This window comes from Alkalimonas amylolytica (genome assembly GCF_900107845.1).
GTDB lineage: Bacteria > Pseudomonadota > Gammaproteobacteria > Enterobacterales > Alteromonadaceae > Alkalimonas > Alkalimonas amylolytica.
Genome location: NZ_FNRM01000004.1, coordinates 188,814 through 246,484 on the forward strand (window position 1 = coordinate 188,814; position 57,671 = coordinate 246,484).

The window sequence follows — 57,671 nt, forward strand, 5'->3', positions numbered from 1 at the left end:
GTATCTGACCGACATCGACAACCCACGGCCACGCCGGCTGACCCGGCAAAACGACGAGTTTGAATTCTACCCACAGTTTAGCCGTGATGGCCGCCAACTGGTGTACACCAGCTGGAACGACCAGCAGCAAGGCAGGGTCAAGCTGTTGAACCTGCGCAACAACCGGGTAACGGAGCTGGTGTCCGAGCCGGGCAAGTACGTCGAGCCGACCTTTAGCCCGGATGGCAGAACCGTGGTGTATCGCAAGGCCGGCGCTGGCAGCATTCTGCCACGGCAGTGGTCGCTGCATACCGGCCTGTATCAGGTACCGGTAGCAGGCGGTGAGCCTCAGCTTCTCAGCCGTCAGGGCAGCATGCCGATGTTTGGCGAGCGCAGCGATCGGGTCTATGCCATGGCCAACCGCGGTGGCCCTGCTTTGCTCAGCATCGATTTAACCACCCAGGAAGAGCGGGTACTGTACACCGCAGCACACGGTACCGAGTTCCAGGTATCACCCAATGGCAAACTGCTGGCCTTTACCGATCGTTTTAAAGTCTTCGTCACGCCTTTTGTGGAGCGTGGCAGCGTGATCAACATCAGCGGCAGCGATCGCCAGTTCCCGGTGCGCCAACTGTCGGTGCGGGCCGGCGAGCACATCAGTTGGACCGCCGACAGCCAGCACCTGTACTGGAACTTAGGCCCTGAGCTGTACCATGCTTCGGTGGCTGGCTTGTTCGATCAGCAACAACCAACCGACTTTGCCGCTGAAAACGGCACTTCGCTTGGCTTTAGTGTGCCAGCCGATATCCCACAAGGCAGCATCGCCTTTGTCGGCGGCCAGGTCATTACCATGAATGGCGATGAAGTGCTGCAAGATGCGGTGGTGCTGGTGACCAACAACAAAATTGCCGCTGTCGGCAGCCGCGATGCGGTCAACATTCCGCGCGGTGCCAAAGTGTTTGATATCAGCGGCAAAACCCTGATGCCAGGCCTGTTCGATGCCCATGCCCATGGCGCGCAGGGAGCGAATCAGATCATCCCACAGCAAAACTGGCTGAACTACGCAGGTCTCACCTTTGGCGTCACCAGCATTCACGATCCATCCAACAACACCCGGGAAATTTTTACCGCCAGTGAAATGCAGCAGGCCGGCCACATCGCCGGACCCCGTATTTTCTCGACCGGTGCCATTATTTATGGCGCAGAAATCCCGGGCTTTACCTCGCACATCGACAGTCTGGACGATGCCAAATTTCATCTTGAGCGGTTGCAAAAAGTGGGCGCCTTCACGGTAAAAAGCTACAACCAGCCGCGGCGTGATCAGCGCCAGCAGGTGATCCAAGCGGCCCGCCAGATGGGCATGATGGTGGTGCCAGAGGGGGGCTCTTTGCTGCAGCATAACCTGACTATGCTGGTGGATGGCCACACCACGCTGGAACATGCCCTGCCCTCGGCCCGGGTGTACGAGGATGTGCTGCAACTGTGGGAGGCCAGCAGCATGGCCTACACGCCTACGCTGAACGTCGCTTATGGCGGCATCTGGGGGGAAAACTACTGGTACGATACCACCGAAGTGTGGCAGCACCCACGGTTAAGCCGTTACGTGCCGATGGACCGACTGGCGCCACGCAGCATGCGGCGGGAAAAAGCACCCGAGCATCACTACAACCACTTTGCCGTGGTAGAAACGGCCAAGCAAATGGCCGATCGTGGCATCCTGGCCAATATCGGTGCCCATGGCCAGCGCGAAGGCTTAGGTGCCCACTGGGAAATTTGGATGTTCGCCCAGGGCGGCATGACGCCTCTGGAAGCCCTGCGAACCGCTACCATCAATCCGGCCATTACCTTTGGCATGGATCATCAGTTGGGCAGTATTGAAGTGGGTAAGCTGGCGGATTTGATTGTCATCGACGGCAACCCGCTGGAAAACATCCGCGTCAGTGACCGGGTGCAGTACACCATGGTCAACGGCCGCTTGTTCGATGCCGAGAGCATGAACGAAATTGGCCTGCGCGAGCGCACCCGTCAGCCGTTTGAGTTTGAACCCAGGCGCTAGAGCTAACTTTTTCCTGTTAATTCAAAGGCCAGCTCACACTGGCCTTTTTCGTTGTTCAGACACTACGCAAATTGCCAACTTACTCCTACACTTTTAAGGCAAAAATCGATTCGACAAACCTATCAGGCCGTGGTAAAAAAGCCCAGCTTTTTAACCTGGACCTGATTTATGTTAATGAAAAAAACAATCCTGGCGCTAAGCCTGGTGTTGCTGTCAGGCTGCGGTGGCGGCTCCGGCAACTCAGAATCGCCGCCGCTCCCACCACTTACCCTGGAAAACTTAAGCCATACCACTAGTCAGCATTGGCTGCCTGTCACCGGTAGTTTTGCCAATGCTCTGGCGACAACCAGCAGTGCTCAGTTACTTCGTATCGAGCAAAACGGGCAGATCATTCAGCCGGTACAAGGTCGCTATGCACTCAATGGAGCCTTGCTCGAAGTCGATGGTCTGAACTATCGGTTAACACCGCTTAGCAACCAGGCGATCAGCTTTCGTTATACGCTGCAGCAGGCAGGCCGTCAGGGCAGTGCCACATTGCAGTTAGCAGCCCCCTTGTCGGATCCTCTGGCTACTGAACAATGGCATCTGGTCAATACCGGACAAACAAGCTACGCTCTGAGCGATAGCTTTCGCGATGCGCTTATCGACATGCTGATCAATGACCCGGACGAGCCGATGCCACCTAGCCAGGCGTCCAGCCTGGTCAATCAACTGTTCAGTGACTACCGCAACCAACTTAGGCCGGGTTTTGATGTCGATCTATTGCCACTTTTTGCAGCCGGGATCTTTGGTCAGGGTTCGATCAGTGTGGTCGTCGATAGCGGCTTGCAACTGACGCATGAAGATTTGGCCGCCAATATCCTGGCCGGTCGCTCGTTCAACCTGGTTGATGGCAGCACGGATCCATCCCCCAAGCTGGATCCGTCCTGGCCAAATGCAGGCGATCATGGCACCAGTGTTGCTGGAATTATTGCCGCTGAAGGCTGGAATGGGATCGGCGGACGGGGCATCGCCCCAAACAGCCTGTTAATGGCCATTAACTTACTGGCCGATGAGTACGCTGCTGGTCTAGATGATGAATGGTTGGTGCATGGCTTAGATGACAGTGTGATCAGTGCGGATGACAACATCAGTGCTTTTAACCGTAGCTATGGTATTACTCTGCCGGTGATGCAAGGCTATTCGTTGCTTGAAGAAGAATTGCATCGCTTTAGTGTCGAAGATTTACGTTCTGGCAAAGGAGCACTGAACGTCAAGTCTGCTGGCAATGAATTTGAATTTTATGGTTACGAAGGCGACTTTTGCGAGCAAAACGGTGCCAATGAGCTAGGTCTTAGCTGCTACAATGCCAATATGGAATCTTCCCAGCAAACCCCTTACTACACCATAGTGGCAGCAATGAACCCCAATGGCCATAAAAGCAGCTACTCCAGCGCCGGTGCCAATTTGGTGCTGACCGCGCCAGCTGGTGAAGATGGCGATTTGCTGCCCGCTATTGTCACCGTGGACCTGATGAGCTGCCAGCATGGCTACAGCAGTGAAGCGGCAGCCGCAGGCTTTGACGATGCCATCGGGGAAGGTGCTTTTGCCGGCTTCTATCCGTTTGACAGTGGTAGCCACCCCGATAACCTGGCTTGCAACTACACAGCCAGGTTTAATGGCACCTCTTCCGCTGCCCCTATGGTCAGTGGCGTTGCCGCCTTGTTGCTGGAAGCTGAGCCGACCTTAACCGCCCGCGAATTGCAACATTTACTGATTAGCACCGCCAAGCGGGTACACCCAGAGGATCCGCTGATCCGGCTAAACCTGCCGGATGGCAGCTTTGAGGCCCACAGTGGCTGGGTTGAAAATGCTGCCGGTATTGCTTTTAACAATCATTACGGCTTTGGCCTGGTACAAGCCGGCGCTGCTTTTCAGCGGTTGCAGCAAGGCAACTGGCAATTACCAGCAAAGCAGTACAGCGCCTGGCATGGTATAGCCCTGTATGGCGATGGTAGCCCCGCAAACCTGGCAATCCCGGATCACAGTGCAGCTGGCGTTAGCATGGCACTCACCATGCCGGAGCAACTGGTGGTAGAAACGGTGCAGCTTAAGTTAACCGTCCGTAACCAGGAACTGCTGGAGTTTGGCCGTATCACTGAGCAAGGCAGCACCCAAACCAGTGCCGGCAATGATCTGGCCGTGGTCCTTACCTCCCCTGCCGGTACCCGCAGCGTATTGCTGGCCTCGCGTCAGGCTTTATTATTACCGGCTCTGGATGAGGACTGGGCTGCTCAGGATGGCTATATTCTGAAAGATTCGGTATTTCGCAGTAATGCATTCTACGGTGAAACAAGCACCGGCAACTGGACCCTTCAGGTGTACGATCTTGCGGCCGATAGTTTTGCTGTACAAGATACCGAATTTGACTTTGACTGGATTGAAAATAACGCTGAGCTATCCAGGCTTGATGGTGCCGCTCTGCGCATTATTGGCCATAGCAAGGAGTAATGACCGATGACTTTCGCAAAACAACTTTGTGTAACCGTATGCTGCATTGCATTCTCAGCAACCAGTCTGGCTGAAACCACCTTTGGTGCTTACCGTCTCGTGCAACCGGAGCAATCGCCCCAGCTGAGCTGGCAGCAAAGCCGCCAAAGCAAAGCGCAATTTGCCACTGCCAGCTCTGCTACAGATACAGCCTCATTGCAAGGAAGGGTGCAAGCGAACAGCATGGTCGTCAATCGGTACAGCGGCCAGCCCGGACGTGTCAGTGGCCAGCTTTTGCTGTTGCTGGAAGACGGTGCTGATAGTGCCAGTGTGCTGGCAGATTTCCCGCTGACTATACTGCAGCAACAACGGCAGCTGGTGTTACTGCAAGCCGACAGCCATACCGATCTGCTGGCACTGCGTGAGCAATTGCTGCAGCAAAGCGGAGTAAAAAACGTGCGGCTGGATGTGCGCGAACAGCGCTATAAAACCAGATAAAATCTCTATTTCAAGGCCAGCATTTGCTGGCCTTTTTATCGCCTGAAGCTATGGTGTCTATTTTTTCTTTATCAGCCAAAGTAGCTAATCTGTCGCTGTCAGTTTGTGATCGCGACTCTTTGGCGTCTCTCCCTCACCAATCGCAAAGGATAAAACGCAGCTGGCACTGGTGTTCCTGGTTGAAATTCCGCTCAAGGATGAGCTTTTTTCGTTTCATCGCCATAACCGATGGCTATCATTTTTTACATCATCTCCCACTATTTTATAGTCATGGCTGGCAAACCAGCAGTTTGCCGCTCGCTGAAAGCGACGGACCCTTTCGCAGTGCACTCCAGGACAACAATAAATCATACCGGAGATAACCAATGCGTTTAAACACTCTACTCTTGCTTGCTATGCTGGGGTTCTCGTCTGCAGCCTTTGCAGCTTGCCCAGACAATACTGAGTTCGACCAGCAGCTCAGCTTTTGTGCTGATACCGACAACCTGTACGGCCCTTTTACCAAAGTCATGGTTGATAAATGCATCGCTTATGGTGGTGGCAGTGCCTGCACCACCCCAGAAGCTTATTCAGTTGAAGGCCACACCATCCATGTTCTGCGCTGGGCAAAGCCCTTTGCTACCGCCATTCGTAGCAGTAACGACTGCCCGGACGGTTCGGTTCGCTCCCCAACCTATGGAGGACACTGCTTTGAAAGCCTGAGCAATGCACCAAACAATGTGTACGGTAACTTTACCGCTGAGGAAGTAGCAAAGTGCGAGTATTTAGGTGGTGGTACGGCCTGCTACACCACTCGTTGGTCGGCCAGTTTTTACAACTGGGTGCAAAGTACCAGTTTGCCTGGCAACCCGGCCCCATTAACCAATCAGTTTGGCGCCTGGCTGTGGTACATCGATGAAGCCGGCTTAAATAAAAGCCATCAACAACTGGCGAACGAGCTGGCGGCACTTGGCGTAAAACGGGTGTTCATTAAAATTGCCGACAATACCGCCAGCTGCTCCTTATTTCCGGATGCCTGCTCCACACAAACCACCCAGATCTACAAAGATCAGGGCATCGAACCCTGGGCCTGGGCGTACAACTACCCGGGCAATTATGCCGCTCAGGCCAATGCACTTTATCTGGCAGCCCAATACGGCTATGTTGGCTTTATTACCGATGTCGAGGTGGAGTTCAATCATAAAACCACCGAATTGCACCAATTGTTCCAGGCCTTTCACACTGCTCGCAACCAGGCGATTGCTGATGGCCATGCCAATGCTAACTTTCCACTGACAGCCACCACCTGGGGCAACCCATCCGATCATGGCATGCGGGTCGATATTATCGATCAGTACGTCGATGCCCATATGCCTCAAACTTATCTGGAAGTTTGGGGCGGCTCTTACATGGCCAATGCCAAATACTGGATTGAGCAAGGCAACTGTGAGTATCGGGCCATGGGAGCAACCAAGCCAATCTGGCATATTGTGTCTACCGAGTATGGCGATATAACCCCTTCGCAACTGAATACCTTTATGAACGTGGCTGGCCCGAATGCATCTATCTGGCGGGTACCGGGTGGCTCGATTCCGCACAGTGTCTGGCAAGACTGGCAACAAGTGAACTGGCACCGGGAGCAATTTGACAGCAATGTGGACTGCTCTGCGAGCAACAACGACATGACGTCGTATCTGGAAGGCAATGCCCCACCGCCGGCACCACCACAACCAGCACAAGTGCCTTACTGGGATCAAAAACTAAACCAGTCCCAGCCATACAGTGCCTGCAGTGTTACCTCGCTGGCGATGATCACCGACTATTTTGGTCTCACTGATCCTGCCGTACTCGGTCAACGCACACCAGACTACCTATACAATCGTTTTGGTTTGCTGCAGACCGTGCCGGCACTGGCCTGGGGTTTTAACACCATCGCCCAGGAACAAGGCAGCCCCATCCGTGATATTGGCAAAACCAATGGCACCCTGACCGAGTTACGCCAATTAGCCAGCGCCGGCATCCCAACCATAGTGCATGGTTGGTTTACCTCCCCGGGCCATATTCTGGTGGTGACCGGCTTTGATGGCAGCCATTACACGGTCAATGATCCCTTTGGCGTCTGGAACCTGCAAAAATGGGGCAATTACGATACCAGCCGCTCAGGCAAAGGCGTTCGTTACCCGAAAGCGGCTTTTGAGTATGCCATTAATGACAATGGCACCGGCGATGATCTCTGGTTGCATACCTTTCAATAACTGCTGAACACGACAAAGCCGGGTTGCCCCGGCTTTGTCGTGTTCGATATCACAATCAATCGTTTTGGTTCAGTCATTTAGCGTTGCAACAACCGATTCGACGCCATCAAACAGGCCACACTCACAACGATGGCAATAGCCCCCAGCCACAACACCTCATGAATACTGGTCAGGCGAATGGTCAGCGCGGCCGCCGGCGGCCCCAGCACCAGGCCAATTTTAAAGGCGGTGACACAAAACACGATCAAACGGCCGCTTTTATCCACATCATTAAAAATCGCCATCATAATGGGCACGATAAAGCTCCAGAATACCTGGTAAACAATGGTTGCTACCGCATAGATGGCCCAGGCATGGCTGTCACTCATCCAGTACAAAGCCGCCAGACAAGGCAGCTGCACAGCGGCTGTGATCACTAAAGACGCATTCCGGCCAATGTGGGCGACAAACCAGCTGGACAACATGGACCCAATGGCACTGATACCAAAACCAACCCCCAGAATAGCGCCTACTTCCGCCACACTGAACCCGGCATGGACACCAATCCGCTCCAGATAGGCCCAAACGGTGCCTTGGGCAAAGTAATAGGCAATGGTGCCGGCGAACACCAGAGCAGCCGCCAGCCACCGACCTTGCAAATCGATCCGAAAAGCGGTTTGCGGTTTTTGATTCAGCGGAAAACTAACAAAACTGAGCATCAGCGCCAGCAGTAAAAACAAATTAAAGCACTGATAGATACCGGCATAGCCAAAAGGCGCAATCACATAAGGCAGCAAGGCAAACCCCAGGGTGCCAAAAATCACCTGGATGGTCACCATCACCGCGAAGGCTTTATCCACCCGGCTTTGGTCGCCAAGGGCTGCCAGCGCGATGGCGTAGGATACACCACAGGCAAGGCCGGCACTAAAACGCAATAGCAGCACCAACTCGTAGCTGCTGACCCAACTGGTGAGCAGGTTGCAGCCGATAAAGACCACCAGACTTAGCTGCACAAAGCGCAGCCATTGAATACGACGCACCCAAAACAAAGCCGACGCACTGGAAATCAAAATACCGGCCACCTCCGCCGAGGCCAAAAAACCTACCTGAGCGGTGCTGAACAAACCACTGTCGGTAAAAGCACCGACCAAAAGCGGCATCAAGATGGTCACCGAGGCCCCCATCATCGCGATCAGCATCACACCAACATACTGGGGGAAGTTAAAATCGGTGGCAGCGGCTGGCCGCCAGGTCATAGACAACATCTTCACACTCCTGCAAGCACTCTGGCAAAAAAAAGTGAGGCCTAAGCCTCACTTCGCGGTATTGGCTAGCTGTTAAAAATAACTGTAAGAGAAGCTAAGGCCAATGGTTCTGGGCGTCAGGGCGATGGTTCTGCGCCCTAGAATACCAGAGTTCTGATTGGACACAATGGCATCGCTGTTGGTCAGGTTGGTTGCCCAAAGCCGCACATCCCAGTTGTCTTTACCCAGGCCCAGATTGGCGCTAAAGGTGGTAAAAGACGGATACTCAAAGGTCGCCGCATCCGGATTATCCTGACGGTCGTTTTGCACCTTGCCAACATAGCGGCCATTGACACTGCCCCAGAGTGACATGCCATTGTCCAGATCCGCAGTGTAGCGCAGGCCAAAGTTATGCCGCCACTTCGGGTTGCCGCCTAAAGAACCTCCTTTCATCCAGGTGCGGCATTCGTTGTTGGCGACGCTTTCTTCGTACACGCACTTGGTAACGGTTTCATCCCAGGTGCCTTTGGTGGTCGCGGTGGAATAGGTCAGCATCAGATTATCGGTCAGATAATAGCGCATGCTAAGCTCGGCACCCCGGGTTTTCGCATCCGGTCCATTGGTGGTGCCATTGACCGGGAAAAAGTCTTCAATGGTTTGCGAGAAGTAGGTCTGCACATTGTTCCATTGAATTTGATAGACGTTGGCTTGCACAAAGAAACCATCGGCGATAAAGCCTTTCACTCCGAGCTCGAAGTTGTCGGTGGAGTCCGGCTCATAGAACTGCGCATCCTCTGCTACCGGTCGGCCATTGTCTTCGCGGAAGGAGTTGGTACCGCCGCGACGATAGCCTTGTGAGTAGGTAAAGTAACCCAGGATCTCATCGCTAAAGAAGTAAGCGGTATTGAATTTGAAGAAACTCTCACCGCTGCCACTGCCTTTAAAGTCGCGATCCGAATCAGTCGGGCCCAAGTAATCACGGATAAAGCCAGAGCCAATATCGGTGTAATTAAACACCCGGGCACCGACCGTCACATTCCACTTTTCCGTGATGTCGTACCCCACTTCACCAAAAAAAGCCGTTTCTTTGTACTTACTGCCTAAATCCTCACGGTAGCCCTCGCCGACATTGCCGCCGGCTGTCGCGCGGTCGAAACCAAGCCAGGACACCTGGCTGGCAATTTCATCCAGCCGCTCAAACCATTCAGAGAACTTGTAGTTACGGCGCTGATTGGTGTGGTAAACCCCAACAATCCAGCTCCAGGGGCCTTCAATATTGGAGGTTAAACGGCTTTCATGGCTGATACCACGGTAGCTGTTGTCAAAGGTCATGTAGGCCGAGTCGTTGCCATCGGCCAGTGCCAGGCCCGGCACCCAACCATAAAAGCTGTTACCGGCACCGGCGTAATCGGCCTGGCCAACGCTGCTATCGCGATAATTGGCCGTGCTGCTGCTTAAGGTGGCAAAGCCTAAATCCCAATCCAGATCAATCGAGTCCATTTTCAGGTCACGATCGGCAAACTCGGCAAAGCGCGATACCACAGTGCGGTCATTGTACTGAAAAGGGGTATCAAAAGAGGTAAAGGTACAGTCCTCAATGCCTTCGCATGCCCGGTTTACCGGTAAGCGGCTGGCGCCACGGGTACCATTTGCCAACTGATCCTGCTGGGTGCGGCTGTACTTTAACCGCAGGTCATCGCTAACTTGCCACAGCAAAGTTAAACGGCCACCGGTGACTTCCTGCCAGTCATCGCGCTTGTACAGGGTTTGATCCGGGTTCGGATTGCCGGGGAAACCTTCACCCGGAGCAATCCAGCTTGGATTCACCTGACGATCGGTAAAGCCTTTTTCATCCAACCGCGCCAGCGATAAGCGAGCGGCGAAACGTTCGCCCATCGGAATATTGAACACCACATCGGTGTCGTTGCTGATGCCACCGCCTTTGGTTTGATAAAAATTGGTATTAAAATCAAATTGGAACTCTTCCAGCACCGGCTCATTGGTGATGTAACGAATGGTGCCGCCCAAGCTACCGGCCCCATACAGGGTGCCTTGCGGGCCAATCAGCTGCTCAACCCGGGCGACATCTTTGATGCGGTAATTGATGTTCGGTAAAGGCGTGGCATCCAGATAGTAGGCCATGGTGGTGCGGATAAACTGCTGCAGGTTGTTGGCATTGACCCCGGCGACATTCAGGCCACGCACCGAGACCGAATCAGCAAAACGGGCACTGTTATCCGGCGCATGAATTTCCACACTGTCGGCAATCAAGTCTTTTAAATTGCCAATGTTGTTTTCACGCAACTCAGCTTCGGTCATCGCTGTGATATTCATCGGAATTTCCGATGCCATCTTGGGGCGACCAGTGCCAGTTACTGTGATCCGCTCAATGGATTGTGCTTTTTTCTGCTCGTCTTCGCCTTGCTCGGCTTCGGTGGCGATAACGGCCCCGGACACCAGCATGGCTGATATCCATACGCTAAGTTCTCGTTTTTTAAATGGTAACATGCTGAATTTCCTTCCTGTTGCCCGGCTATTGTTTTAATGTACAAGCAAATAAATCCTGCTACATTGATGAATTCTTGCTCGCCGATGGTCAGGATTAACCAGTTCAACATTCACTGTACAGTTAGTTTCTATAGGTTTAAGCGATAGTTCGAGGTAGGTGGGATGCAGCTTTCATTTGAACAACTTCAGGCATTTCTTACCACGGTTGAGACTGGCAGCTTTTCTGCCGCAGCGCGAAAGCTGGGGAAAGCACAGTCGTCGATCAGTGGTCTGATCAGCAATCTGGAAATTGATGTCGGTTTTGAAGTATTTGATCGCAGCAAACGCACGCCCCCCCTAACGGCCGAAGGCCTAGCACTGCTGAACGACATCAAATCGGTGCTAAAAAGCTACAACAACCTGCTGCACCGCATTCAAAATTTAAATCAGGATGTCGAAACTGAAATTGCGCTGGCCTTTGATGATATGGCCCTGCCGGTGGAGATGATTCTGGCGGTTGCCAGCGAATTTAAAGAGCAATTCCCAAATACCGCCCTGATGCTGCTTAAAGCCAGCCACCACCAGGGCTATCAGCTGATCCAAAACGGCGAGGTGGACCTGGCCATAGCCATCAGCCAGGATGACTACCCGGAAGAGTGCGCTTTTCGGGGTATTTCCCATGTGCATTATGGCACCGTAGTCAGCAGCAACCACCCATTGGCACAGCTGGCTTCAGTAACCCCCTACGATTTATCGCAGTACCGCCATCTGCGCATTACCGATCCGGCCAGTGGTTTTCGCCGCTTCGACTCGGACTTATCCACCAATATCTGGTTTACCAACAGCTCCACCTTGCTGATCCAGGCGGTGCAACAAGGCTTTGGTTGGGCCGAATTGCCACTGAATTTAATCAAGCCGCAACTGCGAAGTGGCGAGCTGATCAAACTTCCTACCAGCCATCAAGCGGTGTCTTTTCCGCATTGCGTCGATATGATTTGGAAAAGCGAAGGCCCGGTAGGCCAAGGGCTGCAATGGCTGCTGGATAGACTGACCGAACACGGCATCGCCTTTAGTAAGCAATAACCCCCATCCGGGGGTGCGCTTAACGCGACCCCTTGCCTGTACAGGGAATGCTGTTGCCCAGCTGCCTTGGTTATAACTGGACCAAGGCCCGATGTGGGCAAACTGCTACAGGAAACCACCATGACTTTGCACAGCGCAGCCACCAGCACCGACCAGTTGGTCGAGTTGGATAAACAGCATTTCACCCACCCCTGGACGGTGTTCGATGTATTCGCCGAACAAGGCGCTTTGCCGATCGCCAGCGCCGATGGTTGTTACATCACCGACAGCAATGGCAAGCGTTACCTGGATGCTGTGGGTGGACTTTGGTGCACCAACATTGGTTTGGGTCGCACCGAAATGGCCGATGCCATTGCCGAGCAGTGCCGTACCATGGCCTTTGCCAACCCCTTTGTTGATATGACCAATATCCCGGCAACCCAACTGGCTGCCAAACTGGCCGAACTGGCACCGGGCGATCTGAATCATGTTATTTTCACCTGCGGCGGCTCGACCGCAGTGGATAGCTCCTACCGCTTAATTCAGTACTACCAGAACTGTCGTGGCAAACCTGAGAAAAAGCATATTCTATCGCGCAAAAACTCCTACCATGGCAGCACCTATTTATCGATGTCGATTGGTGGCAAAGCGGGGGATCATCCGCCGGAGTTTGACTTTATTAAGGACTTTATTCACCACCTGTCCTGCCCCAATTATTACCGGGCACCGGCTGGCTTGTCGGAAACCGACTATTTGCAGCTGCTGCTGCAGGAAATGGAAGAGCGCATCCTGCAGCTAGGGCCTGAACGCATTGCCGCTTTTTATGCCGAGCCTGTGTTCGGTGCCGGTGGCGTTATTGTGCCACCAGCGGGCTATCATCATGCGACCTGGGCCCTATGCAAAAAATACGATATTTTGTATGTCTCCGATGAGGTGGTCACCTCCTTTGGCCGGCTCGGCCATTGGTTTGCCTCCTGGGATCTGTTTGGTATTAAACCGGATATCATTACCACCGCCAAAGGCATCACCTCCGGCTATCAGCCACTGGGAGCCTGCATCTACTCCGACCGCATTCATCAGGTAATTAGCGAACCGGGCCATGGCCGCTGCTTTGCCCATGGCTTTACCTACTCCGGCCATCCGGTTGCCTGCGCCGCTGCGTTGAAAAATATTGAGATTATCGAGCGCGAACAATTGCTGCAGCGGGTGCAGCAGATAGGCCCCTATTTTCAGCAGCAGATGAAAACGCTGGAAGATTTGCCGATTGTTGGTCAGGTGCGTGGCCAGCAATTGATGGTCTGTGTCGAGAATGTGCGTGATAAAGTCAGCAAAGCCTTGTTCCCGGAGGAGCTGGATATTGGCAAGCGCATTGCCGATCATGCCGAAGACTTAGGCCTGATTGTCCGGCCCATCGTGCATTTGAATGTGATGTCGCCGCCCCTAACCATCACCAAAGCGCAGGTCGATACCATTGTTGCAACCCTGCGCCAGGCAATTGAGCGCACCATCGTCGATTTGCAGGCAGAAGGTCACTTGCCAGCCAGCCAGCAACAAAAACGAGCTTAACACGGTAGTTTCAGCTACATACTTTCATCGGTCTGGCCGATGGAAGCTCATTTGCCGTCGCAGCTGCATACGGCTTAAGCTGAAACGAACACCGCCAGTACCACAGCAAAGAGGTTTTATGCATATATTCTCAGGTCGCCCCCTTCTGCTGTTTTGCGCTGCTTCCTTTTTGATTGGCTGTCACAGCATGCAACCACAAACACAGCAACCAGCTTACCAGTCAGCCGTGCCTTTCTTCAGTCAGCTGGACAATCAACACCGGCCTCATGCCAGTTGCAGTCTGACCTCGCTGGCGATGATCACCAGCTATTTTGACATCACCGCAACCAGTGCCAGCAGCACGGTCTCCGATCAGTTGTATCAGCGCTTTGGTTTGCTGCAAACGGTGCCGGCACTGCAGCAGGGCTTTAACACCCTGGCCATCGAAGCAGGCAGCCCGATGCGGGCGCATAGCCTGGAGCAAGGAACCCTGACCCAATTACGCGCCGAGCTGGCCGCCGGGCGCCCGGTGATCGTGCATGGCTGGTTTACCCAACCGGGCCATATCGTGGTGGTGACCGGTTTTGAAGATGGGCACTACATCGTGCACGACCCTTACGGTCAGTGGAACCTGGAAAAATGGGGCCGCTACGACAGCACGGTATCGGGGAAAAACATCCGCTACCCGCAAGCGGCTTTTGAGCATGCCATCAATGACAATGGTACCGGCGATGATCTTTGGCTGCATCTGTTTCGCAGCACCAACGACTGGCCAGCCATCGGCCAGCAAATAAGCCAGACAGCCCTGCTCTGGCAAGGCCAGGATTACCGGGTGGGCCAGGCCGAGCAATGCATGAACTGGACCCGCACTGTGCTGCAAGCAGCTTGCGGCCAGCATTTTGCCGAGCTGCAAACTCAGGTGCCCTGGGACCTGCACCTGTTAGGCCCGGACGATCAACTGCATCCCACCCATGCGGATTCCTTAGCCAGCGAGGAGTTTGGCAAAAAAATCAGCCGTATTGAACAGCTCAAAGCCGGCGATCTGGTGTTTTTGCAAAACACCTATGGCAACTGGGCTGAAGGCGTGATCACCCATGTTGGCATCGCCACCGGCAACGGCCAGTACATTCACCGGGTCACCTCCAATAAAGGGGTGGTGAAAACCGAAGCCATTCCGACGAAGGATTTTCAGGCTGGCTTACGCTTAAAGCCAGAGCTGTGTGTGCTGTGATTAAATGATGCCGGCATCAATAGCAGATAAAACAGCCCGGGTCCGGTCCCGAACACCAAGTTTAGCCAGAATAGCGGACACCTGATTTTTGACGGTCCCTTCAGATTTAAACAGCGCTTCAGCAATTTCACGGTTGCTAAGGCCTGAAGCCATTAACCGCAACACTTCTATTTCTTTGTTGGTCATGGCTTCAACCATAGGGCAACGCTCATAACCCTGCGCAACGCCTTGCAAACTGAGCATGATTTTTTCTGTCACTGCGGGCTGGATCATGGTTTTGCCATTTCTTACCGCTACAATGCAATCGACCAACCGATCCAGGCTGACATCTTTCAGTAAATAGCCTTTGGCGCCGGCCTGCATCGCCTGCATCACCACACCCTGTTCATCGAAGGTGGTTAACATAATCACAGGTGGCGCAGGGTCAAACTGCTGAAACCGACGCAACGCCTCAATACCACTCATCTGCGGCATACGGATATCCATCAGGATCACATCTGGCTGGACGACAACAAACTTTTCCAGAGCTTCTTGAGCTGAGGCTGCTTCAGCCAGCACCCGAACCTGCTCGGACAATTGCAGTAAACTGGCAATGCCTTGTCGCACCAAGGTTTGATCGTCCACTACCATGACGCCTATCACGCTGTGCCCTCCGGCAAACTAATGACAATCGTAAAACCATCAGCTTGCCGTTGATAGCTGAATTGCCCCGAAAGCGCCTCGATACGCCGACGCATCCCTGTTAAGCCTTGCCCTTCCATGATCGGTGTGGCTGTTTCGCCGTTGTCCTGAATGCGCAGTCGAAGCTGCTGGTCGGCCCGGCTTAACACTACCTGCATCTGATCTGCTGTACTATGACGCAACGCGTTGCTGATCGCTTCCTGAGTTATCCGTAAGATGGCTTCTGCTTGCTGAACATTGTCTATACCTGCTTTAAGCTCATTGATCCAGGCCACCCGAAGCCTTGGCAAGCCATCCAGTAACTGCCTAATAGCTTCATCGATATCAAGGCCATGGTTATCATTCATGTCGTACACGCTTTGTCGCACATCCGCGAGCAGTAAGCGTGCCAGCTGATAGCATTGCTGCAACTGCGGTGTGAGCGGCTCGGAGCTTTGTCGCATTGCTACCTGCAAATGAATACTCAACACAGTTAAGTGATGCCCCATTACATCATGCAATTCCTGAGCAATGCGATGTCGCTCACTAAAGCGACTCGCATCGCTCAACAGTAACTGGGTGGCTTTTAATTCTCTATTCGCTTGCTCAGCAGCATGCCTGGCTGCAGTTTCTCTTTGGATAGCAGCAACCATCAAGATGGCAAATAAACAAAAACTCCAGTATAGCAGCGCACTAATCCAGGCTGCGCCGTGTTGCCAGTAGAACTGATAAATAAGCCACATAGGCAACATGGCAAGCATGCTAAGTATAAGTACAGTTTTGATTGGAATATAAAAAGCGATCTGCGCCACAAGGATGATCAGAAAAATGGCGACAAATGAAAAAGGGACCAACGCAAATAGCCCCAGCACACACAGATAACACAGGCCTATCTGCAGCATACAGCGCTTTTTCTGGGCAGGGCTATGCAGCTCATCGGGCAAGCTCATTGCGAGTGCACCAAATAGCAGAAACAGCACAGAAATGGCAATCAGGCTGCTATCAGACGTATCTCTCCTTAGCATCAGCAATAGAGTGCCACTACTAACCAACAACCAGGTCAGTAGTGCAGCCAGATGCTCTAAGGTGAGACGGGAAGCTATCATTTTCATCAGCTCATTATGTCATTTTATTTCTACACAGCCATAGGCCATTCGTCATGTTTTAAGTCATGACTTTCAGGACTCTTTTCAGTAGCAATAGCAAGCTACTCTGGTGCAGATTCGAAAGATAACGAAGGATAATCACATGCAAAGCCTGAATCATTTACTCACCTTGCACCAGTCGCTATTTTATTTACACATCATTGCAGGCTCAATGGCACTGCTGCTGTTTTGGCTACCCCTGTTGTGTAAGAAAGGAGCCCTCAATCACCGTCGTTTCGGGCAATATTACACAGGCTGTATGTATACGGTCATTGGCTCCACCTTCTTGCTCTGTATCATGGTGCTATGGGATCCGGTGTTTTATAAGGGCCAACACCTAGCCTCACAAGACATGCACGCTGCCTTTAGCCAACGGGTACGCTTATTTTTTGGTTTTCTGATGTATCTTGGTTTTCTGGTCTACTGTGGCCTTAATACCAGTCAGATGATGCTAAAACATAAACAAAATCACAAAGCACTGAAAACACCTTTGTATATAGGTACCCAATTGCTAATGGGGATAGGCGGGCTGGTACTGCTGAGTGTTGGTATCTATTTTCAGCAGGTGCTGCACATGGCTTTTGGTGTCATTGGTATGATGTCTGCCATACAGACCTTACGCTACCCATTGAAACAGCAAGTGTCGCCCAACCAATGGTTGATTGAGCATTTCAGTGCCATGATTGGTACCGGTATTGCTGCCTACACCGCCTTTTTCACCTTTGGAGCACGACGGCTGTTGGAGTTGGGTGAATGGCAGTTGGTAGTTTGGTTTTTGCCCGCTATTGTCGGTACCATAGCTATCACCTGGCTATCGAGAACCCATCAGGTAAAAATCTTTACTCTTCAATCAGATAAATAGAAAGCACGCCTTAACTGAGCCAAGCTTGATTTAGAGGCATATTCTGTCATAGTGAATTAACTCCGTTAAACGATAATGATTACTATATGCCTGAAGTGTCCTTTCGCGAAGCCCTGGCCGTTTGGTGGCGCATTGGCCTGCTGAGTTTTGGCGGCCCGGCCGGGCAAATTGCCCTGATGCACCGCATTCTGGTGGACGAAAAGCGCTGGGTCGATGAAAGCCGTTTTTTGCATGCGCTCAATTACTGCATGATGTTACCTGGGCCCGAAGCACAGCAACTGGCCACCTACATCGGCTGGCTGTTGCATGGTGTGAAGGGCGGCCTGGTAGCGGGCATTTTGTTTATTCTCCCCGGTGCTGTGCTGATTTTAGGGCTCTCCTTGCTCTATGTGCTACTGGGCGATGTCTCCCTGGTGCAGGGGCTGTTCTTTGGCTTAAAAGCAGCGGTGCTGGCCGTTGTTGTGCAAGCCCTGCTGCGTATCAGCCAAAAAGCGCTGAAAAACCGGCTGGCCTGGCTGTTGGCCATTGCCGGTTTTATTGCCCTGTTTGCTTTTAACCTACCCTTTCCGCTGGTGGTGCTGGGCGCAGGCCTGATTGGTTATCTGGTGGCCCGTTTCAGTAAAACAGACAGCACCGCCGAACCGATAGTCGCTGATGTGGTCGTCCGTCCCGGCACGAAAACCGCAGCGCTGGTCTGTACCCTGCTCTGGTTTGCCACCATGCTAACCTTGCTCATGCTGCTTGGTGGCGAGCAAGTGTTTAGCCAAATCGCATTGTTTTTCTCCAAAATGGCGGTGGTGACCTTTGGCGGTGCTTACGCCGTGCTTGGCTACGTTGCTCAGCAAGGGGTAGAACACTATGGCTGGTTGCAGCCCGGCGAGATGCTGGATGGCCTTGGCCTGGCGGAAACCACCCCCGGGCCGCTGATTCTGGTGACCCAATTTGTTGGCTTTCTGGCTGCCTTTCGCGAATACGGCATTTGGGGCGGTGTCCTCGGTGCCTTACTGACCACCTGGGTGACCTTTTTGCCTTGTTTTGTCTGGATCTTCGCCGGCGCGCCCTATGTGGAAAAACTGCGCAGCAATCTGGCGCTATCGGCAGCACTGGCTGCCATTACGGCTGCAGTGGTGGGTGTTATTGCTAATCTGGCACTCTGGTTTGCGGTGAATGTGCTTTTTGCTGAACGCATCGTGCTGCAAGGCTTTGGCCTTCAGCTGCAATTGCCCGAGCTAAGCAGCCTGAACCCGGCGATGCTGGCAATAACCCTGCTGGCCTGCCTGCTGCTGTTTGTTTTTAAACGTGGGCTTTTTGTCGTGCTTGGCAGCTGCGCCCTGCTCGGCATCGGCTGGCAACTGCTGGTTGGTTAATACTGGCCAGCAGATTATCACCTTTGCATCTTATCTAGAACAAAACGAACTAGCATTTCGTTTTGTGGTAACTACAGTGCATATTAAACTTAGCTGAACCAACGCTTATTTCGGAGTTGCTATGCGCGCGATTTTACTGACTGCTGCCCTGCTCGGCGCCCAACTGGCGCTGCCTGCCCAGGCCAAAGAACTGCTAAACAGCAGTTACGATATTGCCCGGGAGCTGTTTGCCGATATTAATCCATTGTTTGTGCAGCACTGGCAGCAACAAACTGGCGAAACCCTCACCATCAACCAATCGCATGGCGGCTCGTCGCGTCAGGCTCAGGCTATTATTCAGGGCCTGCGCGCCGATGTGGTGACCTTTAACCAAAGCACCGACATCGACATTCTGCACCAGCGTGGCAATTTGCTGCCTGAGAACTGGCGCGAGCGCTTACCGAACAATGCCTCGCCTTATTATTCCACCATGGCGTTTCTGGTGCGTAAGGGCAACCCCAAAGGCATTCAAAGCTGGGAAGATCTGACCAAAGAAGGCGTGACCCTGGTGTTTCCCAACCCGAAAACCTCCGGCAATGCCCGCTACACCTACCTGGCGGCTTATGGCGATGCCTTGCAGCGCTTTGGCGATGATCGCGACGCCGCACGGGCCTGGATGGCGGAATTTTTAGCCCGGGTCGCGGTGTTTGATACCGGCGGCCGTGGCGCTACTACCTCCTTTATTGACCGCAATTTGGGCGATGTGCTGATCACCTTTGAATCCGAAGTGAACAACATCATCAAGCAGTACCCGGATCTTGGCCTGGAGCGCGTGGTGCCACCGACCAACGTACTGGCCGAATTTCCGGTGGCCTGGATTGACCGCAATGTCGCCCGCAACGGCACCGAAACCCAAGCCAAAGCCTATCTGGAATTTTTATACAGCGAACCTGCGCAGCGCCTGCTGGCCAGCTACTATTACCGGGTGCACCACGACACCGTGAAAGCCGAAGTAGCCGAGCAGTTCCCTGTTACCGAGCTGTTTACGGTGGAAGCCGTGTTTGGCAGCTGGGAGCAGGTCAATCGTGAGCACTTTGCCAACAACGCCGAACTGGATCGTTTACTGGCTGAAGGCCGTCGTCGCCGTTAACAGAGGTTGTGCGCCAACATGATTGGATCTGTGGCTTATCGCAGCAAGCGCGTGCTGCCAGGCTTTACCATCAGCCTTGGCAGCAGTTTGTTTTTTATCAGCCTGGTGATTTTATTGCCGATCACCGGCCTGGTGGTGCAAACGGCGCAGCTGAGCTGGGCCGAGTACTGGGCTATTATCAGCGATCCGCGCGTGGTGGCCTCCTACAAAGTCACCGCCTCGGCTGCTCTGGTGGCCAGCATCTTTAATTTGTTTTTTGGCCTGTTGATGGCCTGGATTTTAACCCGCTACCGCTTTCCCGGCCGGGTGCTGCTGGATGGCCTGATGGACCTGCCCTTCGCCCTGCCAACGGCCGTTGCCGGCCTGACACTGGCGGCTATTTTCTCCACCCAGGGCTGGTTCGGCCAATACCTGGCGCTGTGGGATATCAAAGTGTCCTACACCTGGCTTGGCATTGTGCTGGCCATGGTATTTACCAGCGTGCCCTTTGTGGTGCGCACCGTGCAGCCGGTGCTGGAAGAGTTTGGCCCCGAGTACGAAGAAGCCGCGGCCACCTTAGGCTCCAGCCCCTGGCAAACCTTTTTTAAAGTGATCCTGCCAGAAATAAAACCGGCTTTGCTCACAGGCACAGCACTGGCCTTTACCCGCAGTTTGGGGGAATTTGGTGCGGTTATTTTTATTGCCGGCAACCTGCCCTGGCAAACCGAAGTCACCTCGCTGATGATTTTTATCCGCTTACAAGAATTTGATTACGCCGCCGCCGCGGCCATCGCCAGTGTGGTGCTGCTGGCCTCCTTGCTGCTGCTCTTTATCATCAACGGCATTCAGCAGCGCTATCAGCACATCACCGGAGGCTTAAAATGAAGCCAGCCAACCCACTGAACAGCCAGCAGCGCTGGTTGCGCCCGGTACTGATTGGCACCGGCGTGACCCTGACCGTCTTGCTGCTGGTGATCCCGCTGGTATTTATCTTTGTTGCCGCCATGTCGGCCGGTTTAGGTGGCCTCTGGCACAACCTGAAAGATCCAGACATGCTGCACGCCATTGGCCTGACCTTATTTATCGCTGGCCTGACGGTGCCGATTAATCTGGTGTTTGGCACCCTGATTGCCTGGTGCGTCACCCGCTTTACCTTTCCGGGCCGGCGTTTACTGCTTACCCTGATTGATATCCCCTTTGCCGTATCCCCTGTGGTGGCCGGCTTGCTGTACCTGCTGCTCTATGGTGCCAACGGGCCTTTTGCCAACCTGCTGGATCAGGTCGACTTACAACTGATGTTCGCCTGGCCCGGCCTGGTGATGGTCACCGTCTTTGTCTCCTGCCCCTTTGTGGTGCGGGAATTGGTGCCTTTGATGTCCACGCTTGGCACCGAGCAGGAAGAAGCCGCCGTGCTGCTGGGCGCCAGCGGCTGGAAGGTGTTCTGGGACATTACCCTGCCCAATATCCGCTGGGCTTTGCTGTACGGCGTGATCTTAACCAATGCCAGAGCTGTCGGTGAATTTGGCGCTGTGTCGGTGGTCTCCGGCACCATTCGCGGCCAGACCAACACCCTGCCACTGCACATTGAGTTGTTGCAGCAGGATTACAACACTGCCGGTGCTTTTATTGCCGCCGCCATTTTGACCCTGATCGCCATCGCCACCCTGGTGGTGAAAGCCTTTTTGCAATGGAAGCTGGCACGGGAAACAACCTGAGTTTCCAGCTCAGGCCGGATACAGTGGAAACAACAGAGGCACCAGCAGCACACTCACCAGCAAAACCAGCAGAGTAAATGGCGTCCCTATCCGCACAAAGTCGAAAAACTTGTACTTACCAGGTTGCAACACCAGGGTATTGATGGGGGAGGAAACCGGCGTCATAAAGGCTGCCGAAGCCGCCAGGGCCACCATCATAGCAAAAGGATACGGTGAAGCCCCCAGACTATTGGCCAGCGACACCGCCACCGGCGCCATCAACACCGCCGTTGCCGTATTGGAGACAAAGGAGCCGGTAACGGCTGTTAACACAAACAGCGCCGCCAGCAAGGCATAGTCCCCCCGCTCGCCCACCAGATACAACAAACTGCTGACCGCCAAATCAATCCCACCGGTTTGTTGCAACGCCAGGGCAAAAGGCAGCATGCCAATAATCAGGATCAGGCTGGGCCAGTGAATTGCCTGGTAAGCACTGTTTAGATCAATGCAGCGCAGCGCTCCCATCAGCAAACAGGTGATCAGCGCTGCAACCACATTGGGCACAATGCCACTGACCATCAGCAACACCATCAAAGCCAGACAAAACAATGCATGCGGCGCTTTGCGGGCAGCCGGGGTCACTTCATCCACTTCGGCAGGCAGGCTAAGCACCAGAAAATCCCGACTTTGTTGCTGCAACTGATGAATGTCTCTCCAGTTCCCGGCCACCAACAGCTTATCGGCCGGTTGCAGCACCTCATCCACCAGCACGCCGGGTAAGGCTTCGCCCCGACGGCGCAAACCGACCACATTGAGTTTGTACTGGCTACGAAACGCCAGTTGCTGGATGGTTTTGCCCGGCAGCGACGACTCGGGCGGAAATGCCACCTCGGCCAAACCCAGCTCATGGGCATGAAACGAAAAATACGAGTGGCTGAGCGGTTGTGGCTCCAGACCAAGCTGTTGACAGACCGGTAGCAAGTCCATGGCAGGATCGGCCAGATCGACCAACAGAATATCCTGCGGCTCGACCAGCGTATTACCGGTGGCATTGAGCAGCAAAGTGCGAAACTTTTGCTGACGCTCAATAGCCACCACATTGATACCGAACTCTTTGCGCAGCGCCAGCTCATTCAGCTGTTGATCGAGTAAGGACGAACCTGGCAACACTTTCAGCCGCAGCTCACGCTCTTTCAGGCGGTAATTTCTGGCCAGATCACTCAGCTTTAAGCGGGGTGCACCAGTTTGCCCAGGCTCCAGTTGCGGGTTTAACCAGCGACGGGCCAGCAGCATATAGCCAACCCCCAGCAGCAATACCACCAGACCAATGGGTGTGAAACTAAAGAAATGAAAGCCATCCAGCCCCTGGCGCTGCAACTCGCTTTGCACCACCATATTCGGCGGTGTCGCCACCAGAGTTTGCATGCCACTGATAAGCGCAGCAAAAGCCAACGGCATCATCAGCCGCCCTGGGGCGATATGTAACCTGGCGCAGATGCTAAGCACCACCGGGATAAAAATAGCCACCACCCCGGTCGAGCTCATAATCGACCCCAAAGCCGCCACCGACAACATCAATAATACCAATAAGCGGATTTCGCTGTTGCCCGATACCCGCACCAACCAATCGCCCAGCCGGTAGACAATGCCGGTGCGCACCAGACCATCCCCCACCACAAAGAGTGCCGCGATCAGAATCACCGCAGGATCGCTAAAACCGGCCAGCGTTTGCTGCACCGTCAGCAGGCCGGTCAGCGGAAACACCGCCAGCACCACCAGGGCAACCACATCGGTACGGGGTTTGTTGGCGGCAAAGCAGCCCATGCAGAGCAGCAACATAGCAAGCACTAACAGCAATTCTGCGTTCACGCGGGTCTGGCTCCGGTTGGAAAGGCAGCACTCAGAACCTAATGGTAAACCAAAAAACCTGTAAAATCAGGCTGATTTAAATGCCTTCGCCTAGAAAGAGCTGGCTGTAGCAGCTGACAAGGGTGGTTGACACTACCAACGGCCACTTACTGACAACAACGGCTTAGGATCACGATAACGACAGCTGATGCCCACCAGGTCCTACGCTCATATTTCGTCACTTCATATTCCTAAATGGAATTTAAAATTAATTTATTAATTCAAAAATGAATATTAAAATAAACTTACCACAGCAGCATTGCCCTTCTAAAAACTCTCAAACTTGTTAGTACACAGGACTTATTATGAAACAGAGCGTTCGTAGCCCTCTCGCTGCGGCTATTGTCATGGGGTTATTAGTCCCCGTGCAGGCAGCTGAAGTTAGTATTTATGGTCGAGCTAACCTTTCGGTCGATCAACTTGATAATGGCGTTAACAACGCCACCAATGTTTCCAGCAATTCCAGCCGTCTTGGTTTTCGCGGCCAGACGGAACTCGAACATGGGTTGGAAGCTTTTTTTCAGATTGAGCAAACCATTTTCTTTGATGAAGGCAGAGGTAACTTCGCCGACCGCGATTCCTTTTTAGGGTTGCGTGGCAACTTTGGCAGTCTGCGTCTTGGTCAATTCGATACGCCACTTAAAGTGATCCGCGCCCGGGTGGATTTGTTTGGCAACCGCATTGGCGATATCCGTAACCTTAGCCGGGTAAATACTGGCAATGATCTGATTGGCAATGTGTTTGATGAGCGCTTTAAAAACGGCGTCGCCTATCAAAGCCCAGCGGTGAATAACATCACCTTCGATCTGCACTACAGTCCGCACCATGCCAACGGTGCAACCAATGACAATAAGCGTGAAGCACTGAGTACGGCCATTACCTACGCGGCCAAGGGCCGGTACTTGTCGCTTGCTTATGAGCGCTCTGAAGGTAACGAAGTACTCAACCCCACAGCCTGGCGGCTGGGTGCTTTTTATGATGTGACAGAACAACTGCGCCTGATTACTTTTGCCCAACTGGATAAAGATCTGCCAATTGGCGATCGCACCCTGTTTGGCGCTGGTGCTGCCTTCAAGCGGGAGCACTACACCCTCAAGGCCCAGCTGTATCGGGTGAGCAACCGGGATGCCGATGATGCCGATGCCACCTTGCTGGTGGTCGGTATTGATCGCCAGTTTGGCCGGGCTCTGGTGGGGTATCTGGCCTATGCCATCAGCAGCAACGAGGACAATGCTGCTTATCGGGTGTCAGGTGGTGGCCGCAGCACCCAGCAAGCAACGGTGGTAGGAGAAAATGCCAGCGGTCTGTCGCTTGGCCTGGAATACCGCTTTTAACGATTTGGATCCTTGCAGGGATGCCATGGATGGTGTCGGTTTACTTGGTGCTTCACCTGTTGTTTTGTCCCTGCTTGCAGGGGCTTTTTTTACCTGATACTTAGCGACAAAAAACCGGCCGCATGGGGCCGGTTCATTGGTATCTTCGGGTTAAATCCCTTCGCCCAAAAACACCTGGCTGTACTTAGGCTTGATCCAGGCGGCATCGCCTGATTTTAAATTTAGAGCTTTGAATTGCTCTTTCGGTAATTCAATATGTACCAGCTTGCCATCCTGTTGGTTTAAAACCTCCAGCCGGGCAGTTGGGCCGACCATGGTGATCAAGTCCAAAGTGACTGGCAGTGCATCTGGCTCAGCAGAAGTCAGTACTTCAATTTCATGAGCGCGGACATAAGCCAGTCCATCCTGTTCATCACCCTGTTGGGCGCTATCATCACTGGCAGAAGTAAACTTTGTTTCACCACTGGCCTTTACTCTGGCGTGAAACAAGTTGACGTTGCCCAGAAACTCATAGACAAAGGGGTTTGCTGGGTTGTCGTATACTTGCTCTGGGGTACCATCCTGCTCAATGCGGCCTTTGTTCATCACCACAATGCGATCCGCTACTTCCAGCGCTTCTTCCTGATCGTGCGTGACAAAAACGCTGGTGACATGAATTTCATCGTGCAGGCGACGCAACCAGCGGCGTAGCTCGGCCCGAACTTTGGCATCCAGCGCGCCGAAGGGTTCATCCAGCAGCAAGACTTTGGGTTCGACTGCCAGCGCCCGGGCCAGCGCGATCCGTTGCCGCTGGCCACCAGAGAGTTGCGACGGGTAGCGATCTGCCGTCCAGTCCAGTTGCACCAGCTCCAGCAATTTATGCACTTTTTTGGCGATCTCGGCTTTGCTCGGCCGCAATTTTTTTGGCTTTACCGTCAGGCCATAAGCAACATTTTCAAAAACCGTCATGTGCTTAAAGAGCGCATAATGCTGAAAGACAAAACCAACGCCTCGCTCACTGACGTGCTGGCCGGTAATGTCTTCGCTGTTAAAGCGCACTACACCGCTATCGGCATGCTCTAATCCGGCGATGATCCGCAGCAAGGTGGTTTTCCCAGAGCCCGAAGGGCCCAGTAAGGCGGTCAATTCGCCGGTTTTAATGGCCAGGTTCACATTGTCAACCGCGACAAAATCACCAAAGCGCTTATTCACGCCTTCAATATGGATACTCATAACGACCTCTTCACTCTTTAACGCGCTGTTGACGATGTTTGTTTGCGTTCATCTTTCCATTCTATCCAGCTTTTCAGCACGATCGTGACCAGGGCCAGCCCAGTCAATAATGACGATACGGCAAAAGCAGCGGTAAACATGTATTCGTTGTACAACACTTCAATATGCAGTGGCATGGTATTGGTTTCACCACGAATACGGCCAGAGACAATGGCGACAGCACCAAACTCTCCCATAGCCCTGGCATTACACAGCACCACGCCATAAATCAGCCCCCATTTGATGTTGGGCAAAGTGACGTACCAGAAGGTTTTCCAGCCACTGGCACCCAGCGTCAGGGATGCTTCTTCTTCCTCTTTGCCTTGCTGCTGCATCAACGGGATCAGCTCGCGGGCAACAAAGGGCAAGGTACCAAACAAAATAACGATGACGATGCCGGGTACCGCAAAAATAATACGTACATCGTGTTCCGCCAGAAAAGGACCAAACCAGCCTTGCGAACCGAGCAAAATCACAAAGATAAGCCCGACCACCACTGGCGAAATAGCAAAAGGCATATCGATAATCGATATTAAAATGGTTTTGCCTCGAAATTCAAACTTGGCAATGGCCCAGGCGATGGCCACGCCAAAAACGGCATTCAATGGCACCACAATCAACAGCACAAAGAGCGTTAACCGGATGGCTGCCAGCGCATCGGGTTCAGTGACCGCTTGCCACCATACCTGCATGCCTGCTTCAAAAGCACCATACAATACCACCGCCAGCGGCAGTATTAAAAACAAGGTTAAAAAGGTCAGGGCAATCCCAACCAGTGTCCATTTAACCCAGCGCGGCTCAGCCGTTGCTCTAGGTGTATCCTGTACAGCTGCAGCACTGATCAGTGGTAAAGTGTTCGATGTTGTCATCAGTTTATCCTCGGCGACTCGCCCACCACTGCAGGCCATTAATCAGCAGCAACAAAATAAAAGCTGCCCCCAGCATCACCACACCAATAGCAGCAGCACCGTGATAATCGTACTGCTCGGCTTTGGCGACAATCAGCAATGGGGTGATCTCCGTGCGATATGGCAGGTTACCGGAAATAAATATAACGGAACCGTACTCGCCAACAGCCCGTGCAAAAGCCAGTGCATAGCCGGTCAGCAGTGCGGGTAGAATGGCTGGGAAAATCACCCGGCGAATGGTGGTCAGCCGGCTCGCGCCTAATGCTGCCGAGGCCTCTTCCAGCTCTTTTTCAAAATCCGCCAACACCGGCTGCACGGTACGCACCACAAAAGGCAAACCAATGTACGTCAGTGCAATCACTACACCAATCTGGCTGTAAGCGATGCGGATGCCAAAAGGCTCAAAGTACTGGCCGACCCAACCGGTGCTGGCATAAAGGGTAACCAGCGCAATACCAGCCACGGCAGTTGGCAAGGCAAAAGGCAAGTCCACCAGGCCATCAATAATACGTTTACCGGGGAAGCTGTAACGCACCAATACCCAGGCAACCAGGGTACCAAATACAGCATTAATGCTGGCACCGATAAAGGACGCCAGAAATGATAACTTGTACGACGCCACGACTTGTGGATGGCTGACTGCACGCCAGAAATCTTCCCAGCTCATTTGCAGGGTAAACAGAATTAACCCGGCGACAGGAATGATTAATAACAAGCTTAAATACAGTACGGAAAACCCCATGGTCAGCCCAAATCCTGGGATCACTGGTTTTATACGTATGCTACTCATGACACTTTCCATTGGTAAGCGCCCTGGTGTGAGCCAGAGCGCTTTGCTGATTAACGCCGTGCTATGGCTTCCAGAATCCGGTCAAAGTAGCCTCCATCGTTAAAATGGTCCGCTTGTGCTTTATCCCAACCACCAAATACATCGTCGATACCGAACAGATTCACTTGGGGAAATTTTTCCAGATACTGCTCTGCAATTTCCGGCCGACCAGGGCGGTAAAAATGCTTCGCTGCCAGATGCTGCGCTTCGTCACTGTACAGATAGTTCAGATAGGCTTCGGCCACAGCGCGGGTCCCTTTGCGATCAACATTGCGATCCACTACCGTCACTGGTGGCTCGGCCAGAATGCTGACACTGGGCACCACAATTTCATACTCGCCACGGCCCAGTTGCTCTACCGATAAAAAGGCTTCGTTTTCCCAGGCGATAAACACATCGCCAATACGGCGCTGCACAAAGGTATTGGTAGCACCGCGCGCAGCCGGATCCAGCACCGGAACATTGCGGAAGATTTTTTCTACAAACTGATAGGCTTTTTCTTCCGAGCCATATTTTTTCAGGGCATAGCCCCAGGCTGCCAGGTAATTCCAGCGCGCTCCACCGGAGGTTTTCGGGTTCGGGGTAATCACCTGGACATCATCACGTACCAAATCGTCCCAGTCCTGAATGTTCTTTGGGTTGCCTTTGCGCACCAACAACACGATGGTGGACGTGTAGGGCGAACTGTTCAGCGGCAAGCGGCTTTGCCAGTCTTGTGGGATCAGATCGGCTCGTACCCGCAGGGCATCCACATCGTAGGCCAGTGCCAGCGTCACCACATCGGCGTCCAGGCCGTCAATCACGGAGCGGGCCTGAGAGCCAGAACCGCCATGCGACTGACGTACTCTGGGTGCAGTATGCCCCTGAGCACGCCAGTAATTGCTAAATAACTGGTTGTATTCGCGGTAAAACTCACGGGTTGGATCGTAAGAAACATTTAAAATGGTACTGCTGGCTGTAGCAAGGCTTGATACCACTAATGCAGCACTGGCCAGAATTGTTTTAAACTTCATGCTGAGGTCCTTTATAGTTTGCTAATAAAGAGCCAGGCTTCCGGTGGTCCGGTCAGCATGGTGGGTTATTCAGGGTGCTGGTTTATCCAGTCGAATTTTTTCAATTTTCTCCAGTTGAACCAGCTTGCCGTGGTGAAACACCAGTTCAATAGAGCCGTACTCAATTCGACCAACCAACTGTTCAATGCGGTTGGCTAACTCGGTCAGCTGCTCCGCCGTGTGCTGAGTGTTGGTCATACTCTCTCCATACAGGCAACGAATTACCTGTATGCATCATAGAGAGCATTATTAAGAATTTAAAATACTAAATGATGATATTTTAATTCCAAAAAAGAATATGACAATTTATTAATTTTCAGCCGGACAGGAAGCAGAGAAATGCATCAGGCAATGCTGGTAAAACCGCGCGACCAGCCTGGGCATAGGGGCATAAGCCGAGTAGATAAAGCCGTACTGATGCTGAATGTCAGGCAACAGCGGCACCAGCACCATCTGTTGATCGCAGTATTGTTCGGCTAGCACCTGATTCAAAATAGCGATGCCCAGGCCTTTTTTAACGTAGGCACAAGCGGTTGCCACCGTATGGGTTTCCAGCCGCACCTGCATGCTCACCCCGGCTTTTTTGAACTCATTTTCCAGCCGAACCCGGGTAGGCCTGCCCTGCCCCAGCATAATCAGCGGCTCGGCGGCCAGTTGCGTCAATGCTATCGATGCTGCCTGGGCCAACGGGTGCTTGCTTGGAACAGCACACACCAGGTTGCTGCTAAGCAGGTGCTGGCACACCAGGCCCGGATGTGTTTCCGGTAATTGGATAAAACCGCAATCGACCGAACGATGGGCCACCAGCTCTCGTGCCATTTGTGGGCTGTGCGCATCGATGCTCAGCGACACTGAAGGATACTGCTCCATAAAACTGGCAATCACACTGGCCAAAGGGCCGGCACTGAAGCTGGCCGGAGCGACGATTTTCAACGAGCCCAGTTCCGACTTGGCGACCGAATCGGCCAGTGCTTTAAAGCGATCCACGCTGCTTAGCAGCAGGGAGATTTCTTGCTCCAGATAGCGGGCTTCATCGGTTGGCGTCAGCCGGCTGTGCTCGCGGTAAAACAAGGCAAAACCCAGTTGCTGCTCCAACACCTGGATCAGCCGGCTTACGGCCGGCTGGGTGATGGCCAGCTGTTTGGCCGCTGCCGTAGCCGAGCCGGTTTGCAAAATGGCCTGGAAGCACTCCAGGCTTTTCAGATTCAATGATTCCATAACAATTTATTATGTGTTTATGCGTATTTCTAATAATATTGCATAGGTCATGGGGCTTTGCTAGCTTAAATTTCGCACAGACACTCATTGCAGTGTTGATGATAACAACGATAGGGGAATCCCATGACAACAGGACATTTCAACAAATCCATGCTGACGGCTGCCATCCTCAGTGCGTTTGCACTGCCAGGTCAGGCTCAGGCCGATGTCAGCAACACAGGCAGCGCTGCAGACAATAACGTCGAGGTGATTTCAGTCACTGGCTCGCGCATTTTGCGACGGGGTGAAACCGAAGCCAGCCCCATCCAAAGTTTTGAGCGCGACGATCTGGATCTTAAAGGCGCGGTCTCCATCGGTGAAGTGTTGCAGGAGCTCCCTTCCGTCGGCGCTAGCCTGAATGACAATGGCTCGGCAGGTACCAGCCATGGCAGTGCCAGCATCAACCTGCGTAATCTGGGTGAAAACCGCTCGCTGGTACTGGTGAATGGCAATCGCTGGGTCAATGGCGCAGGTACCCGTGGTTTTCGGGACTTTGTTGATTTGAATACCATTCCCTTCGCCATGATTGAACGGGTTGAAGTGCTGCAAGATGGCGCTACCGCTATCTATGGCGCCGATGCCATCGCTGGTGTTGTCAACATTCATACCTTTAAAGATTTTACCGGCATGCATGCCAAAGCCTATTACGGCCAGACCTCGCACGGCGACCGGGAAACCCTGAATCTGGATTTACGGCTCGGTCAGGATCTTGGCAACCACAACCTGATGCTGGTTGCCAGTTTCTCTGATCAAAAACCAATTTTAACGCAGGATCGCGACCTGACCGCCATTCCATTGAACGGTTTATCTTTGGGTTCTGGCGAAGGGTTGTTTCGCAGCAATGCGCTTAGCTCTGTGTTCGGTTTTGATATTCCGGCCCAGGGCATTACCCGTGAACCTGGCAGTGATGGCAACCAGCTGAGCAGCTGGCGTCCGGCCAGTGCCAATGATCGCTTCAATCGCTACCATGACAATTACGTGGTTGGTCCCAGCCGCCGGCTGAGTGTGTATGGCCAGGGGGTATTTGAACTGGGCCAGCTTGGTATTTCGGAAGACACCCGGCTGCGCATCGAAGCTGTGTACAACCGCCGCGAATCCGATCAGCAATTTTCGGCGGCCATCCCGGTGGTCAATGGCAGTCGTGGTTTTATCGTCGCCAACGACCCCAGGGTAAACCCTTTTGGGGTTGAACTGAGCGGCAGCGATTTTGTTGCCACCAACTTCTTTGTCGATAACGGCCTGCGGGTCAATGCCCAGACCGTAGATACCACCCGTTTTGGTATTGGGCTGGAAGGCTATACCACCAGTGACTGGCACTGGGATATCTTTGCTTCGTTTGCCCGTAATAAAGCTACTTTTGTTTCCAACAATCAACTGCACCTGGATAAACTGGCGCTTGGCATGCGGGCTTGCGATGCCAGCGGCCTGAGCGCCGATGTCAGCGACTTGTTGACAGGCTGTGTGCCGGTGAACTTATTCAATACCCTGACGCCGGACATGGTGAACTACATCAACTTTACCGGTGAAGATAGCAACGAAGCCAAACAGCAGCATCTGCGCTTTAATATTACCAACAGTATCGCCGATTTACCGGCTGGCGATCTGCTGCTGGCCGCAGGGATGGAGTACCGCAAAGAGTCCGGTACCGATGTGCCGGATAGCATTATTAATTCTGCCCCCAGAGTAAACAGCTTTAACACGACGTCGTCAGCGCCAAGAACAGGTACCATCGGTAGCTATGATCTGTACGAAGCCTACGCCGAACTAAGCATTCCATTGCTGTCAGGCCATGCCATGGCCCATCACCTTGAAGTGAACCTGGCCAGTCGCTTTTCCGACTACAGTACCTTTGGCAGCACCGTCAACAGCAAAGCCGGCATCCTGTATCGTCCGGTGGCCGATTTAATGCTGCGCGCTACCTGGGCTGAAGGCTTCCGGGCACCCTCAATTCTGGAGCTGTATGAAGGCGAGCGTGAGTCCTTTGCCCCGGTGAATGATCCCTGTGCCGACAATGCCGGTTTGCCTGGTTGTACCGGTGTACCCGCTGGCTACACACAAAACGAAGCCAATGTCCCCATTACCGTGGGCGGCAACATTTTGCTGGAGCCGGAAACCTCGGAAAACATCTCGCTTGGTTTGGTCTATACCCCATCGCAGCTGGATGGCTTTAGCCTGACGCTGGACTGGTACAACATCCAAATCGACAATACTATCAGTACCTTTGGCACGCAGAATCTGCTGGATCTCTGCGCCACCACCAACCGCAATTGCGGGGTGATCCAACGCGCAACCAGTGGTGAAATCATCAACATCGTGGATGGCCCGGTCAACCTGAACAAAACCGAAGTATCCGGTATGGATGCAGTGGTACGTTACCGGTTAAATACCGACCAGGGTCGCTGGGATCTGGCCGCCAATCTGTCACGGCTAAACAAGTTTGTTGAATCCTCCACCTTGCCAGACGGTACGTTCATCGAAGTAGACAAAAAAGGCACCGCAGCCTCACGTGAAGCTTTCCCAACCTGGCGTGGCTTTCTGTCGGCGCAGTGGCGCCAGGAAGCCTGGTCTTCCGGTTATTCTTTGCGCTACATCGGTGATACCACAGAAACCTTTGCTGGCGAGCCACTCAGCATCGGCTCTATGGTGTATCACTCGGTATTCGCTGGCTACAACTTTGACAATGGTGCCGGCATCAAGCTGGGTATCAATAACCTGACCGACAAGCAACCACCAACATCTCGAACTAACCTGAACATTAATTTTGATCAACAAACCTACAATGCCGTAGGCCGTTTTATCTACCTTCAGCTTAGTTACGATTTCTAATGGCTGTAGGCGGGCACATAGCCTGTGCCCGCCCAGTTGTTGCCAGACAGGAGCCTTTGCATGTCAGCACAAAGTAATTTTACCATTCACCCACCAAGCACCCCCAGGCCTCTCCCCTTGGTATTTGACTCGCCGCACAGCGGTTTTTACCTGCCGGCCGATTTTGCTTACCAGGTGAAGCTCGATGAGCTAAAAACCGGCTGGGATGCCTATGTCGACGAACTTTGGCAACCGGCAACTCAGCTGGGTGCCTATCTGCTTTGTGCCAAGGCCTCCAGAATGTACATCGATTTAAACCGGGCGCCCGACGATCTGGACCCGGCACTATTGGCGGAGCCCTGGCCAGAGCCACTGCAACCAACCCGCTATAGCGAACGAGGTATGGGCCTGATCCGCCGCTTTGCCCTGCCCGGCAAGCCAGTTTATGCCTCCCCCTTAACCGTGGCTGCTGTACAACAGCGCATCCGCGACTATTATCAACCATATCATCAGAAGCTAAGTGAACTGCTAAGCGGCCTGCATCATCAGTTTGGTCGTGTCTGGCACATCGACTGCCACTCCATGAAATCACGCGGCAATGCGATGAATATTGATGCCGATGCAGCACGACCTGATATTGTATTAGGAGATGCCGACGGCAGCAGCAGTGATCCGGATTTTACAGCTTGCATCCAGCAAAGTTTTCAGCTCCTTGGTTACAGCGTGGCCGTGAACCACCCTTACAAAGGCGGCCACTGCGTGCGGGCTTACGGCAAGCCAGCACAGCATTACCACAGCGTGCAAATTGAAATTAACCGGCAGCTCTACATGAATGAAGCGACGTTTACGAAAAACCATCTGTTTACTGGCTTTCAGGCCGATTTAACCCGGGTTAGCACCTCGATCGCCGAATTTATCCAGACAAAGCTGCGTTAATCAGGCTTTGTCTTATCTTTTGAGAACCAGCATGCCAAACAACAACACTAAACTTCCTGCCCAACTAAGCGACCCGGCCAAGCTACCACCAACGGCCCTCAGCCAGCAGCACAAAGGCAACAACCCCATCATCATTTTGCTTAGCATTTTGCTGCTGGCTGGTGCCCTGACCTACCTGGTAGGCGCAGGCAGCTTCGAGCGCGATGGCAACTTGGTGGTACCCGGTTCCTTTCAAAGTATGGAAAAAAACAACAGCCTGTCCAACTTATGGCGCATCAGCGATGATCCAACCCAGGCTCAACCGGTCAGCGTGATTCAACTGCTGCTGGCAATTCCTCAAGGGCTGGAGCGTGGCGCCAACCTGATTTTTATGGTGCTGATCATTGGTGGTATGTTCGGGATTATGACCAAAGCAGGTGCCGTCACTGCTGGTTTAGAACGCTTATTGGGTGCTTTGCGTGGCAATGTTTACTTGCTGGTCCCTTCCTTGATGGTGGTGTTTGCCGCCGGTAGCACCTTTCTTGGCCTGGCCTCTGAATACCTGTTAATCATTCCGCTGATGGTTGAAATGGCGCGCCGGCTCGGTTTATCCAACCTGATGGGACTGGCGATTTTAACCATTCCGGTCAAAGCAGGTTTTCTGGCCTCCGTGACCAACCCTGTGGCTCTGACTGTGGCTCAACCCTTGGTGGATGTACCGGTATTCAGCGGCATCAGCATGCGCTTAGTCGCTTTTGTGGTGTTCACCCTGGTCGGCATTGTCTTTATGATGCTGATGATCAAACGGGAAGGCTTTGATGCCAGTATCAAAATCGAGTTTGATAGCTCCCCATTGAGCAAACGCCATGCGCTGATGCTTATCGTACTGGCACTCGGCATCGCCTTGCTGGTGTATGGCTCTACTACCTTTGAATGGCGCAATCAGCAGTTAACGGCATTTTACATCGCGCTAGCCGTGATCCTGGCCTGCATCAGCGGCCTCGGCGCCAATGGTGCCGCCGATGCTTTTGTTGAAGGCATGCGCAAAATTCTGCTGGCCGCTATTTTGATTGGTGTAGCTTTTGCCATTGCCGTGACGCTGCAAAATGGCCAGATCCTTGATTCGGTCATTTTCCAGCTCACCAGCATGGTGGGAGAAGACAACCCGTTACTCGCCGTGCAAGGGATGTTTGTATCCCAGTTGCTACTTGATTTTCTGATCCCCTCCACCTCAGGCCAGGCAGCGGTGAGCATGCCCATTCTCGGCCCCATCGGCCAGCTGGTTGGTATCAGCCCCCATACCACAGTACTGGCCTTTTTATTCGGCAATGGCATCACCACCATTTTCACCCCAACATCCGGCACCCTGCTGGCTTACCTTGCGACGGCGCAAGTGTCCTGGACCAGTTGGGCGCGCTTTGTAATGCCGCTGGTCGGCATTTACATTGTACTGGCCATGCTGATGCTGGTGATGGCCGTGCTGATTGGTTACTAAAATACCTGTAGCCACTGGCCGGTGTATGAAAATTATTTTGATAGTGCTTCAATGGCAACGGTGTTGGACCGTGATGAAATTGCTGGCAGTTGAACAATTTCCTTACCATACTCATAGCATAGAGTGAATCCAAACATTTTGAGCACGATGAACATGTGCAGACCACTGCATCTACTACCCGTCCTGTTATTCATCCACTGTCTGTTGCCCTTGGTAGTATCTGCACATGAACAAAGCGCGCCGCTTCGCATTATCACTGAACATAGCCCACCAGCCAGTTATTTAAACGAACAAGGCAAGGTGGCAGGAGCAACCACAGAGCTTATCACGCAACTTGCCAATCAACTTGATGAAGACATCCGTATCGAGTTAATGCCCTGGGCAAGAGCCTTTTATACTGCTACTTCACAACCACGAACCGCGCTTTTTGAAACCGCACTGAGCGAAGAACGCAAGCCTTTGTTTCATTGGGTCGGTCCACTCAAGGTATACCGGCTCTGGGTGTATGGCCGGCAAGACCGGCTCACCGGACCGATAAATCTGGCCGAACTCAGCCGTTCGTATATTGCCTGTGAGTCGCTCGATTCAATTTATCTGCAGTATTGGCAACAACTGGGCTTTACCACCGAGCGACGCTTAGCCCTTACCCCCCGCAAAGCACAATGCCGGGATATGTTCTTACAACAGCGGGTGGATCTCATTATTTGGAACGAGCTGTTTGCCGGGAGCTTGCAACAGGATCTCCGGCAACAAGGGACTGAACTGGTGCCACTCATGCCCATTGATGATATTTATTTGTATCTGGTTTTTTCACTGGATCATTCAGTAGCCTACATTCAGCAATGGCAAGACGCCCTGGAACAAAGCTATCGCGATGGCAGTATGCGCGCCTTATACCAGGGTGTCTTTCCCGAAGCAGTGATTCAACGGCTGGAAGCGTTTGCCCAACAGCCTCTGCCAAATTAGCAGTAAAAACTATCCATCTAGTACATTACCATTTTCTGACATATACAAAATAATTGTATCTAAAATGTTCTTTCGGTAAAATTCCGCCACTTTAGCCGAGCGGATAAGGACATACAAATGGCAGATATTTACTTTCCAAGGACCACTGAGCGGGCGCAGGAGTTTTTTGCCGCAGAGCCTGATTTACTTGCTCAGTACCAGCGCCAAAACCCCAGCCGACATGGCTTATTGTTCCCTAACCAACCGTATTTGCTGAGCTGCCAGCCAGGGGATGAAGGTGTACTGTCTGCTTTTGATCGCTATTCTGCCCGCGAGCTGCAGCGCCTGCAGCAAATTGCTGATGCATACGACAACTACACCATAGCGCTTGCTTACGTCACTGAGGAATTGATCAAGCCGGTTATCCACCTGATCGATGAACATGGACTAACCGCAGCCGGCGCCATGGTTGGCGCTACCAACAGCAAATACACCGCATTTCAACGCTCCATTGTGCGCTACCAGCAAGCTCTGCTGGATTTGCACGAAGCCAGTCAGGCCAAGTCGCAGGTGCGCGGAGCCAGAGCCAGAGGAGCCCATAACCCGTTGCTGGCAGCAAAAGAGGCCCATGCCCGGCGCATGCATGCTGATATGACTGCTCGCTTTCAGGCTCAGCTTCAACGCTATCATGCAACCTTAGGAGCAAATGCCAGCCGCTCTGCCTTGCTGAACCCCGATCGCGCTGTGAATGTAGCTCGCTATGGCCGCAACAACCAACGGACCGGTCAAACCCTGCGCTTTGCCAATAGCCAGCAGGTAAGCACAGTGCAGCGTTTTGCCAGAGGCACCCAAGTAGCCAGCAGAGGGCTGCTTTTTATTGATGCTGGAGTACGTGCTAATAGTGTCTACCGTTCAGATAATCGTCTACGGGAGTTCATCACCCAGTATTTAGGTTTGGGCGCTGGAGCAGCAGCCGGCTGGATGGTTGGAAAAGGTGCTATCATCGCAATTAGTGCTCTAAGCTTATCTATGGCACTAACCCCGGTAGGCTGGGTCTTAATGGTAGGGACTGCAGCTGCTGTTGGTTTTGGAGCAGCCTATCATACAGACAAGGGCATGCAAAGAATAGCGGGGTATGGTTATGACACAGCCTCAGATTATATTCGGAGCCGCCGTTGATGGAATACACAGTACCGCTGTGGTATACGTTTCTAACCATTGCATTAGCGCTTTCAACTTTCATTGCCTATCCAATAGTTGCATTGTTTGTAACACGTCCTATTCAACGCATCTTGCGACAGAAGAATCAGGATCACATCAGTGACTGGGTCGTTTGGCCTTTTAAAAGCGGTTGGTATGCCATGGCCATCGTAGTGCCATTTGAGCGCTGGCGACATGAACGTAATCAGGGCTTTATGGACACAGTGCTGCCGATTAGGCAAGCCGCAAACCGGATGCAGTGTTGGTTATCCCTTTGGCTGGAAGTTAGCATGTTTGGCATGGTTTTCTTAATGCTTTGCGGTCTTTTCCTTGAGTTCATGGGTGTATGGTCACTTGGTAGTGGTTAGCGCGGGCCGCTTGTATGATAGGCACTTGCAAGGACTATTTAATGGATGACCCCATTCCTTTTTGGTACGACGCCTTTTTCTTTGGGTCGCTTATTTCAACTATTATTGCTTACCCAATAGTTGCGCTGCTCGTAACACGACCTATTCAGCGCAACTTGCAACAGAAGAATCAGGATCACATCAGTGACTGGGTAGTTTGGCCATTTAAAAGCGGTTGGTATGCCATGGCCATAGTAGTACCATTTGAGCGAATCAATCGTGGACGTAACCCGGAGTTTATGAACACTGTCCAGCCTATTCGACAAGCTGCGAACCGGTTGCAGTGGTGGTTATCGCTTTGGCTGGAAGTTAGCATGTTTAGCATGGTTTTGATTGGCTTCGCTGGTATGTTATTCCAGTCTTATATCGTTTAATCAGCCTTATAAACCAAGGCAATATTCGCTCTGTGGCAACATCGGTCGCTGAGCGCATGCTATCGCGTGGAATGGAATTCCTGTGGAAAAATTTCAGGTTAAAATAAAACGAATTTTTCTCCCCTTTCTGATCACCTCAACGGTCGCTATCGTTATTTTTTATGCCATAGTTTGGGTTTTCCTGATGAAAGCCCGGCTGCCCATAACGCCTTACAAAGATTATTTTTTTATGACTTCGATGGCACTTCCTGTGCTGTTTAGCGCATGTCTATTTCGCCCGCGCCTGTGGTTATTGCAGAAATCATACTTCGGTTACATTAGCAATTACAGCTTATACAATCTGTTTATTGCATTAGCCATGATGCATCCTATGATGTGTGCGATTGGCTATGTTGAGTACAGCTATTTCGGGCTGATAGAAGTAGAGCATGCCAAAGAGGTAACCGAATATCCTAACGAACAGTTTTTCCACATCAATCACCTGAAAATCGACACAGCCAAATGCAAACAGCATTCAACTTTAATTCCACCGACCAAACCAAAAGGCTATACGTATGACTTTGGGCTGTTTTATAGCTGCCCTATTGAAGGAGCATCCGGTGTTATGCTGGCTGAGCGATACACAAAAGGTCACAAAACTTCCACCAGAACCCCCTTTCATCACCTTAGCGAGCAAAGTGTATACAATGCCTTTTATGACTTTGCGCTGGAATCGCATCAAAAGTTCCAGCGGTTGGATGTCAACAGCATAACTTACTTAGAACAAGTAAAAGGCACATACAGCAAGATTGGTTTTTGCGAAGCCGCTTCAAAAGCGGGCGCTGATTGCGGCCAACAAAACCTGCTATTTTTGACGCCACAAACCAAAGCTTTCGAAGTCAGAGGGCACTACCTTATTGTACTGTCGATAATGTCTTACGGGGTGTACTCTTGCATTGTATTGCTGATGCTTCTATTCAGTAAATTGCATGATGATTATGACAGCATCGAAAACACCACCTTTACAGAAATCCTTGCTGCTCTTTTCCAGCGCTTTCAAGCCTACCGAAAGCCAGCATCAGCCTCTAACCAGGGCAGAACTGTCGGTTGGCAACATCCTAAGAGCCGAAGAAACAGAAAACGTCGCGGATTTTAGCTTCGTTTCAGGTGCGTAGCTTATGGCTGCGCACCTGAAACCACTATTGATTATTCAAACTGCCACACCTTGTTTGCCCAACGGCTGCTGCCTTGCAGCAGCCGGCTGGTCGCTTCGCGCAGCCGCACCAGACCATAGTAAGTGAGCGGCACCAGCAGCAAACTGGTTAGGGTGGAGAACAGCAGGCCGCCGATAATGGCAATGGCCATGGGGGCATAGCTTGGGCCGTCGCCAGCCAGCTGAGTGCCACCCAATGCCAGTGGCAACAAACCAAGCACTGTGGTCGAAACCGTCATCAGGATGGGCCTGAGCCGGGCGATGCAGGACTCAATGATCACATCCTTCAGTGCGGCTGTTGGCTGCAACTGCCGCTCCTGATTGATGCGATCGACCAGCACGATGCCGTTATTTACCACGATGCCCATCAGCACCAGCATGCCAATCATGCCCATAATGCTCATCGAGGTGCCGGTCAGCAGGAAGGTCCAGAACACCCCGACCAGCGAAAACAGCAAGGAGCCAATCACGGCGTTGGGCATTAACAAAGACTCAAACAAGGCCGCCATTACGATGTAGATCATCGCTACAGCCAGCAGCATATTGACCAGCATCACCTGCTGCGCCTCATTCTGGCGCTGAAAAGCGCCATGAAAAGACCACTGATAGCCAGCCGGTAAATCGACTTGCTGCATCAACTGGCGGATTTGTTGCTGCGCCTGCTCCATGGTAGCGCCATCGGCCAGGCTCATGCTAAGCGCGATGCCGGTTTGACGGTTCAACCGGCCAATGCGTGATAGCCGTGGGGCTATATTTAGCTCGGCCAGTTGCTGCAACTGAATGCTGCTGCCCGCTTGCACCAGGATGGGCAGAGCTGCCAGCTCGGCCAACGACTGGCTGATGCGCTCATCAAACTGCACCCGCAGCTGCACTTCGCCTTGCTGCTCGGTGCGGTAGGTGCGCAGATTGGCACCACGCAGCGCCAGCGCGACCCGCTCGGCCACCAGGCTGGCCGGCAAATCCAGCCGCGCCAGTTCGTCTTTATTCAGCACGATTTGTACTTCCTGCTGGCCGCGCTCCAAATCGGAGCTGACATTCTCCAGCGCCGACAAACTACTGAGCATGGGCTCCAGCATGGCTGCCTGAGCCAGCAATACCTCGGTGGATGGGCCAAGTAAATGCAGTTGCAAACCACCGCCACTGCCACCAAAGCTAAAGGATGGCCGTGAGCGTACCAGCGCCGGCCAGTCGGCCTGAATTTGCTGGCGCAGCTCAGCCAGTGGCATCGGCAAGTCGTCTTTTAATAAAATAATGGAGATGGCGTAGCCAGCCCGGTAATAGCTGTACACCGAATCAATGTGAAAACGCTGCTGGTTGTCGTACAAATACGCTTCCATTTGGCTGACTTCGGCCCGCACTTCCTCCAGGCTGTAATTGCCCTGCACCCGGTAGTTCATAAAGATGCGGCTGTTGTCTTCCATATCGCCATCGCCGCTGCCGACCTGGCCCAGCGGGATCACAATGCTGCCAAGCACCAACAAGGCCACCAGTGCTGCCAGTTTAGGCCAGTGCATCACGGTTGTAAGCAGCCGGCCATAAGCGCGCTCACCACGCCCGGAGCCGGCATTTTGCTGCACTGGCACCTTAAGCCGGGTGCTAAGCAGCGGTATTAAGCTCAACGACAGCAATAAGGAGATGCCCAGGCACAAACAAATAGCAATGGCGACATGCTCGAGGAAAATGGTCAGATCCATTTTCTGGCCAATGATGTTGGGTAAAAACACGATGGCAGTAGTGGCAGTACCCGCCAGCACCGCCAGACTGACCCGGCGCACCCCACGCTCGGTGGCCGCCCGAACATCACCGCCCAAAGCCCGCTCACGAAAAATACTTTCGGTCACCACCACGGCATTATCCACCAGCATACCAATGGCCAGCATCAGGCCCATCATGCTGAGGATATTTAAGCTGTAGCCCAGAAAGTACATGGCTCCGAGCGCCATAATAATGGCCGCAGGCACCGACAGCACCACCACCAGGGTGGTGGCCAGATGACGTAAGAACAAAAACAGCACGATAAAAGACAAGCCAGCGCCAATGCTGCCGGCCAGCAGCAAGTCACGCAGCGACGAGGTGACGCCCTTGGCCATATCGTCCATCACATACAGCTGAATGCCGGAAAAGGCCGGATTCTGATCGGCGGCGCGCACCACCGCCATCGCCGCATTGGCCACCTCAACCAGGTTGGCACCGGAGTCTTTAAATACATTCATGCCAACCGCATAGGTCTGGTTTAAATGACGGCCATCCTCACGCTTCGGCAATTCCAGCGCCACCGTTGCCACATCGGATAGCTGCAAACCGGGCCGGATCGGCAGGCGTTCTATCTCAGTAAGCGAGCGAAACTCACCGACAGGCTTCACCAAAATATGCTGCTCTGGGTTTTGCAAACTGCCGGCGGTGATGGCAAAGTTGCTTTGCCGAAGCTGGGCCAGCAACTGCACCGGATCGACATTGAGTGCATGCAGGCGGGCCGGATCGAGCCGGATAATCACCTGGCGTTTATCCACGCCATAGAGTTCAACTTTTGACACCCCGGCTACCCGCTCCAGCGGACGCTTGATGTGTTGTTCCAGCAAATCGTAAGCCAGGGCCAAATCCCGCTCGCTGGAAATGCGCAGCTGGAAAATCGGCATGTCGTCGGTATTAAACTGAAACACAAAGACCCGCTCCAGATCAGCCGGCAACTGGGCCCGCACCGCATCCAGCCGCTCGCGCACTTCCATGTTTTTGCTGCGAATGGGCTCGTCCCAGTTAAACATCAGCGAGATATCGGCGCTGTTTTCGTTGGAGAAACTGCGCATCTCCTGAATACCGCTGACGGTGGCCAGTGCTTCTTCAATCGGCCGGGTGATCAACCGCTCAATCTCGGCCGGAGTGGCATTGGGGTAGGGCGCCTGAATGTAGATCTCCGGAATATCGATGCCGGGAAATTTCTCCAGCGGCAACAACCGGCTGGCCAGCACACCAAACAGCAGCAACGAAATGCAGATCATGCAGACCGTGATGGGCCGGCTTAGCGCCAGCCGGGTAATGGCTAATGGTTGCTCAGTCATGATGCACCTCCGGCACAGCAGTCACATCGGTTGCTGCCGGCTCAGCGCCAGGCGCCCGATCCGGACTCACCAGGGCGTACAGCACCGGAATAAACACCAGCGTCAGCAAGGTAGACAACAGCAGGCCAAAGATCACGGTAATGGCCATCGGTGCCCGCACTTCACTGCCCTCGCCCGTGCCAAGTGCCAGTGGCAGTAAGCCCAGCACCGTGGTCAGGGTGGTCATCAACACCGGGCGCAGGCGGCTCTCGCCGGCTTGCAGCACCGCATCCCGTAGCAGCAAACCGCTCTGGCGCAGTTGATTGATACGATCAATCAGTACGATGGCGTTGTTCACCACAATACCGGCCAGCATGATGAGGCCAATAAAGACAATGACCGACAAGCCAGTACCGGTGAGCCAAAGCCCCAGGATGGCACCGGCCCCCGCCAGCGGTACGGTGAACAGGATCACCAGCGGTTGCAACAGGTTCTCGAACTGCGATGCCATCACCAGATACACCAGGAACACCGCCAGCAGCAAGGCCATCAGCAAGGACTGATAAGCCCGGCTCATTTCTTCACTTTGGCCAACCACCTCGGCCACCACCCCAAAGGGCAGCATTTGCTCGGCCAGCAGTTGACGCGCCAGCTGGGTGGCCTGCTCCAGGTCGCCATAGGCCAGATTGGCACTGACAATGGCGACGCGCTGCTGGGCAATGCGGGTAATTTCACTGGGGCCCAGTTCACGGCGAATATCGGCCACCGCAGCCAGTGGCAAGGGCGTGGCACTGCCCGGATTAATCACCAGCTCGGCCAGTTGCTGCTCGGTTTGACGGTAAGCCTCGTCCAGTCGCACCCGGATATCAATTTTCCGATCCTGCACCGAAAACTGGCCGGCGACATCGCCGCCGACATAGACAGCCACCCGCTGCGCCACTTCACGGGCGGTCAGGCCCAGCTGCGCCAACCGGCCGTGATCAAAGTACAGCGTCAGCTCCGGTTGGCCGGGACGCAGGCTGCTTTTCACATCGCTAAAACGTCCTTCTTGCTGCAAACGTTGCACCAGCGCATCGGCAGCCAGCTTCAGCTCCGCCAGCTCGTAACCGGCCAGTTCAATTTCCAGCGGTGTGCTAAAGCTCAGCAACTGCGGCCGTTCAAAGCGGGCCTGCACATCCGGGTAACGCGCCAGGAAGCTTCGCAGCTGCTCAATGCTGCGTGCTTCGGCAGCCGGATCGGCGCCGCCAGCCAGAACCAGCGATAGGCGCCCCCAATGACTGCCGCCAATGCTTGGGTCCACCGTCATCTGGCTGCCGGTGCCGGCCTGGCCATAACTGCGCTCAATCTCCGGCAAGGCTGCCGCAAAGACGGCCAGCTCCGTCATCAGTGCATCGGTCTGCTCGATGGCCGAGCCGATCGGCAATTGGATCTCAACATAGAATTCGCCCTGCGCCATTTCCGGCAGCACATTGGCACCGAGGCGTGGCAGCACACTGTAGCAAAGCGCTGCCAGTACCAGGGTAATGCCAATGGTGCCGACTTTGGCCTGCAAAGCCACCCCCAGCAGTGTGCGATAGGCAGTGGTCAGGTAGTGCAAAGCGCCCTGCACCAGCCAGAGCAAAGGCGAGAACAAATGCCCCAGCAACCAGCCAATCGCCCGCCATAGCAGCAATAGCAAGGCCAGCACCGCTTGCAGCGATGTTTGCAGCCCTTTCAGTGCCCAGCGCAGCGGCATCAACGGCCACTGGTACCAGCGCTCTGGCAACCAGCGAAAGCTGGCTGGCTCTGCCAAGCTATCAGCATCGCCTGAGGCAACCGGACGGCGTAACTGCCGTGCTGCCATGGTCGGAATTAAGGTCAGCGCCACCAGCAAAGACACCAGCAGCGCAAAGGTAACGGTTAACGCCTGATCGCGAAACAGCTGGCCAGCAATGCCTTCGACAAAGACCAGCGGGAAAAACACCGCCACTGTGGTCAGGGTGGAAGCGGTAATTGCCATGGCCACCTCGCCGGTGCCTTTGCGGGCAGCCGTGGGGGCGTCTGCGCCCTGCTCACGATGACGGGCAATGTTCTCCAGCACCACGATGGCGTTATCGACCAACAAGCCGACCGCCAGCGCAATGCCGCCCAGGCTCATCATGTTCAGGGTAATGCCCTGGCCATACATCAAATTAAAGGTGGCAATCACCGACACCGGAATGGACACCGAAATAATGACGGTCGCCCAGACATTGCGTAAAAACAGATAGAGCACCAGCATCGCCAAAGCACCGCCAATCAGGGCGGCGGATTTCACATCGGCAATGGCTTGCTTGATAAAAGCGGACTGATCGTACACCAAAGTCAGTTGATAACCGGCCGGTAACCGCTGTTGCAGTCTGGGTAGCGCTGCCAGCACCCGCTCGGCAACCTCGACGGTGTTGGCATCCCCTTCTTTGTAGATCGCCACTTCAATAGCTTCCTGGCCATTAACGTAGGTGACACTGCGCCGGTCGGCGAAGGCATCCCGTACTTCGGCCACGTCTTTCAGTAAAATACGGCTGCCATCAATGGTGGTCAGATACAGATCCTCCATATCGCTGAGCTGCTGAAACTGATTGATGGTGCGCACCAGGTAATCGTAGCCCGGTGTTTCCAGCCGGCCACCGGCCAGATTGAGATTTTCCTGCTTTAACCGGCTGCTTATCAGGTGCACATCCAGCTGCAACTGACTCAGTTTGTTTGGGTCGACCAGCACCTGAATTTCCTGGCTCAGACCGCCATCCGGCCGTACCGCCGCCACACCTGGCAGGGCTTCCATCCAGCGCCGTAACTCTTCGTCGGCAAAGGTGCGCAGTTCGACTAATTGGCGCTCACTTTGCAGGCCTTGCTCGCGGCTAAGCGCTAAGCGCAGTACAGGTTCCAGATTGGGGTTAAAACGCAGCAACACGGGTTTGTCGCTATCGAGCGGCAGCATCAGAATGTCGAGCTTCTCCCGTACATCCATGCTGGCCAGATCCATATCGGTGCCCCAGTCAAACTCCAGCACCACGTCGGAACGCCCTGCCCGTGACACCGACTGCACCCGGCGCACACCTTTGACCACCCCCAGTGCTTCTTCGATCGGCTTGCTGATCAGTTGCTCTACTTCGGCCGGCGCCGCACCGGCAAACTCGGTGCGCAGCGTCAGGGTTGGGTAGGACAAGTCCGGTAATAAATTCACCGCCAAACGGCTTAACGACACCAGACCAAACAACAGGATGCCAAAAGTAAACATCCAGATAGCAACAGGGCGGGCAACCGCGACATCAACCAGTTTCATAGGACGTCCTTAGTTAAAATCGCGGGTGTGAACAACCTGTACCAGGCTGTCATTTTTCAGGGCAGCATGACCGGCAATCACCACCTGCTGGCCGCTTTCAATACCGGATAACACTTCAACCGCCTGCTCGGCCTGATAGCCCAGTACCAGCGTCTGGCGCTGCACCCGACCTTCGCTATCCAGCACATAAACACTGTGCTGATTGTCGCTGCTCATCAGCGCCCGTTTTGGGATCAGCAAGGCATCGGTTTTGACATCAAACTGTACTTCCACCTGTGCAAAAAGCCCGGGGCGCAGCAGGCCACTCTGGTTGTCGATCAGCAAAGTCGCCCGTACGGTACCCGACTGGGCATCCACCACCGGGGCAATCCGATTCAACTCGGCCCGTAGTGGCGCATGGCCAGCCAGCTGCAGTAACACACCCTGGCCGACCCGGGCCTGAGCCAGTTGCTGCTCTGGCAGATGCACCACCGCTTCCAGCTGCTGGTTGGAAATCAGATGAAACAACGACTTGCCGGTAAACTGATTGATCAGCTGGCCGGTTCTGGCATAACGGCGCGAAATCACCCCGGCAAAAGGCGCGCGGATTTCGGTTTCAGCCAGCGCCAGCTCTGCCAGATCTACTGCAGCCTTGACAGCATCCAGCTGCCAACGCAGTTTGTCGTACACCTCGGTACTGACCAGTTGGCGCTGATGCATCTCGGTCATACGCTGCAGCTCACCTTCCAGCCGGCTTAACTCGGCCTGTTCTTTGGCCAACATCAGACGCTGACGCTCGTTATCCAGCACTGCCAGTAATTGACCAGCCTGGACTGCATCGCCTTCTTCCACCAGAATGTTTTCAATCACGCCACTGGCTTTGCTGATCAAATCCGCTTCTTCTCGGGCAGCCAGGGTGGTGGTGGTGCGGTAGCTGCTGCTGATTTCACCATGGCGGCTGATGGCAACCTCCACCGGAATGGCGATGTCGTCTGCCGAGGCTTTGTTGGGACTGCTTTGCGCCTGATTGCAACCGGTTAAAACCAGACCGGCGGTTAACAGAGCGCTGACAAAGAGGAGCTTGTTCATGATGGTGTTTCCTTGCTAAAAGCTGAGTCATTTCACCAGCTATTGCAGCCATCATGCCAACAAAGGCAGATAAAAATAACAGCATGAATTTAAAAGGAAAATACAGAGCTGACAGGGTAAGGGATCTCTGCGGCATTTTTGCTTAAATGGTCAGATTTCCACTTTTTTGGTCAAATTATTCATCGGCGCAGCGACCCGGCTGAAGTGGTGATCCTTGTCTCTGTGTGGCATAGTCCTCGGATACCCTGTTTATCCGAAAAGTGTTTCGATAAAAGCACTTAAGTTCACGCCTAAGGTTGGAGAACACCATGAAAACAGCAACGAAGCCGAAAATAGTGGTCTTTTACGATGGTGCCTGCCCAGGCTGCGTGCGCGACCGGGCCTGGTATGAGAAGCATGCCGGTCAAGGTGTGCAAGTGGAATGGCTGGATATCACTGGGCGTGACGACGAACTGCGCGCCCTTGACATAGACCCGCGCGCCGCCTTACTGGAGTTGCATGTGCAGGATGAACACGGCCGCGTGCTACGCGCTTTGCCCGCCTACCAACTGTTGCTGTCTCGGCTGCCCGGCTACCGCTGGCTGGCCTGGCTGATTGGCCTGCCGCTGATACGCTCTACTCTTTCCTGGCTCTACCGCCATTGGGTGCGCCGCCGTCTGGCGCGGGAAGGGCGGCTTTAGAGCGCTGCAGCAGCAACTTCAGCCATCAATCCCCATCATTTAAAGCGAAAGCTTGCTGATCTCGTCTAAAATCCGCTGCTCTTGGCTGCTGGCTTTTAATGGCTCCAGCAAGGCAAGGGCCAGCTCGGTTTCATCCTGCAGTAAATACAGCTGCGCCAGGCGCAAATCTGCCCAGTCCATATCAGGCAGTGCTGTGAATTGTGCTGTATCCAGCTGAGTGCGGTAATGCTGCAAGGCGGCAATGCCCTTCTCCAACTGAGTTTTCCCCACTAAGGCGCTTCGACCCAGCTGGTACCAGGCGGTCAACACCTGCGCTACGGCCGTCTTATCATCTGGATCGATACTGAGCTGAGTCGCCTGCTCAAACTCACTAATAGCCTGTTCATGCGAACCCTGGCGCTGTTGATACATACCCCGCAGCACAAAAGGCTCCGGCCGTGCCTGCAACAGCTCGGATCCGCCCACCAGGGCCTCAAAAGCAGCCTGATCCTGATTGGCTACATGCACTTCGAGCTCCAGCAAATCGCCTTGCAAGGCATCCCACTGCCTGACCCGTTGTGCAATCGATAAGGCCTCTTTTTTATCACCACCGGCAATAGAAGGAGCCTGAATGTGAAACTGAGCCAGCGCCCGTTGGTAAGTGAGGTTTTCCGGCTCAAGCGCCGCAGCCGCGGCAAAAGCATCGCGGCAGCGAATGGCAAAGCCCCGTGCTCTTAGCATAGTGACATTTTGTGCCTGATTGCAGCTGCTTTGGCCGTACCAGAACTGGTAATCAGCCTGATCGCTTTGCAGCTCGGCGGCTTTTTTTAAGTGCTTTTCTGCTGCGGCAGTATCTTGCAACCCATGAGCAGCCCGGCCTTGCAGATACCAGAATTCGGCTTGCTTCCCCAGGCTGCGCTGCAATGGCTGCAGTAATTGTTGTACTTGTTGATAGTCCTGCTGCTCCAGCAACTGCCGTGCCTGCTCCAGCGGAGCCTGAGCCGCCTGACTAACACCCACCCAGCACAGCGCTGCAGCTATCAGTAATTTGTTTGTTGTGACCATCTTATTGCTCCGGACTAACCTAGTGATACCATCCTACGCAGTCAGTCGCTGTATCGCACCTAAAAAAGAGCATCAAGCTGCAACTAAGTGTAACCAGTTGTTTAAAAGTATCCTTTAAGGCAGCAACACCACAGGCAAAGGCCCGGAAATACGCTGATTGGCTGGGTTCACATCGCCACTCAACCGATTAGGATCCAGCTCTATCTGCACGATGGTTTCGCTGGAAGCGAGCCATAAGTCCAGTTGCAGTTGTTGTTGCGATGCCCGCCAGCTATCGACCGGTAAGTGCAGTTGGTGCTGCTGGCCATCGGCCGTGCTAACCTGCACCGTCACCGGCATCGGGATACCGCCACGATTGTGCAGTTCTAGCCGTAGCCACTGCCCTTGAGCTGCACCGGGTTGCCAGGAAGCCTGAGCGAGCACGCCAAAATCATCCTGCGCGGAGTAATGATCCTGCAAAGCCCACTGCTGCTCCACCTCCGCCGTCAGGCTAGCTGGCAGCGCCAGCAAGGGCTCACCAGCACGCCTGGCTTGCTGGCGTAAGAAGCTTGATAGCTGCTCTGAGCTTTCTGGCTTTTTCAGCAAGATCTCGGCCTTGGCTAAAGCAATATCGACATGGCGATCGGAGAAAAACCAGCCGCGCCAGAACCAGTCCAGCTCCAGGCCACTTTGCGCACTGACAAAACGGATAAAGTCGGCAAAATAAGGCCGTTTTCCCGCCCAGCTGGCGGTAAAATCCCGCAGGATTTGATCGAAGCGCTCGGCACCCAGCAGTTGCTGGCGCAAAATCACCAGCGCTACCGCCGGCACATGGTAGTGCGAGTCCAGCTTATGCACAAAGTGGTCGGCCCGGGTCACGGGTGCAGCGTAATCTGGCCGCAGCTGGGCTGGGGCCACCCCGGCCGGATCACCGTAAAAGCTTTGAAAGCTCCGGCTCCAGCTTTGCTCCAGCAGATAAGCCAAAAAGCTGGCTATGCCTTCATCAAAAAAGCCTTCACGCCGCTCGTCGGTATTAACCAGCATCGGGTAATAGGCGTGGGCCACCTCATGCATAATCCCCCCCAGCACATCGTGCTTCTGGGTACGGCTATAAGCCGGAGCTGGCCCGTCGATGGCAGCATCCGGGCCGCGAAAGCCAACCAGTTTCAAGCCGGGAAACTCCATGCCAATGCCAGCAATGTTGGCGATGGTCAGGGTATTCACCGGAAAAGGCCCAAGATAGGCCTGCAACTGCCGGACACTGTGTTCAGTAGCGGCCAGGGCGTAGCGCTGCCACAACCAACGGCCGTTATCCGGAAAAGCCACCTGCAAACGCACCTGCTGATCGGGCAAATCCAGTAGTTTGGTTTGCCAGCGCCAGGCATTGCCAGCTACCAGCGCAAAATCGCGCTGCATCTCTGCCTTAAAATGCCACTCCCGCCACTCAGTCGCTGCCCCAGCCTGAGTGACCCGGCTTTGACCACTGGCCGCCTGCCAGTGCTCGCGCTCAGCAGCAGTCAGCACGGCCGGATTTTGCAGCTCGCCAGTACCAAACAGCAGGTAATCGGCCGGTGCGCTTAGCCGCACATCAAAGTTGCCCAGCTCCAGATTAAACTCAGCGTCGCCCAAAAATGGCGTCAGGTCCCAGCCACGCTGATCGGTAAAAGCCACCGCTCTTGGATACCACTGGGTTAAAGCCACCAGCAAACGGCCATCGGCCAGAGTTTCCATGCCGGCTCTGGGGCGGCGTGGGTCCAGCCGATCCGGTAATTGCAGGGCCCATGCAAAGCGTAACTCAGCCTGCTCGCCCGGATGCAGCGGCGCTGGCAAAACCACCCCGATAAACGTGCCCTGCTGACGAACTTCAAGCACTTGCTCACCGGCGAAGACTTCCAGATCCTGCAACCCGGAAGGGGCAACGACCGGCGGCTGAGGCGGTCGGCTACCTTTCGGCAGCGGGTGCAAGGGCGCACTTTGCTTAGTATCAACCAGACGTTCGAGCGGGAATTCAAACCAGAGGATTGGCAAAGCATGGGGTGCCTGGTTGTGGTACTTCAGCAGCGCCTCGGCACTGAGCCTGGCTGTGGCAGGCTCTAGCCGGGCGCTGAGCCGGTAATCCACCTGCTGCTGCCAATAAGCGGGGCCTGGCTCACCAATGGCAGTTCGCACCGCCGTTGGAGCCGGCAAATCCAGTGGCGCAAAGACGTCGGCCTGCAGCGGCACACTAAGCAGTAACCAACAACAGCAATGTTTCCATCCCATCTTAACAGGCTTCCGATAAGGCTGGACTGTACTGCAGACGCGGATTATGCAACAAGGGATCGCAGCGCACCGGCGGCTCAGTCACAGTCAGTAAGTCAATAAACAAGGCTAGCAACTCTGGATGCGAGCCGATATGCAGTTTGGCATACAAATTCTTTCGATGCATCTTGATGGTTTCCAGCCCAAGCTGCATCTGACTGGCGATGGTTTTCACGCAGTAGCCCTGCAGCATGTAACAGAGTACCTCGTGCTCGCGTGGGGTGCAGACCTCAGTGCCAAAACGCCGGTAGAACGCCTCAATGTAATCGTGCTCGGGGCAGCCACTGCCTTCGTGCTGGGGCAGCTGCTGTTGATGCTGGATCACCAGGCTGGCTACCACACTGAACAGCTGGCTGGCCTGTTGCAGCTGCCCGATGGCAAACAGCTCCCGACCAGCAAAACGGGCCAGCTCAATATGCACAAAACGCCGCTCGGCGGGTAACGGGATCAAGTAGCCCACTTCATCGGCAATTTTCAGGTGACGAAAGTAACTGTTGTAGTACTGATCGTAGTCGTGATAATCCGCCGGCAGAATGTCCCGTAAGCGAAAAACACCCTGCTGGCCTTGCTGGAGCCCTTTGCGGTAGAAAGGATCCAGCACATATGCCGACTGCAGATAGCGCTCGAAATCATCGCTTTGCAGTGGGTGACGCTGATGCAGCAACTCAGGCGGGCGCTTGGGATCGAACATGAGCACCAGGTACTCATCGCTCGGTAACAGCAGTTCCAGCAACTGGCCGAGCTCCGCGTAAAAGCGTGTCTTGCCACAGGCTTGCTGGCAGCGCAGCAAGGCTTCGCTCCAGCCCAGCAGATCGAATCGGCTGTCTGTCTGAGTGTCTGTTTGGCTAGCATGATGTTGCATAAAACCTCCTTCTCAACGCCGTGCCACGCCGGGCAGCACGCAGAGCATTTCAAACAGCAAGTTGGCCGCCAACAAGGCGGTATTACCGGATGGATCGTACGGCGGGGATACTTCCACCAGATCGGCGCCGACCAGATTCAGGCCAGCGCAGCCACGAATAATTTCCAGTGCCTGTGGCACCGTCAGGCCAGCAATCTCCACCGTGCCAGTACCTGGTGCATAGGCCGGATCGATACCATCGATATCAAACGACAGATAGACCGGCTGGTTGCCAATCCGCTGCCGCACCTGCACCATCAAAGATTGCAACGACTTGCCCCAACACTCTTCTGCCGTCACCACCAAAAAGCCCTGCTCACGCGGCCAGTCAAAGTCATCGGCCGCATAGCCGGTGCCGCGCAGGCCGATTTGCACCACTTTGTCGCATTGCAGCAAGCCCTCTTCCACCGCACGACGAAACGGCGTGCCATGGGCAATACGCTCACCAAACATATGTTCATTGATGTCGGCATGGGCATCGACATGCACCAGGGCTACCGGGCCGTATTTTTGCTTCATCGCCCGCAAAATGGGTAAGGCGATGGTGTGATCACCGCCCATGGTCAGCGGCGTCACATCGGCTGCCAGCACCTGCTGATAATGCTGCTCAATGATGTCGATGCTTTTGCTTAAGTTGAAGGTATTGATGGCGACATCGCCGATATCGGCAATTTGCAACGAATCAAAGGGCGCTGCCCGGGTGGCCATGTTGTAAGGGCGCAGCATGCGGGATTCGTCACGGATTTGCCGTGGTGCCAGCCGGGCGCCGGGCCGGTTGGAGGTGCCGATATCAAAAGGCACCCCGATAAAACCGACATCCAGCCCAGTCAGATCCTGAGCTTGTGGCAGCCGCATAAAGCTGGCCGGGCCGCCAAAGCGTGGCATTTCGTTGCCACTTAAAGGTTGATTCAACACCCGCTCAGCCATGCTGCGGCTCCTCTGTCACAATGGATTTCAGCGTCAGGAACTCCTCCACACCGGCCAGCCCCAACTCGCGGCCATAGCCGGATTGTTTAAAACCACCAAAGGGGGCAGCATTGTGCCATTCGGCGGCATTGGTAAAGATAAGACCCGCCCGAATGCCAAGCGCCAGTCGCTCACGCTCGGCGTCATCATCGGCCCAAACCCGGCCGCTCAGGCCATAAGGGGAGTCATTGGCCAGCCGCAGGGCTTCGTCTTCATCGCTATAGGGAATGATGCAAAGTACCGGGCCAAAAATTTCTTCGCGAGCAATGCGCATGCCGTTATGCACATCGGCAAAAATAGTTGGCGCTATGTAATAACCCTGGCTACAACCGGCCGGACGCTCGGTACCACCGGCAATCAGCCGGGCGCCTTCATCCAGCCCAAGCTCAATGTACTGCTGCACCGCCTGGTATTGCTGCTGGTTGACTACAGGGCCAAGGAAACTGTCTTCTGCTTTGGGATCGCCGACTTTCAACTGCTGTGCTACCCCGACGGCCAGTTCGCAGGCTTCCTCATAACGCTCAGCCGGCACCAGCATCCTGGTCAGGGCTACACAGGTCTGGCCGGAGTTCAGCATCACATCTTCGACCCCTAGCTGCACGGCTTCAGCCAGCCGCTTGGTCTGGCCGATGATAAAGGCCGACTTACCACCAAGCTCCAGACAGACCTTTTTTACGGTGCCAGCGCAGTTGCGCTGGATCAGCCGGCCAACCCGGGTTGAACCGGTAAAGGAAATGCAATCCACATCCGGGTGCTGGCACAAAATAGTGCCGATCTGCTCGCCACAACCCAGCACCAGATTAAATACCCCGGCAGGTAGCCCGGCCGCTTCGGCTGCCATCGCCAACACAATGGCGCTACGTGGTGTTTGCTCAGCAGGTTTTACAATCACCGGACAACCGGCCAGTAGTGCGGGTGCTACCTTGGCTATCAGCTGATGCAGTGGGTAATTCCAGGGGGTGATCAGGCCACAAACACCCACCGGCTCTTTGCGCACTTTTAGCCGGGCATCCCATGGTTGCTCGCGCTGCAATTTGGCAGCATAACCAACATGGTTTCGTAAGGCATCGATGGGGTCTTCCACCTGCACCAGTTTGCTGAACCACAGCGGGCAGCCCAGCTCATCGCTGATGGCCTGGGTCAGTTCATCGGCATGGGCGGTTAAATAGTCGGCTATCTGCTGAAGATAGCTCGCACGTTCAGTAAAGCTCAAACGCCCCCAGCCGTCCTGGGCATGATAAGCGGCTGCGATGGCTTCGTTCACCATGGCGGCATCGGCCCGGGCTACGCAGCTGACGGCTTCTTCGGTAGCAGGATTGACCAGAGTAAACCACTCCGGAGCCACCACAGTGCGCCAACTGCCGTTGATAAAATGGGCATTAATACGTTGCAACATGCGTTAACTCCTTGCAGATGATCAACTCAAACCCCTGCTGACAGGCATAATCCGCCATTGCCAGTGCCACGGCATCAAATAATGGGGCCGCCCAGTCCCGACCGGCTTCGATTGAGCCGACCTGCTCCACAATATCAATGGCGCGGCTTACTTCCATAATGCTTACGGTAGCCCCGTATTCGGCGGCCCGTTCAATCAACGGGTGCCAGGCGGCCGACGAGCCTTCCACCTCCGATAAACCACCCCGAACCCGGGCGCCTTGATTGCCGAGCCCAACCTGCTGGTAAAAAGGAGCAATGTAATCTTGGATCAACTGCTCCCAGTCCTTGTTACGCGGATTGGTGCCGGTTACCAGCATCTGGGCACCGGGTAATGGGTTTTCTGCGTTGGGATCGTGGGCATCGGCCGTTAGCAGCACGGTCTGCACATGGGCATTGCCTTTGTGCACCCCGGCAATAAAGTGTTCAAAGCCCTGATAGCCGTCCAGATCTTCGCTGTACATTTGGATGCTGGGTGTCAGCACAAAAAAGCCCAGGGCTTGGAGACGCTGCGCCATTTCCTGTTGGGTGATTTCATTCCACTGCCGGCCAATGCTCTGGCCCTGCACACTGGCACCCGGCATCATCTTGCCTGGCGAGGTGTATTGCTGCGGCAAGATGGCAATCGGTTGGCGGGTCTCGACCCGGATAGCCGCAACATCAGCATGAGTCCAGTTATCACCGCTGTAGTTAAACCGCACCTGATAATCACCAGTACCACGATGAAACCTGTAATCACGGCCATCCTCGACCACCACCAGCCTGGTAGCAGACGGCTTAACCTCCGGTGCAGGTGAGCAGCCGGACAGCATCAAGACAAAGACAAAGACAAAGTGAAAGGACAGAATTATCCAACCAGCACGCATCGCTTACCTACCTGTTCAGGGGGACTCTTTACCCGATGCTAGCAGGGGGATGACAAGGCAGCATGTTGGCTTCTATCGGTTCGACCTATGGTTCTAGCCAGGGTGTGATGGGCTGTGCTGGTACAGTTGCTCAAGCGTTCCGGGCCTTGCCAGGTAATACCCCTGAAACTGACGACACCCTATTTGATACAGTGCTTTAAACTGGGCTGCTGTTTCTACGCCTTCAGCAATCACTTCCAGCTCCAGACTTTGCCCCAACGCCAGAATGGTTCGCACTATGGCTTCGTCGCTGCTGTCCTGCAGTAAGTCACGCACAAAAGAAGCATCTATTTTCAGCTGTTTCAACGGTAAAGTTTTTAAATACTGCAGCGACGAATAGCCGGTACCAAAATCATCCAATGCAAAGCGGATCCCCATGGCCGCCAGTTGATGGATATGCTTTAGCGCTAACTCGGTATCTTCCAGCAGCTGACTTTCGGTAATTTCCAGCAACAATCGCTCTGCCGGAGCTTCGGTTTGCTGCAAAATGGCTGTCAGTTGCTCAACAAAGTGGGCATCATGCAGCTGACGCGGACTGATATTTACCGCCAGTTGCCAGTGCTGACAGCCCGGTTCTTTTGCCCAATCGGCCAGTAAGCGACAACTTTGCTGCAACACCCATTGGCCTATCGGCAGGATCAACCCGGTCGCTTCTGCTATCGGAATAAAATCTGCCGGTGCATAATGACCATGATCCGGATGCTGCCAGCGTAACAGCACCTCCGCACCGGTTATGCCTTGTCGCCGATCAAACTGCGGTTGGTAAGCGAGGTAGAGTTCTTCTTTTTCCATGGCCTGACGCAAACGATTGGTCAGTACCGTGCGCTCGGTGACCTCCACCTGCATGTGCTGATTAAAAAACCGCACCCGGTTGCGCCCCCGGCCTTTGGCATCGTACATCGCCATATCGGCCCGCTGCATCAGTACATCCACCGAGTCGCCATCGGATAACATCGCCACGCCAATGCTGGCCGAAAGCTGATAGGGTTGCTGTTGCAGTTGCACCGGTTGATTAACCAGCTGCAGTACTTTTTCAGCAATCACCTGTACCCGCTGCCAGGCACGCTGTTCGTCATCCGGCAGCTCTTGCAACAGCAGCACAAATTCATCGCCACCAAGCCGGGCCAGGGTATCGCAGGAGCGGATCCCCTGTTGCAACCTATTGCTGATGTCCACCAAAAGCTCGTCGCCAACCGCATGGCCCAAGGTATCGTTTAAATCTTTAAAGTGATCCAAGTCGATAAACATCAAGGCACCCTGTTGCTGCTGACGTTGATGCAGGGCAAAAGCCTGTTGCAACCTGTCGAGCAGCAGACGGCGGTTGGGCAAACCAGTCAGCGCATCGTAAAAGGCCAACTGATGAATAGCCTGCTGTTGCTGTCTGTGCTCGGTGACATCGGTCGAAATACCGCACAAAGCATACACCTCACCATCTGGCTTACAGAGCGGGATCTTGACACTTAAAAAGTGTCGGGTCAGACGGCCGTCAATGCTGGTATTTTCTTCTTCCCGCACCTTGCGCTCACCGCGATCCAGCACGTCACGATCATTGGCTTGCAATTGCTGTGCTGTCGCATGATCAAAAAAAGCAAAGTCGTTGTGCCCTGTTGCTTCGTCCGCGGTACATTGGAAAAGCTCCGCTACCTTCTTATTGACGTACTGATAGCACAACTTTTTGTCTTTGATGTAGATGTAAGCATCGACGGTGTCCAAAATGGTATTTAAGCGGGCTTCGCTGGCTTGCAAATGGCGGGTTTTTTCCTTGACTTGCCAGCGCAGCACCAAAGCACCGCCAAACACCACCAACAGCAGGCTCACCATAAGCAGCAACAGATTGCGGTAATGTTGCTGCATAGAACTGCTTTCGAGCTCTGCGGCTCCCCAGCGGCTTAAAATCTGATAGTAGGGCGAGTCAGGTTGCTGCTGCCAGCGCTGCAGATAGGTATCGATCTGTTGCAACAGATCCAATTGCTGACCATGACGACTGGCATAAAATAACTGACTGGGTTGAAACAACCAGGGGCTGGCTTGCAGTTGATGACGACCAGCCAGCTGCTGCCCAAAATAATGATTGGCAGCCACCAGCCCGACACGTCCCGCCTGCAACAGCGCGAAGCCTTCGGCTAACGACTCTGTCGGCACCAGCTCGGCGACCAGGCCGTGTTGTTGCAATTGCTGCTCTAAATAGCTTTGCTGCACCGAGCCGCTTAGCACCGCTATCCGCTGATTGGCCAGATCGGTGATATCGGTGACCAGCACCCCACCCTCCCCGTACAACTGAGACCAGCTGTACAAGGCAGGTACCTGGTGAAAGCTAAAACTTTCGGCCCGTTGCTCGGTGTAAGCCATATCTGGCAACAGGTCAATTTCACCCTCCAGTAAAAAGCGCAGGCAGTAGATCCAATCGCACGACACCGCCTGCAGCTGCCAGCCCTCACGGCGGGCTATTTCTACCAACAGCTCCCCCAGAATACCGGACGGACTGCCATCCTCGGCGGCACGCAGTTTGGGAGGGTTGTGGTAGACGCCTACCACCAAAGTTCGCTCAGCTTCAGCCGCTGGCTG

43 protein-coding genes (2 of these 43 cut by a window edge) are annotated in these 57,671 nt (G+C 53.9%); 22 read left to right on the plus strand and 21 right to left on the minus strand.

The genetic code is table 11. From position 1 onward, the window contains the following. The 4 genes from BLW37_RS09790 to BLW37_RS09805 form a co-directional block, all read left to right on the plus strand. Positions 1-2,035 carry the 3' portion of an amidohydrolase family protein gene (locus BLW37_RS09790; protein ID WP_091342337.1) on the plus strand. 1,175 nt of this gene lie to the left of the window's left edge, so the window shows 2,035 of its 3,210 coding nt (coding positions 1,176-3,210); its start codon lies off the left edge, out of view; its stop codon occupies positions 2,033-2,035. A gap of 174 nt (positions 2,036-2,209) precedes the next feature. Continuing rightward, a complete protein-coding gene (locus BLW37_RS09795) occupies positions 2,210-4,525 on the plus strand; it encodes a S8 family serine peptidase (RefSeq protein WP_171907588.1) in 2,316 nt (771 codons plus the stop codon). A gap of 6 nt (positions 4,526-4,531) precedes the next feature. Next, complete coding sequence (locus BLW37_RS09800; protein WP_091342340.1) at positions 4,532-5,002, plus strand: hypothetical protein; 471 nt, start codon at positions 4,532-4,534, stop codon at positions 5,000-5,002. 365 nt (positions 5,003-5,367) lie between these two features. After that, positions 5,368-7,236, plus strand: a complete 1,869-nt coding sequence (locus BLW37_RS09805) for a C39 family peptidase (RefSeq protein ID WP_091342341.1) — start codon at positions 5,368-5,370, stop codon at positions 7,234-7,236. A gap of 77 nt (positions 7,237-7,313) precedes the next feature. On the opposite strand, the gene BLW37_RS09810 is transcribed toward BLW37_RS09805, so the two are convergent. Together BLW37_RS09810 and BLW37_RS09815 are read right to left on the minus strand one after the other, a co-directional pair. Further along, positions 7,314-8,480, minus strand: coding sequence for an MFS transporter (locus tag BLW37_RS09810; protein ID WP_091342343.1), 1,167 nt, complete (start codon positions 8,478-8,480; stop codon positions 7,314-7,316). Positions 8,481-8,552: 72 nt separating this feature from the next. After that, on the minus strand, positions 8,553-10,967 hold the full coding sequence (locus BLW37_RS09815) for a TonB-dependent receptor (RefSeq protein WP_091342344.1): 2,415 nt from the start codon (positions 10,965-10,967) through the stop codon (positions 8,553-8,555). Positions 10,968-11,129: 162 nt separating this feature from the next. Between BLW37_RS09815 and BLW37_RS09820 the strand changes: the two genes are divergently transcribed. From BLW37_RS09820 to BLW37_RS18865, 3 genes are all read left to right on the plus strand, one after another. Beyond that, complete coding sequence (locus tag BLW37_RS09820) at positions 11,130-12,029, plus strand: LysR family transcriptional regulator (RefSeq protein WP_091342346.1); 900 nt, start codon at positions 11,130-11,132, stop codon at positions 12,027-12,029. Positions 12,030-12,149: 120 nt separating this feature from the next. After that, positions 12,150-13,574, plus strand: a complete 1,425-nt coding sequence (locus tag BLW37_RS09825) for an aminotransferase (RefSeq protein ID WP_091342348.1) — start codon at positions 12,150-12,152, stop codon at positions 13,572-13,574. A 187-nt stretch (positions 13,575-13,761) separates the two neighbouring features. Beyond that, entirely contained in the window at positions 13,762-14,784 is a 1,023-nt protein-coding gene (locus tag BLW37_RS18865) for a C39 family peptidase (protein ID WP_245785687.1), read from the plus strand. On the opposite strand, the gene BLW37_RS09840 is transcribed toward BLW37_RS18865, so the two are convergent. Further along, a complete protein-coding gene (locus BLW37_RS09840) occupies positions 14,785-15,426 on the minus strand; it encodes a response regulator transcription factor (RefSeq protein WP_171907589.1) in 642 nt (213 codons plus the stop codon). Beyond that, the gene (locus BLW37_RS09845; protein WP_171907590.1) at positions 15,423-16,550 is read right to left on the minus strand and encodes a sensor histidine kinase; all 1,128 of its coding nucleotides are present in this window, start codon (positions 16,548-16,550) and stop codon (positions 15,423-15,425) included. Before BLW37_RS09845 ends, BLW37_RS09840 begins: the two co-directional genes overlap by 4 nt. 142 nt (positions 16,551-16,692) lie before the next feature. Here BLW37_RS09845 and BLW37_RS09850 point away from each other — a divergent pair, with 142 nt between their 5' ends. From BLW37_RS09850 to cysW (BLW37_RS09870), 5 genes are all read left to right on the plus strand, one after another. After that, the gene (locus BLW37_RS09850) at positions 16,693-17,451 is read left to right on the plus strand and encodes a hypothetical protein (protein WP_091342354.1); all 759 of its coding nucleotides are present in this window, start codon (positions 16,693-16,695) and stop codon (positions 17,449-17,451) included. An 86-nt stretch (positions 17,452-17,537) separates the two neighbouring features. After that, the gene (gene chrA / locus BLW37_RS09855) at positions 17,538-18,818 is read left to right on the plus strand and encodes a chromate efflux transporter (RefSeq protein ID WP_091342356.1); all 1,281 of its coding nucleotides are present in this window, start codon (positions 17,538-17,540) and stop codon (positions 18,816-18,818) included. A 121-nt stretch (positions 18,819-18,939) separates the two neighbouring features. Then, complete coding sequence (gene cysP / locus BLW37_RS09860; RefSeq protein WP_091342358.1) at positions 18,940-19,947, plus strand: thiosulfate ABC transporter substrate-binding protein CysP; 1,008 nt, start codon at positions 18,940-18,942, stop codon at positions 19,945-19,947. A gap of 18 nt (positions 19,948-19,965) precedes the next feature. Then, complete coding sequence (gene cysT, locus BLW37_RS09865) at positions 19,966-20,811, plus strand: sulfate/thiosulfate ABC transporter permease CysT (protein ID WP_091342359.1); 846 nt, start codon at positions 19,966-19,968, stop codon at positions 20,809-20,811. Continuing rightward, complete coding sequence (gene cysW, locus BLW37_RS09870; RefSeq protein ID WP_091342361.1) at positions 20,808-21,641, plus strand: sulfate/thiosulfate ABC transporter permease CysW; 834 nt, start codon at positions 20,808-20,810, stop codon at positions 21,639-21,641. Before cysT (BLW37_RS09865) ends, cysW (BLW37_RS09870) begins: the two co-directional genes overlap by 4 nt. 9 nt (positions 21,642-21,650) lie before the next feature. On the opposite strand, the gene BLW37_RS09875 is transcribed toward cysW (BLW37_RS09870), so the two are convergent. Then, positions 21,651-23,489, minus strand: coding sequence for an SLC13 family permease (locus BLW37_RS09875; protein WP_091342363.1), 1,839 nt, complete (start codon positions 23,487-23,489; stop codon positions 21,651-21,653). Between the two features lie 344 nt (positions 23,490-23,833). Between BLW37_RS09875 and BLW37_RS09880 the strand changes: the two genes are divergently transcribed. Next, positions 23,834-24,862, plus strand: a complete 1,029-nt coding sequence (locus BLW37_RS09880; RefSeq protein ID WP_091342364.1) for a porin — start codon at positions 23,834-23,836, stop codon at positions 24,860-24,862. A gap of 150 nt (positions 24,863-25,012) precedes the next feature. Here the strand turns inward: BLW37_RS09880 and BLW37_RS09885 are convergent, their stop codons facing one another. The 6 genes from BLW37_RS09885 to BLW37_RS09910 form a co-directional block, all read right to left on the minus strand. Continuing rightward, positions 25,013-26,074, minus strand: coding sequence for a sulfate/molybdate ABC transporter ATP-binding protein (locus tag BLW37_RS09885; RefSeq protein WP_091342366.1), 1,062 nt, complete (start codon positions 26,072-26,074; stop codon positions 25,013-25,015). Positions 26,075-26,091: 17 nt separating this feature from the next. Further along, the gene (gene cysW, locus BLW37_RS09890; protein ID WP_091342589.1) at positions 26,092-26,982 is read right to left on the minus strand and encodes a sulfate ABC transporter permease subunit CysW; all 891 of its coding nucleotides are present in this window, start codon (positions 26,980-26,982) and stop codon (positions 26,092-26,094) included. A 4-nt stretch (positions 26,983-26,986) separates the two neighbouring features. Beyond that, on the minus strand, positions 26,987-27,811 hold the full coding sequence (cysT, locus tag BLW37_RS09895) for a sulfate ABC transporter permease subunit CysT (RefSeq protein ID WP_091342367.1): 825 nt from the start codon (positions 27,809-27,811) through the stop codon (positions 26,987-26,989). A gap of 50 nt (positions 27,812-27,861) precedes the next feature. Further along, entirely contained in the window at positions 27,862-28,863 is a 1,002-nt protein-coding gene (locus BLW37_RS09900; protein WP_091342369.1) for a sulfate ABC transporter substrate-binding protein, read from the minus strand. Positions 28,864-28,932: 69 nt separating this feature from the next. Next, the gene (locus tag BLW37_RS09905; RefSeq protein WP_091342371.1) at positions 28,933-29,100 is read right to left on the minus strand and encodes a YezD family protein; all 168 of its coding nucleotides are present in this window, start codon (positions 29,098-29,100) and stop codon (positions 28,933-28,935) included. Between the two features lie 111 nt (positions 29,101-29,211). Continuing rightward, positions 29,212-30,120 carry a LysR family transcriptional regulator gene (locus tag BLW37_RS09910; protein WP_091342372.1) on the minus strand — a complete coding sequence of 303 codons (909 nt, stop codon included), beginning with the start codon at positions 30,118-30,120 and terminating at the stop codon, positions 29,212-29,214. 123 nt (positions 30,121-30,243) lie between these two features. On the opposite strand from BLW37_RS09910, the gene BLW37_RS09915 reads away from it, so the two are divergent. The 8 genes from BLW37_RS09915 to BLW37_RS09950 all read left to right on the plus strand — a co-directional run bounded on the left by BLW37_RS09915 (position 30,244) and on the right by BLW37_RS09950 (position 39,435). Then, positions 30,244-32,985, plus strand: a complete 2,742-nt coding sequence (locus tag BLW37_RS09915) for a TonB-dependent receptor (RefSeq protein WP_091342374.1) — start codon at positions 30,244-30,246, stop codon at positions 32,983-32,985. A gap of 60 nt (positions 32,986-33,045) precedes the next feature. After that, positions 33,046-33,900 carry an N-formylglutamate amidohydrolase gene (locus BLW37_RS09920; RefSeq protein ID WP_091342375.1) on the plus strand — a complete coding sequence of 285 codons (855 nt, stop codon included), beginning with the start codon at positions 33,046-33,048 and terminating at the stop codon, positions 33,898-33,900. Positions 33,901-33,931: 31 nt separating this feature from the next. Further along, positions 33,932-35,374 carry a YfcC family protein gene (locus BLW37_RS09925; RefSeq protein ID WP_091342377.1) on the plus strand — a complete coding sequence of 481 codons (1,443 nt, stop codon included), beginning with the start codon at positions 33,932-33,934 and terminating at the stop codon, positions 35,372-35,374. Positions 35,375-35,584: 210 nt separating this feature from the next. Continuing rightward, positions 35,585-36,340: a substrate-binding periplasmic protein gene (locus BLW37_RS09930; protein WP_171907591.1), complete on the plus strand. Its 756-nt coding sequence runs from the start codon at positions 35,585-35,587 to the stop codon at positions 36,338-36,340. A gap of 117 nt (positions 36,341-36,457) precedes the next feature. Next, positions 36,458-37,498, plus strand: a complete 1,041-nt coding sequence (locus BLW37_RS09935) for a hypothetical protein (protein WP_091342381.1) — start codon at positions 36,458-36,460, stop codon at positions 37,496-37,498. Continuing rightward, complete coding sequence (locus BLW37_RS09940) at positions 37,498-37,887, plus strand: hypothetical protein (protein ID WP_091342382.1); 390 nt, start codon at positions 37,498-37,500, stop codon at positions 37,885-37,887. The genes BLW37_RS09935 and BLW37_RS09940 overlap by 1 nt, the downstream gene beginning before the upstream one ends. Positions 37,888-37,928: 41 nt before the next feature. Then, a complete protein-coding gene (locus BLW37_RS09945) occupies positions 37,929-38,300 on the plus strand; it encodes a hypothetical protein (protein WP_091342384.1) in 372 nt (123 codons plus the stop codon). An 82-nt stretch (positions 38,301-38,382) separates the two neighbouring features. After that, entirely contained in the window at positions 38,383-39,435 is a 1,053-nt protein-coding gene (locus BLW37_RS09950) for a hypothetical protein (RefSeq protein WP_091342385.1), read from the plus strand. Positions 39,436-39,485: 50 nt separating this feature from the next. Here BLW37_RS09950 and BLW37_RS09955 read toward each other — a convergent pair whose 3' ends face one another. From BLW37_RS09955 to BLW37_RS09965, 3 genes are read right to left on the minus strand one after another with little or no spacing between them, the layout of a single operon-like run. Next, the gene (locus BLW37_RS09955; RefSeq protein WP_091342387.1) at positions 39,486-42,548 is read right to left on the minus strand and encodes an efflux RND transporter permease subunit; all 3,063 of its coding nucleotides are present in this window, start codon (positions 42,546-42,548) and stop codon (positions 39,486-39,488) included. Next, the gene (locus BLW37_RS09960) at positions 42,541-45,828 is read right to left on the minus strand and encodes an efflux RND transporter permease subunit (RefSeq protein ID WP_091342388.1); all 3,288 of its coding nucleotides are present in this window, start codon (positions 45,826-45,828) and stop codon (positions 42,541-42,543) included. The genes BLW37_RS09955 and BLW37_RS09960 overlap by 8 nt, the downstream gene beginning before the upstream one ends. 9 nt (positions 45,829-45,837) lie before the next feature. After that, positions 45,838-46,896, minus strand: coding sequence for an efflux RND transporter periplasmic adaptor subunit (locus BLW37_RS09965; protein ID WP_091342390.1), 1,059 nt, complete (start codon positions 46,894-46,896; stop codon positions 45,838-45,840). A gap of 308 nt (positions 46,897-47,204) precedes the next feature. Between BLW37_RS09965 and BLW37_RS09970 the strand changes: the two genes are divergently transcribed. Continuing rightward, positions 47,205-47,576, plus strand: coding sequence for a thiol-disulfide oxidoreductase DCC family protein (locus BLW37_RS09970; RefSeq protein WP_091342392.1), 372 nt, complete (start codon positions 47,205-47,207; stop codon positions 47,574-47,576). Between the two features lie 39 nt (positions 47,577-47,615). On the opposite strand, the gene BLW37_RS09975 is transcribed toward BLW37_RS09970, so the two are convergent. The 7 genes from BLW37_RS09975 to BLW37_RS10005 form a co-directional block, all read right to left on the minus strand. Further along, positions 47,616-48,620, minus strand: a complete 1,005-nt coding sequence (locus tag BLW37_RS09975) for a tetratricopeptide repeat protein (protein ID WP_091342393.1) — start codon at positions 48,618-48,620, stop codon at positions 47,616-47,618. 114 nt (positions 48,621-48,734) lie between these two features. After that, a complete protein-coding gene (locus tag BLW37_RS09980; protein ID WP_091342394.1) occupies positions 48,735-50,861 on the minus strand; it encodes a gluzincin family metallopeptidase in 2,127 nt (708 codons plus the stop codon). A gap of 1 nt (position 50,862) precedes the next feature. Next, on the minus strand, positions 50,863-51,762 hold the full coding sequence (locus BLW37_RS09985; protein ID WP_091342396.1) for a response regulator transcription factor: 900 nt from the start codon (positions 51,760-51,762) through the stop codon (positions 50,863-50,865). A gap of 12 nt (positions 51,763-51,774) precedes the next feature. Continuing rightward, positions 51,775-52,728, minus strand: coding sequence for an agmatinase (gene speB / locus BLW37_RS09990; protein WP_091342397.1), 954 nt, complete (start codon positions 52,726-52,728; stop codon positions 51,775-51,777). Further along, a complete protein-coding gene (locus BLW37_RS09995; RefSeq protein WP_091342398.1) occupies positions 52,721-54,163 on the minus strand; it encodes an aldehyde dehydrogenase family protein in 1,443 nt (480 codons plus the stop codon). The genes speB and BLW37_RS09995 overlap by 8 nt, the downstream gene beginning before the upstream one ends. Then, complete coding sequence (locus BLW37_RS10000; RefSeq protein WP_091342400.1) at positions 54,147-55,067, minus strand: hypothetical protein; 921 nt, start codon at positions 55,065-55,067, stop codon at positions 54,147-54,149. The genes BLW37_RS09995 and BLW37_RS10000 overlap by 17 nt, the downstream gene beginning before the upstream one ends. Before the next feature lie 93 nt (positions 55,068-55,160). After that, positions 55,161-57,671: the 3' portion of an EAL domain-containing protein gene (locus BLW37_RS10005; protein ID WP_091342402.1), read on the minus strand. It continues 69 nt past the right edge of the window; 2,511 of the gene's 2,580 nt are visible here — the last part of the coding sequence; its start codon lies beyond the right edge, outside the window — the gene reads right to left on this strand; its stop codon occupies positions 55,161-55,163.

Bases quoted from the DNA above. Each gene is read 5' to 3' on its own strand.
- cysP (WP_091342358.1), top strand. From the start codon at position 18,940: ATGCGCGCGATTTTACTGACTGCTGCCCTGCTCGGCGCCCAACTGGCG.
- BLW37_RS09885 (WP_091342366.1), bottom strand. From the start codon at position 26,074: ATGAGTATCCATATTGAAGGCGTGAATAAGCGCTTTGGTGATTTTGTC.
- cysW (WP_091342589.1), bottom strand. From the start codon at position 26,982: ATGACAACATCGAACACTTTACCACTGATCAGTGCTGCAGCTGTACAG.
- BLW37_RS09905 (WP_091342371.1), bottom strand. From the start codon at position 29,100: ATGACCAACACTCAGCACACGGCGGAGCAGCTGACCGAGTTAGCCAAC.
- BLW37_RS18865 (WP_245785687.1), top strand. From the start codon at position 13,762: ATGCAACCACAAACACAGCAACCAGCTTACCAGTCAGCCGTGCCTTTC.
- speB (WP_091342397.1), bottom strand. From the start codon at position 52,728: ATGGCTGAGCGGGTGTTGAATCAACCTTTAAGTGGCAACGAAATGCCA.
- BLW37_RS09795 (WP_171907588.1), top strand. From the start codon at position 2,210: ATGAAAAAAACAATCCTGGCGCTAAGCCTGGTGTTGCTGTCAGGCTGC.
- BLW37_RS10000 (WP_091342400.1), bottom strand. From the start codon at position 55,067: ATGCGTGCTGGTTGGATAATTCTGTCCTTTCACTTTGTCTTTGTCTTT.
- BLW37_RS09925 (WP_091342377.1), top strand. From the start codon at position 33,932: ATGCCAAACAACAACACTAAACTTCCTGCCCAACTAAGCGACCCGGCC.
- BLW37_RS09800 (WP_091342340.1), top strand. From the start codon at position 4,532: ATGACTTTCGCAAAACAACTTTGTGTAACCGTATGCTGCATTGCATTC.
- BLW37_RS09960 (WP_091342388.1), bottom strand. From the start codon at position 45,828: ATGAAACTGGTTGATGTCGCGGTTGCCCGCCCTGTTGCTATCTGGATG.
- BLW37_RS09940 (WP_091342382.1), top strand. From the start codon at position 37,498: ATGGAATACACAGTACCGCTGTGGTATACGTTTCTAACCATTGCATTA.
- BLW37_RS09955 (WP_091342387.1), bottom strand. From the start codon at position 42,548: ATGACTGAGCAACCATTAGCCATTACCCGGCTGGCGCTAAGCCGGCCC.
- BLW37_RS09945 (WP_091342384.1), top strand. From the start codon at position 37,929: ATGGATGACCCCATTCCTTTTTGGTACGACGCCTTTTTCTTTGGGTCG.
- BLW37_RS09880 (WP_091342364.1), top strand. From the start codon at position 23,834: ATGAAACAGAGCGTTCGTAGCCCTCTCGCTGCGGCTATTGTCATGGGG.
- BLW37_RS09850 (WP_091342354.1), top strand. From the start codon at position 16,693: ATGCAAAGCCTGAATCATTTACTCACCTTGCACCAGTCGCTATTTTAT.
- cysW (WP_091342361.1), top strand. From the start codon at position 20,808: ATGAAGCCAGCCAACCCACTGAACAGCCAGCAGCGCTGGTTGCGCCCG.
- BLW37_RS09970 (WP_091342392.1), top strand. From the start codon at position 47,205: ATGAAAACAGCAACGAAGCCGAAAATAGTGGTCTTTTACGATGGTGCC.
- BLW37_RS09820 (WP_091342346.1), top strand. From the start codon at position 11,130: ATGCAGCTTTCATTTGAACAACTTCAGGCATTTCTTACCACGGTTGAG.
- cysT (WP_091342359.1), top strand. From the start codon at position 19,966: ATGATTGGATCTGTGGCTTATCGCAGCAAGCGCGTGCTGCCAGGCTTT.
- BLW37_RS09995 (WP_091342398.1), bottom strand. From the start codon at position 54,163: ATGTTGCAACGTATTAATGCCCATTTTATCAACGGCAGTTGGCGCACT.
- BLW37_RS09980 (WP_091342394.1), bottom strand. From the start codon at position 50,861: ATGGGATGGAAACATTGCTGTTGTTGGTTACTGCTTAGTGTGCCGCTG.
- chrA (WP_091342356.1), top strand. From the start codon at position 17,538: ATGCCTGAAGTGTCCTTTCGCGAAGCCCTGGCCGTTTGGTGGCGCATT.
- BLW37_RS09965 (WP_091342390.1), bottom strand. From the start codon at position 46,896: ATGAACAAGCTCCTCTTTGTCAGCGCTCTGTTAACCGCCGGTCTGGTT.
- cysT (WP_091342367.1), bottom strand. From the start codon at position 27,811: ATGAGTAGCATACGTATAAAACCAGTGATCCCAGGATTTGGGCTGACC.
- BLW37_RS09910 (WP_091342372.1), bottom strand. From the start codon at position 30,120: ATGGAATCATTGAATCTGAAAAGCCTGGAGTGCTTCCAGGCCATTTTG.
- BLW37_RS09915 (WP_091342374.1), top strand. From the start codon at position 30,244: ATGACAACAGGACATTTCAACAAATCCATGCTGACGGCTGCCATCCTC.
- BLW37_RS09825 (WP_091342348.1), top strand. From the start codon at position 12,150: ATGACTTTGCACAGCGCAGCCACCAGCACCGACCAGTTGGTCGAGTTG.
- BLW37_RS09920 (WP_091342375.1), top strand. From the start codon at position 33,046: ATGTCAGCACAAAGTAATTTTACCATTCACCCACCAAGCACCCCCAGG.
- BLW37_RS09900 (WP_091342369.1), bottom strand. From the start codon at position 28,863: ATGAAGTTTAAAACAATTCTGGCCAGTGCTGCATTAGTGGTATCAAGC.
- BLW37_RS09975 (WP_091342393.1), bottom strand. From the start codon at position 48,620: ATGGTCACAACAAACAAATTACTGATAGCTGCAGCGCTGTGCTGGGTG.
- BLW37_RS09805 (WP_091342341.1), top strand. From the start codon at position 5,368: ATGCGTTTAAACACTCTACTCTTGCTTGCTATGCTGGGGTTCTCGTCT.
- BLW37_RS09985 (WP_091342396.1), bottom strand. From the start codon at position 51,762: ATGCAACATCATGCTAGCCAAACAGACACTCAGACAGACAGCCGATTC.
- BLW37_RS09935 (WP_091342381.1), top strand. From the start codon at position 36,458: ATGGCAGATATTTACTTTCCAAGGACCACTGAGCGGGCGCAGGAGTTT.
- BLW37_RS09845 (WP_171907590.1), bottom strand. From the start codon at position 16,550: ATGATAGCTTCCCGTCTCACCTTAGAGCATCTGGCTGCACTACTGACC.
- BLW37_RS09810 (WP_091342343.1), bottom strand. From the start codon at position 8,480: ATGTTGTCTATGACCTGGCGGCCAGCCGCTGCCACCGATTTTAACTTC.
- BLW37_RS09815 (WP_091342344.1), bottom strand. From the start codon at position 10,967: ATGTTACCATTTAAAAAACGAGAACTTAGCGTATGGATATCAGCCATG.